The 57,391-nt window shown below is 69.1% G+C and carries 52 protein-coding genes (1 of these 52 cut by a window edge); 38 read left to right on the forward strand and 14 right to left on the reverse strand.

Annotation, left to right across the window (positions count from 1 at the left end):
- From AC07VX_RS12335 to AC07VX_RS12510, 36 genes are all read left to right on the forward strand, one after another.
- On the forward strand, positions 1-420 hold a 420-nt coding region (locus AC07VX_RS12335; protein WP_493165028.1), incomplete at its 5' end, for an EF-Tu C-terminal domain-related protein.
- A gap of 64 nt (positions 421-484) precedes the next feature.
- Complete coding sequence (gene rpsJ / locus AC07VX_RS12340) at positions 485-796, forward strand: 30S ribosomal protein S10 (protein ID WP_056194266.1); 312 nt, start codon at positions 485-487, stop codon at positions 794-796.
- Between the two features lie 265 nt (positions 797-1,061).
- Positions 1,062-1,733 carry a 50S ribosomal protein L3 gene (gene rplC / locus AC07VX_RS12345; protein ID WP_310273060.1) on the forward strand — a complete coding sequence of 224 codons (672 nt, stop codon included), beginning with the start codon at positions 1,062-1,064 and terminating at the stop codon, positions 1,731-1,733.
- Complete coding sequence (rplD, locus tag AC07VX_RS12350; RefSeq protein WP_422009917.1) at positions 1,733-2,353, forward strand: 50S ribosomal protein L4; 621 nt, start codon at positions 1,733-1,735, stop codon at positions 2,351-2,353. The genes rplC and rplD overlap by 1 nt, the downstream gene beginning before the upstream one ends.
- On the forward strand, positions 2,350-2,664 hold the full coding sequence (gene rplW / locus AC07VX_RS12355) for a 50S ribosomal protein L23 (protein WP_056194256.1): 315 nt from the start codon (positions 2,350-2,352) through the stop codon (positions 2,662-2,664). Before rplD ends, rplW begins: the two co-directional genes overlap by 4 nt.
- On the forward strand, positions 2,665-3,489 hold the full coding sequence (rplB, locus tag AC07VX_RS12360; RefSeq protein WP_493165029.1) for a 50S ribosomal protein L2: 825 nt from the start codon (positions 2,665-2,667) through the stop codon (positions 3,487-3,489).
- Between the two features lie 10 nt (positions 3,490-3,499).
- Entirely contained in the window at positions 3,500-3,778 is a 279-nt protein-coding gene (rpsS, locus tag AC07VX_RS12365) for a 30S ribosomal protein S19 (RefSeq protein WP_056194250.1), read from the forward strand.
- Positions 3,779-3,790: 12 nt separating this feature from the next.
- Complete coding sequence (gene rplV / locus AC07VX_RS12370) at positions 3,791-4,120, forward strand: 50S ribosomal protein L22 (protein ID WP_088484479.1); 330 nt, start codon at positions 3,791-3,793, stop codon at positions 4,118-4,120.
- A gap of 14 nt (positions 4,121-4,134) precedes the next feature.
- Positions 4,135-4,998: a 30S ribosomal protein S3 gene (rpsC, locus tag AC07VX_RS12375; protein WP_119046638.1), complete on the forward strand. Its 864-nt coding sequence runs from the start codon at positions 4,135-4,137 to the stop codon at positions 4,996-4,998.
- Positions 4,999-5,000: 2 nt separating this feature from the next.
- Positions 5,001-5,417: a 50S ribosomal protein L16 gene (rplP, locus tag AC07VX_RS12380; RefSeq protein ID WP_056194244.1), complete on the forward strand. Its 417-nt coding sequence runs from the start codon at positions 5,001-5,003 to the stop codon at positions 5,415-5,417.
- An 11-nt stretch (positions 5,418-5,428) separates the two neighbouring features.
- Entirely contained in the window at positions 5,429-5,629 is a 201-nt protein-coding gene (rpmC, locus tag AC07VX_RS12385; protein WP_310273048.1) for a 50S ribosomal protein L29, read from the forward strand.
- On the forward strand, positions 5,626-5,895 hold the full coding sequence (rpsQ, locus tag AC07VX_RS12390) for a 30S ribosomal protein S17 (RefSeq protein WP_132576752.1): 270 nt from the start codon (positions 5,626-5,628) through the stop codon (positions 5,893-5,895). The genes rpmC and rpsQ overlap by 4 nt, the downstream gene beginning before the upstream one ends.
- A gap of 95 nt (positions 5,896-5,990) precedes the next feature.
- Positions 5,991-6,500 carry a peroxiredoxin gene (locus AC07VX_RS12395; RefSeq protein ID WP_493165030.1) on the forward strand — a complete coding sequence of 170 codons (510 nt, stop codon included), beginning with the start codon at positions 5,991-5,993 and terminating at the stop codon, positions 6,498-6,500.
- A gap of 259 nt (positions 6,501-6,759) precedes the next feature.
- Complete coding sequence (rplN, locus tag AC07VX_RS12400) at positions 6,760-7,128, forward strand: 50S ribosomal protein L14 (protein WP_056194233.1); 369 nt, start codon at positions 6,760-6,762, stop codon at positions 7,126-7,128.
- Positions 7,129-7,151: 23 nt separating this feature from the next.
- Positions 7,152-7,466 carry a 50S ribosomal protein L24 gene (rplX, locus tag AC07VX_RS12405; protein WP_493165031.1) on the forward strand — a complete coding sequence of 105 codons (315 nt, stop codon included), beginning with the start codon at positions 7,152-7,154 and terminating at the stop codon, positions 7,464-7,466.
- A gap of 10 nt (positions 7,467-7,476) precedes the next feature.
- Complete coding sequence (gene rplE, locus AC07VX_RS12410) at positions 7,477-8,016, forward strand: 50S ribosomal protein L5 (protein WP_493165032.1); 540 nt, start codon at positions 7,477-7,479, stop codon at positions 8,014-8,016.
- Positions 8,017-8,024: 8 nt separating this feature from the next.
- Positions 8,025-8,330, forward strand: a complete 306-nt coding sequence (rpsN, locus tag AC07VX_RS12415; RefSeq protein WP_233374013.1) for a 30S ribosomal protein S14 — start codon at positions 8,025-8,027, stop codon at positions 8,328-8,330.
- A gap of 23 nt (positions 8,331-8,353) precedes the next feature.
- A complete protein-coding gene (gene rpsH, locus AC07VX_RS12420) occupies positions 8,354-8,749 on the forward strand; it encodes a 30S ribosomal protein S8 (RefSeq protein WP_056194221.1) in 396 nt (131 codons plus the stop codon).
- A gap of 17 nt (positions 8,750-8,766) precedes the next feature.
- Positions 8,767-9,300, forward strand: a complete 534-nt coding sequence (rplF, locus tag AC07VX_RS12425) for a 50S ribosomal protein L6 (RefSeq protein ID WP_493165033.1) — start codon at positions 8,767-8,769, stop codon at positions 9,298-9,300.
- 11 nt (positions 9,301-9,311) lie between these two features.
- Positions 9,312-9,671, forward strand: a complete 360-nt coding sequence (gene rplR, locus AC07VX_RS12430) for a 50S ribosomal protein L18 (RefSeq protein WP_493165034.1) — start codon at positions 9,312-9,314, stop codon at positions 9,669-9,671.
- Positions 9,672-9,687: 16 nt separating this feature from the next.
- Complete coding sequence (gene rpsE, locus AC07VX_RS12435) at positions 9,688-10,209, forward strand: 30S ribosomal protein S5 (RefSeq protein WP_056194212.1); 522 nt, start codon at positions 9,688-9,690, stop codon at positions 10,207-10,209.
- Between the two features lie 14 nt (positions 10,210-10,223).
- Complete coding sequence (gene rpmD, locus AC07VX_RS12440) at positions 10,224-10,406, forward strand: 50S ribosomal protein L30 (protein WP_056194210.1); 183 nt, start codon at positions 10,224-10,226, stop codon at positions 10,404-10,406.
- Positions 10,407-10,430: 24 nt separating this feature from the next.
- Positions 10,431-10,862, forward strand: a complete 432-nt coding sequence (rplO, locus tag AC07VX_RS12445) for a 50S ribosomal protein L15 (protein WP_439467384.1) — start codon at positions 10,431-10,433, stop codon at positions 10,860-10,862.
- A gap of 27 nt (positions 10,863-10,889) precedes the next feature.
- The gene (secY, locus tag AC07VX_RS12450) at positions 10,890-12,200 is read left to right on the forward strand and encodes a preprotein translocase subunit SecY (RefSeq protein WP_493165035.1); all 1,311 of its coding nucleotides are present in this window, start codon (positions 10,890-10,892) and stop codon (positions 12,198-12,200) included.
- A gap of 61 nt (positions 12,201-12,261) precedes the next feature.
- Positions 12,262-12,480, forward strand: a complete 219-nt coding sequence (gene infA / locus AC07VX_RS12455) for a translation initiation factor IF-1 (RefSeq protein ID WP_009855680.1) — start codon at positions 12,262-12,264, stop codon at positions 12,478-12,480.
- Between the two features lie 60 nt (positions 12,481-12,540).
- Complete coding sequence (gene rpmJ, locus AC07VX_RS12460) at positions 12,541-12,654, forward strand: 50S ribosomal protein L36 (RefSeq protein WP_056194202.1); 114 nt, start codon at positions 12,541-12,543, stop codon at positions 12,652-12,654.
- 30 nt (positions 12,655-12,684) lie between these two features.
- On the forward strand, positions 12,685-13,050 hold the full coding sequence (rpsM, locus tag AC07VX_RS12465) for a 30S ribosomal protein S13 (protein WP_132576742.1): 366 nt from the start codon (positions 12,685-12,687) through the stop codon (positions 13,048-13,050).
- Positions 13,051-13,076: 26 nt separating this feature from the next.
- Positions 13,077-13,481, forward strand: a complete 405-nt coding sequence (gene rpsK / locus AC07VX_RS12470) for a 30S ribosomal protein S11 (RefSeq protein ID WP_056194196.1) — start codon at positions 13,077-13,079, stop codon at positions 13,479-13,481.
- A gap of 237 nt (positions 13,482-13,718) precedes the next feature.
- Complete coding sequence (gene rpsD / locus AC07VX_RS12475; RefSeq protein ID WP_493165036.1) at positions 13,719-14,342, forward strand: 30S ribosomal protein S4; 624 nt, start codon at positions 13,719-13,721, stop codon at positions 14,340-14,342.
- A 140-nt stretch (positions 14,343-14,482) separates the two neighbouring features.
- Positions 14,483-15,472, forward strand: coding sequence for a DNA-directed RNA polymerase subunit alpha (locus AC07VX_RS12480; RefSeq protein ID WP_056194188.1), 990 nt, complete (start codon positions 14,483-14,485; stop codon positions 15,470-15,472).
- A 103-nt stretch (positions 15,473-15,575) separates the two neighbouring features.
- On the forward strand, positions 15,576-15,965 hold the full coding sequence (gene rplQ, locus AC07VX_RS12485; RefSeq protein WP_493165037.1) for a 50S ribosomal protein L17: 390 nt from the start codon (positions 15,576-15,578) through the stop codon (positions 15,963-15,965).
- A gap of 246 nt (positions 15,966-16,211) precedes the next feature.
- On the forward strand, positions 16,212-17,942 hold the full coding sequence (locus tag AC07VX_RS12490; protein WP_493165038.1) for a ShlB/FhaC/HecB family hemolysin secretion/activation protein: 1,731 nt from the start codon (positions 16,212-16,214) through the stop codon (positions 17,940-17,942).
- A complete protein-coding gene (locus AC07VX_RS12495) occupies positions 17,942-29,125 on the forward strand; it encodes a two-partner secretion domain-containing protein (RefSeq protein ID WP_493165040.1) in 11,184 nt (3,727 codons plus the stop codon). The genes AC07VX_RS12490 and AC07VX_RS12495 overlap by 1 nt, the downstream gene beginning before the upstream one ends.
- On the forward strand, positions 29,122-30,525 hold the full coding sequence (locus AC07VX_RS12500) for a caspase family protein (RefSeq protein ID WP_493165041.1): 1,404 nt from the start codon (positions 29,122-29,124) through the stop codon (positions 30,523-30,525). The genes AC07VX_RS12495 and AC07VX_RS12500 overlap by 4 nt, the downstream gene beginning before the upstream one ends.
- 197 nt (positions 30,526-30,722) lie before the next feature.
- On the forward strand, positions 30,723-32,792 hold the full coding sequence (locus AC07VX_RS12505; RefSeq protein WP_493165042.1) for a hypothetical protein: 2,070 nt from the start codon (positions 30,723-30,725) through the stop codon (positions 32,790-32,792).
- A 29-nt stretch (positions 32,793-32,821) separates the two neighbouring features.
- Entirely contained in the window at positions 32,822-35,392 is a 2,571-nt protein-coding gene (locus AC07VX_RS12510; RefSeq protein WP_493165043.1) for a hypothetical protein, read from the forward strand.
- 61 nt (positions 35,393-35,453) lie between these two features.
- On the opposite strand, the gene AC07VX_RS12515 is transcribed toward AC07VX_RS12510, so the two are convergent.
- From AC07VX_RS12515 to tssK, 5 genes are read right to left on the reverse strand one after another with little or no spacing between them, the layout of a single operon-like run.
- Positions 35,454-37,280: a type VI secretion system contractile sheath domain-containing protein gene (locus tag AC07VX_RS12515; RefSeq protein WP_493165044.1), complete on the reverse strand. Its 1,827-nt coding sequence runs from the start codon at positions 37,278-37,280 to the stop codon at positions 35,454-35,456.
- Between the two features lie 4 nt (positions 37,281-37,284).
- On the reverse strand, positions 37,285-37,899 hold the full coding sequence (tagF, locus tag AC07VX_RS12520) for a type VI secretion system-associated protein TagF (protein WP_493165045.1): 615 nt from the start codon (positions 37,897-37,899) through the stop codon (positions 37,285-37,287).
- Complete coding sequence (tssM, locus tag AC07VX_RS12525) at positions 37,896-41,441, reverse strand: type VI secretion system membrane subunit TssM (RefSeq protein WP_493165046.1); 3,546 nt, start codon at positions 41,439-41,441, stop codon at positions 37,896-37,898. The genes tagF and tssM overlap by 4 nt, the downstream gene beginning before the upstream one ends.
- 2 nt (positions 41,442-41,443) lie before the next feature.
- On the reverse strand, positions 41,444-42,793 hold the full coding sequence (locus AC07VX_RS12530) for a DotU family type VI secretion system protein (protein WP_493165047.1): 1,350 nt from the start codon (positions 42,791-42,793) through the stop codon (positions 41,444-41,446).
- A gap of 22 nt (positions 42,794-42,815) precedes the next feature.
- Positions 42,816-44,153, reverse strand: a complete 1,338-nt coding sequence (gene tssK / locus AC07VX_RS12535) for a type VI secretion system baseplate subunit TssK (protein WP_493165048.1) — start codon at positions 44,151-44,153, stop codon at positions 42,816-42,818.
- A 174-nt stretch (positions 44,154-44,327) separates the two neighbouring features.
- On the opposite strand from tssK, the gene AC07VX_RS12540 reads away from it, so the two are divergent.
- Both AC07VX_RS12540 and AC07VX_RS12545 read left to right on the forward strand, forming a co-directional pair.
- The gene (locus AC07VX_RS12540) at positions 44,328-44,888 is read left to right on the forward strand and encodes an OmpA family protein (protein WP_493183907.1); all 561 of its coding nucleotides are present in this window, start codon (positions 44,328-44,330) and stop codon (positions 44,886-44,888) included.
- A gap of 38 nt (positions 44,889-44,926) precedes the next feature.
- Complete coding sequence (locus AC07VX_RS12545; RefSeq protein ID WP_493165050.1) at positions 44,927-45,295, forward strand: hypothetical protein; 369 nt, start codon at positions 44,927-44,929, stop codon at positions 45,293-45,295.
- A 15-nt stretch (positions 45,296-45,310) separates the two neighbouring features.
- Here AC07VX_RS12545 and AC07VX_RS12550 read toward each other — a convergent pair whose 3' ends face one another.
- The 9 genes from AC07VX_RS12550 to tssG form a co-directional block, all read right to left on the reverse strand.
- Complete coding sequence (locus AC07VX_RS12550; protein WP_493165051.1) at positions 45,311-45,718, reverse strand: DUF4280 domain-containing protein; 408 nt, start codon at positions 45,716-45,718, stop codon at positions 45,311-45,313.
- A 10-nt stretch (positions 45,719-45,728) separates the two neighbouring features.
- On the reverse strand, positions 45,729-46,478 hold the full coding sequence (locus AC07VX_RS12555; RefSeq protein ID WP_493165052.1) for a PP2C family protein-serine/threonine phosphatase: 750 nt from the start codon (positions 46,476-46,478) through the stop codon (positions 45,729-45,731).
- A gap of 10 nt (positions 46,479-46,488) precedes the next feature.
- The gene (gene tagH, locus AC07VX_RS12560; protein WP_493165053.1) at positions 46,489-48,264 is read right to left on the reverse strand and encodes a type VI secretion system-associated FHA domain protein TagH; all 1,776 of its coding nucleotides are present in this window, start codon (positions 48,262-48,264) and stop codon (positions 46,489-46,491) included.
- Positions 48,265-48,385: 121 nt separating this feature from the next.
- Complete coding sequence (locus tag AC07VX_RS12565) at positions 48,386-49,192, reverse strand: hypothetical protein (protein ID WP_493183906.1); 807 nt, start codon at positions 49,190-49,192, stop codon at positions 48,386-48,388.
- Between the two features lie 91 nt (positions 49,193-49,283).
- On the reverse strand, positions 49,284-51,029 hold the full coding sequence (locus tag AC07VX_RS12570) for a hypothetical protein (RefSeq protein ID WP_493165056.1): 1,746 nt from the start codon (positions 51,027-51,029) through the stop codon (positions 49,284-49,286).
- A complete protein-coding gene (locus tag AC07VX_RS12575; protein WP_493165057.1) occupies positions 51,029-51,571 on the reverse strand; it encodes a DUF4123 domain-containing protein in 543 nt (180 codons plus the stop codon). The genes AC07VX_RS12570 and AC07VX_RS12575 overlap by 1 nt, the downstream gene beginning before the upstream one ends.
- The gene (locus AC07VX_RS12580) at positions 51,568-54,405 is read right to left on the reverse strand and encodes a type VI secretion system Vgr family protein (protein ID WP_493165058.1); all 2,838 of its coding nucleotides are present in this window, start codon (positions 54,403-54,405) and stop codon (positions 51,568-51,570) included. Before AC07VX_RS12580 ends, AC07VX_RS12575 begins: the two co-directional genes overlap by 4 nt.
- A 27-nt stretch (positions 54,406-54,432) precedes the next feature.
- Positions 54,433-57,108, reverse strand: coding sequence for a type VI secretion system ATPase TssH (tssH, locus tag AC07VX_RS12585; protein ID WP_493165059.1), 2,676 nt, complete (start codon positions 57,106-57,108; stop codon positions 54,433-54,435).
- A 59-nt stretch (positions 57,109-57,167) separates the two neighbouring features.
- Positions 57,168-57,391: the 3' end of a type VI secretion system baseplate subunit TssG gene (tssG, locus tag AC07VX_RS12590; protein ID WP_493165060.1), read on the reverse strand. It continues 835 nt past the right edge of the window; only the last 224 of its 1,059 coding nucleotides appear in the window; its start codon lies off the right edge, out of view; the stop codon is at positions 57,168-57,170.

The raw sequence follows: 57,391 nt of genomic DNA on the forward strand, positions 1-57,391 counted from the left end.
GTCACGGGCGTCGAAATGTTCCGCAAGCTGCTGGACCAAGGTCAGGCAGGCGACAACGTCGGCATCCTGCTGCGCGGCACCAAGCGTGAAGACGTCGAGCGCGGCCAGGTGCTGGCCAAGCCCGGCACCATCAAGCCCCACACCCACTTCACCGCTGAGATCTACGTTCTGAGCAAGGAAGAGGGCGGCCGCCACACCCCGTTCTTCAACAACTACCGTCCCCAGTTCTACTTCCGCACGACGGACGTGACCGGTGCCGTGGAGCTGCCCAAGGACAAGGAAATGGTCATGCCCGGCGACAACGTCGGCATCACCGTGAAGCTGATCGCCCCGATCGCCATGGAAACCGGCCTGCGCTTCGCCATCCGTGAAGGTGGCCGCACCGTCGGTTCGGGCGTCGTCGCCACGATCCTCGAGTAATCACCGCGTGACGTGCGCCGGGCGGACTCCGTTCGGCGCTCACCCCGCTCTTTAAGGAATCGTCATGCAAAAGCAAAAGATCCGCATCCGCCTGAAGGCGTTTGATTACAAGCTGATCGACCAGTCGGCCCTCGAAATCGTCGAGACCGCGAAGCGCACCGGCGCCATCGTCAAGGGTCCCGTGCCCCTGCCGACGCGCATGGAGCGTTTCGACATCCTGCGTTCGCCCCACGTCAACAAGACGAGCCGCGACCAGTTCGAGATCCGCACCCACCAGCGTCTGATGGACATCGTCGACCCGACCGACAAGACGGTCGATGCGCTGATGAAGCTCGACCTGCCCGCGGGCGTCGACGTCGAAATCAAGCTGCAGTAATTCCCAGGCCTTCGGGCTTGCGAAATCAAGGCCCCGGCCCTGTCTCGACAGGCCGGGGTCTTGTCTTTTGTGCTGTCTGAGGTGCTAACGCTTGCATCAGGGCTATCCCGCAGGCTATACTCGCCAGCTTTTCCGGGTTGGCTCCTGCCTGCCCGGTTATTCGCGCGGTGTTTCGCAAGAGATATCGCACAGGTCAGCCCGGCCAATCGATGTCGGGTGTTCGCAATAGCTTCCAAGGCGAAAGCCGACGGGGCTGGAGAAAAACATGAGTCTGAGCAACCGTCTCGGTTTGCTGGGCCGCAAGGTGGGCATGATGCGCATCTTCACGGACGATGGCGATGCCATTCCCGTGACGGTGCTGGACGTGTCCAACAACCGCGTGACCCAGGTCAAGACCCAAGAGACCGACGGCTACAGCGCCATCCAGGTGGCGTTCGGTACGCGCAAAGCTTCGCGCGTCACCAAGCCTGAAGCCGGCCACCTCGCCAAGGCGGGTGTCGAAGCCGGTGAAATCCTCAAGGAATTCCGCGTCGAAGCCGACGTCGCTGCCCAGTACAAGGCTGGCGCGACCGTTCCGGTGACGTTGTTCGCCGCCGGCCAGCTGGTCGACGTGCAGGGCACGTCCATCGGCAAGGGCTTCGCAGGCACCATCAAGCGCCACAACTTCAGCTCGCAGCGCGCGTCGCACGGTAACAGCCGTTCGCACAACGTGCCGGGCTCGATCTCCATGGCGCAAGACCCGGGTCGTGTGTTCCCGGGCAAGAAGATGACCGGCCACATGGGCGACGAAACCGTCACCACCCAGAACCTGGACATCGTGCGCGTTGACGAAGCTCGTCAACTGCTGCTGGTCCGCGGTGCGGTCCCGGGTTCCAAGAACGGCCACATCGTCGTTCGCCCGGCCGTCAAGGTCAAAGTCAAGAAGGGAGCCAACTGATGCAGCTCGAGCTCCTGAACGAGCAGGGTCAGGCCACCAGCAAGGTGGACGCGCCTGACACCGTCTTCGCTCGCGACTACAACGAAGCCCTGGTGCACCAGGTGGTCGTGGCCTTCCAGGCCAACGCCCGCCAAGGCACCCGCGCCCAGAAGGACCGTGAACAGGTCCATCACTCGACCAAGAAGCCTTTCCGCCAGAAGGGCACCGGCCGCGCTCGCGCCGGTATGACCTCGTCGCCGCTGTGGCGCGGGGGCGGTCGCATCTTCCCGAACATGCCTGACGAGAACTTCTCGCACAAGCTGAACAAGAAGATGTACCGCGCCGGCATGGCTGCCATCCTGTCGCAGCTGGCCCGTGAAGGCCGCCTGGCCGTGGTGGATTCGATCTCGGTCGAAGCCCCCAAGACCAAGCTGCTGGCCGCCAAGTTCAAGGCCATGGGCCTGGACTCGGTGATGGTCATCTCCGACATCGTCGATGACAACCTGCTGCTGGCTTCGCGCAACCTGGCCAACGTGCTGGTCGTCGAGCCGCGCTACGCCGACCCGCTGTCCCTCGTCTTCTACAAGAAGGTGCTGGTGACCAAGGCTGCGGTCGAGCAACTCAAGGAGATGCTGGCATGAGCGCCCCCAAGTATTCCGAGGGCCGTCTGGCCTCCGTGCTGCTCGCGCCCATCGTGTCCGAGAAGGCCACGCAAGTTGCCGAGAAGCACAACCAGGTCCTGTTCAAGGTCCTGCGCGACGCCACCAAGCCCGAAATCAAGGCCGCTGTTGAACTGATGTTCAAGGTTGAGGTCGAGTCGGTCAACGTCGTCCAGGTCAAGGGCAAGACGAAGCGCTTTGGTGGCCGTGCCGGCCGCCGCGACCACGTCAAGAAGGCCTACGTGGCCCTCAAGGCCGGTCAAGAGCTCAATTTCTCCGGGGAGGCCGCGTAAATGGCCATCGTCAAAGTCAAGCCGACTTCGCCCGGCCGCCGTGGCGTCGTCAAGGTGGTTCACAAGCATCTGCACAAGGGCGCGGCCCACGCAGCGCTGCTTGAGCCGCAGAAGCAGAACTCCGGCCGCAACAACAACGGTCACATCACGATTCGCCACAAGGGCGGTGGTCACAAGCACCACTACCGCGTGGTCGACTTCAAGCGCAACAAGGACGGCATTCCGGCCAAGGTCGAGACCATCGAGTACGACCCGAACCGCACCGCCCACATCGCGCTCGTGGTGTATGCCGACGGCGAACGCCGCTACGTGATCGCCCCGCGCGGTCTCGAAGTTGGCGCAACCCTGCTGAGCGGCTCGGAAGCGCCGATCAAGGCTGGCAACACGCTGCCGATCCGCAATATCCCGGTGGGTTCAACCATCCATTGCATCGAGCTGCAGCCTGGCAAGGGTGCCCAGATGATCCGTTCGGCCGGCACCTCCGCCGTCCTGATGGCTCGTGAAGGCGTCTACGCCCAGATCCGCCTGCGCTCCGGCGAAGTCCGCCGCGTGCACATCGACTGCCGCGCCACCATCGGTGAAGTGAGCAACGAAGAGCACAGCCTGCGCCAATACGGCAAGGCCGGCGCGATCCGCTGGAAGGGTATCCGTCCGACCGTTCGCGGTGTGGCGATGAACCCGGTGGATCACCCGCACGGTGGTGGCGAAGGCCGCACCGGCGAGGGCCAGGTCCCTGTGTCGCCGTGGAACACCCTGACGAAGGGCTACCGCACTCGCAACAACAAGCGCACGCAGACGTTCATCGTCTCGCGTCGCAAGAAGTAAGGGCTAGGCCATGACTCGTTCGCTGAAGAAGGGCCCCTTCGTTGACCACCACCTGATGGCCAAGGTCGACAAGGCTGTTGCCATCAAAGACAAGAAGCCCATCAAGACCTGGTCGCGCCGCTCGACGATCCTGCCCGAGTTCATCGGTCTGACGATCGCCGTGCACAACGGCAAGCAGCACGTGCCGGTCTATGTGTCCGACCAGATGGTCGGCCACAAGCTGGGTGAATTCGCACTGACCCGCACCTTCAAGGGCCACCCGGCCGACAAGAAGGCCGGGAAGAAGTAAGGACTAGAGACGATGGAAACCAAAGCAATCGTCCGCGGCGTCCGCCTGTCGTGTGACAAGGGCCGCCTCGTGGCCGACATGATCCGCGGCAAGAAGGTGGACCACGCCCTCAACATCCTGACCTTCACCCAGAAGAAGGCTGCCCTGATCATCAAGAAGGCGCTGGAAAGCGCCATCGCCAACGCCGAGCACAACGACGGCGCTGACATCGATGAACTCAAGGTCACCTCGATCTACGTCGAACAGGGTGCCACGCTGAAGCGCTTCTCGGCTCGCGCCAAGGGCCGCGGCAACCGCATCAGCAAGCCCACCTGCCACATCTTCGTGGCTGTCGGCAACTAAGGCGCAAGAAGACTATGGGACAGAAAATCCATCCGGTTGGCTTCCGCCTTCCTGTCACCCGTAACTGGGCTTCGCGCTGGTACGCGAACAACCAGAACTTCGCCACCATGCTGGCTGAAGATCTGCAGGTTCGCGACTACCTGAAGGCCAAGCTCAAGAACGCCGCCGTCTCGCGCATCCTGATCGAGCGTCCCGCCAAGAACGCCCGCATCACGATCTTCTCGGCTCGTCCGGGCGTCGTGATCGGCAAGAAGGGTGAAGACATCGAAGCGCTGAAGGCTGAGCTGACCAAGCGTCTGGGCGTGCCCGTCGCCGTCAACATCGAAGAAGTGCGCAAGCCTGAAGTCGATGCCCAGCTGATCGCCGACTCGATCACCCAGCAGCTCGAAAAGCGCATCATGTTCCGCCGCGCCATGAAGCGCGCGATGCAGAACGCCATGCGTCTGGGTGCCCAGGGCATCAAGATCATGAGCGCAGGTCGTCTGAACGGCATCGAAATCGCGCGTACCGAGTGGTATCGCGAAGGTCGTGTGCCCCTGCACACCCTGAAGGCCGACATCGACTACGGCTTCTCCGAAGCCAAGACCACCTACGGCGTCATCGGCGTCAAGGTCTGGGTTTACCGCGGTGACCGCCTGGCCAATGGCGAGGCTCCGGTCATCAACACCCCCGCAGGCGCCGAAGACGATCGTCGCCCGCGCCGTAACGCCCGTCCGGGCGCTCCCGGTGGCCGTGGCCGCCCGGGTGGCGACCGTGGCCCGCGTGACGGAGCAGATCAGCCCGCTGCCGCCGCCCCCACGGGTGACGCAGCCAAGCCCGCTGCCAAGCGCGTGGTCCGCAAGGTCCCCGCAGCCGGCGGTGAGGCCAAAGGAGAATAAGCATGCTGCAACCCGCTCGTCGTAAATACCGCAAGGAGCAGAAGGGCCGCAACACTGGTGTTGCGACCCGAGGTGCTGCGGTGTCTTTCGGTGATTTCGGCCTCAAGGCCACCGAGCGCGGCCGTTTGACGGCCCGCCAGATCGAAGCGGCTCGCCGCGCGATCTCGCGCCACATCAAGCGCGGCGGCCGGATCTTCATCCGCGTGTTCCCGGACAAGCCCATCTCGCAAAAGCCCGCCGAAGTCCGGATGGGTAACGGCAAGGGCAACCCCGAGTACTACGTCGCCGAGATCCAGCCGGGCAAGGTGATCTACGAGGTCAACGGCGTTCCCGAGCAACTCGCTCGTGAAGCCTTCACGCTGGCCGCAGCCAAGTTGCCCCTGCGCTGCACCTTCGTGGCCCGCCAGGTCGGTACCTGAGGAAGGACACCATGAAAGCATCTGAACTCCGCGCCAAGGACGTCGCTGCCCTCGAGAAGGAAGTGACCGACCTGCTGAAGGCCCACTTCGGCCTGCGCATGCAAAAGGCCACCCAGCAGCTGACCAACCACAGCCAGCTGGGCAAGACCCGCCGCGACATCGCGCGTGCCAAGACTGTTCTGGCACAAAAGAAGAAGGAGGCCACGAAATGACTGAGGCCCAAGTGAAGAACACCCGCACCCTGGTGGGTCGCGTGGTCAGCGACAAGCGCGCCAAGACGGTCACCGTCCTGGTCGAGCGTCGCGCCAAGCACGAGCTCTACGGCAAGATCGTGGCCCGTTCCCGCAAGTACCACGCCCACGACGAAAAGGGCGAGTACAAGATGGGCGACGTCGTCGAGATCAGTGAGGGCCGTCCGATCTCCAAGACCAAGAGCTGGGTCGTGACCCGCCTGGTCGAGAAGGCCGAGATCGTCTAAGAAGACACCGGTCGCATGACCGCTGCACAACCGGCGCGCTGGGCAACTGGCGCGTCGGTTTTTCATTTTCAGAACACTCAATCAGGAGCGACACCATGATCAAGGTTGGCGACAAGCTGCCCGCGGGCAGCCTGCAGGAATTCATCGAAGTGGAAGGCGAGGGCTGCACCCTCGGCCCCAACAGCTTCGACATCGAGAAGGCCACGGCCGGCAAGACCGTCGCCATCTTCGGCCTGCCCGGCGCCTACACGCCGACCTGCTCCGCCAAGCATGTGCCTGGCTACGTCGAATCCGCAGCGGCCCTGAAGGCCGCCGGTGTCGACGAGATCTGGTGTGTCTCGGTCAACGACGCCTTCGTCATGGGCGCCTGGGGCCGCGACCAGAAGACGGCCGGCAAGGTCCGCATGATGGCCGACGGCAGTGCCGCCTTCGCCCAGGCCACCGGCCTGACGCTGGACCTGACGGCCAAAGGCATGGGCCTGCGCTCGCAGCGCTACTCCATGCTGGTCAAGGACGGCGTGGTCAAGACGCTGAACGTCGAAGGTCCCGGCAAGTTCGAGGTCAGCGACGCGGGCACGATGCTGAGCCAGGCCAAGGCCGGCTGATCTGACGACCGCTGGGGCTCGCAAACCGGCCCCAGCAAAAACTTCTGCGACAGGCATTGACGGCCCAAGGGTTCTCACTGCATAATGCGCAGCTTCGCCGAACGCCAGTGCTCTTGCTACGCAAGGGCCCATGCTGGCTTCGGATCCGCCCTCAACCGTTGGGCAGCAAGTGGCGCAATGCCCCGAGCTGTTTGACTTACGGGCCCAAGACTGACCGACGCGCAGCTCAGCTGCAACTCGGGGCAAGTTGGGGACAGACATGATCCAAATGCAATCGCGGCTTGATGTCGCGGACAACACTGGCGCCAAGTCCGTTCAGTGCATCAAGGTGCTGGGCGGCTCCAAGCGTCGCTATGCGCACATCGGCGACATCATCAAGGTCAGCATCAAAGAAGCTGCCCCGCGTGGTCGCGTGAAGAAGGGCGAGGTCTACAGCGCCGTGGTCGTTCGCACCGCCAAGGGCGTTCGCCGCCAAGACGGCTCGCTCGTCAAGTTCGACGGCAATGCCGCCGTGCTGCTCAACGCCAAGCTGGAGCCCATCGGCACCCGTATCTTCGGCCCGGTCACGCGTGAACTGCGTACCGAGCGCTTCATGAAGATCGTGTCGCTGGCGCCCGAGGTGCTTTGAGCCCCCACTGTCTGAGGTAAGCCATGAACAAGATTCGTACCGGCGACCAGGTCATTGTGCTGACCGGCCGCGACAAGGGTAAGCGCGGCACCGTGTCCGCCCGCACTGACGAAGACCATGTGGTCGTTGACGGCATCAATGTCGTCAAGAAGCACGTCAAGCCCAATCCCATGAAGGGCACCACCGGCGGCGTTGTCGACAAGACCATGCCCATCCATCAATCCAACGTGGCGATCTTCAACGCCGCCTCCGGCAAGGCCGATCGCGTGGGCGTCAAGCTCGTCGACGGCAAGCGGGTGCGCGTCTACAAGTCGACCGGCGAAGAGATCAAGGCTTAAGAGGTCCGACATGGCTCGTCTTCAAACGCATTACCGCGAAAAAATCGTGCCCGGCCTGACCGAAAAGTTTGGCTACAAGTCGGTCATGGAAGTGCCGCGCATCACCAAGATCACGCTCAACATGGGCGTGAGCGAGGCTGTCGCCGACAAGAAGGTCATGGACCACGCCGTGGGCGACCTGACCAAGATCGCCGGCCAGAAGCCGGTCGTCACGAAGTCCAAGAAGGCCATCGCCGGCTTCAAGATCCGCGACGGCGTGCCCATCGGTGCGATGGTCACCCTGCGCGGCGTCCAGATGTATGAATTCCTGGACCGCTTCGTGACGATCGCGCTGCCGCGCGTTCGCGATTTCCGTGGTATCTCCGGCCGCTCTTTCGACGGCCGCGGCAACTACAACATCGGCGTCAAAGAGCAAATCATCTTCCCCGAAATCGAGTACGACAAGGTGGATGCTCTGCGTGGTCTGAACATCAGCATCACGACGACTGCCAAGACGGACGACGAAGCCAAGGCTCTCCTGGCTGCGTTCAAGTTTCCGTTCAAGAACTGAGGTGACCCGTGGCAAAACTCTCGATCAAACAACGTGAGCTGAAGCGCGAGGCGCTGGTCGCCAAGTTCGCCAAGAAGTACGCCGAACTGAAGGCCATCATCGACGACAGCAAGAAGTCCGAGGAAGAGCGCTACGCCGCCCGCCTCGAGCTGCAAAAGCTGCCCCGCAATGCCTACCCCACTCGCCTGCGCAATCGCTGCGAGCTGACCGGTCGTCCGCGTGGCACCTTCCGCAAGTTCGGCCTGGCCCGTAACAAGATCCGTGAACTGGCCTTCAAGGGCGACATCCCTGGTGTCGTCAAGGCCAGCTGGTAATCGGCTGATAGGAGATATCGCAAATGAGCATGAGTGATCCCATCGCCGATATGCTGACCCGCATCCGCAACGCGCAGATCGTCGAAAAGACGAGCGTTGCCATGCCGTCGTCCAAGCTGAAGGTGGCGATTGCCAAGGTCCTGAAGGACGAAGGCTATATCGATGATTTCGCCGTCCGCGGTGAAGCTGCTCGCCCCGAGCTGGAAATCGCGCTGAAGTACTACGCCGGCCGCCCGGTCATCGAGCGTATCGAGCGCGTCAGCCGCCCCGGCCTGCGCATCTACAAGGGCCGCCACGACATTCCTCAGGTCATGAATGGCCTGGGCGTGGCGATTGTGACGACCCCGCAAGGCGTCATGACGGACCGCAAGGCCCGCGCTGCCGGTATCGGTGGCGAGGTCCTCTGCTACGTCGCCTAAGCGAAGGAGTAGGAACAATGTCCCGCGTTGGAAAAATGCCGGTCAACGTCCCGCAAGGCGTGGATGTGACCGTCGCTGCTGAATCGATCAGCGTCAAGGGCTCGCTCGGCACGCTGGTGCGTCCGTCGAACAAGCTCGTCACCGTCAAGAACGAAGCCGGCAAGCTGAGCTTCGTGCCCGTGAACGAATCGGCCGAAGCCGATGCGATGAGCGGCACGATGCGCGCCCTGGTGGCCAACATGGTCAACGGCGTCAGCAAGGGCTTCGAGAAGAAGCTGAACCTGGTCGGCGTGGGTTTCCGTGCCCAGGCCCAGGGTCAGAAGCTCAACCTGCAGATCGGTTTCTCTCACCCGGTGGTGAAGGACATGCCGGCCGGCATCAAGGTCGAGTGCCCCACCCAGACGGAAATCGTCATCAAGGGTGCTGACCGCCAGGTCGTCGGCCAGATCGCCGCTGAGGTGCGTGCCTTCCGTCCCCCCGAGCCGTACAAGGGCAAGGGCATCCGTTATTCGGATGAGAAGGTCACCATCAAAGAGACCAAGAAGAAGTAAGGAGCAGCGCCATGATGACCAAGAAAGAACAACGCCTGCGTCGTTCGCGCCAGACCCGCGCTCGCATTGCGATCCAGCGCGTGGCCCGTCTGACGGTGTTCCGCTCCAATCTGCACATCTACGCCCAAGTCGTCTCGGAAGATGGCGACAAGGTGCTGGCTGCAGCCTCCACCGCCGAGAAGGCGGTTCGCGAACAGTTGAGCAGCAATGGCGGCAACGTCGCTGCCGCCACGCTGGTCGGCAAGCTGATCGCCGAGAAGGCCAAGGCTGCCGGCGTCGAGAAGGTCGCTTTCGACCGCTCGGGCTTCGCCTACCACGGCCGTGTCAAGGCCCTGGCCGAAGCGGCTCGCGAAGCCGGTCTGCAGTTCTGACGCATAGGAATACGAAATGGCAAAGTTTCAACCCCGCGGCGCCCAGGCTGAAGGCAACGACGACGGCCTGAAGGAAAAGATGATCGCGGTCAACCGCGTGACCAAGGTTGTGAAGGGTGGCCGTACGCTGTCCTTCGCCGCTCTGACCGTGGTCGGTGATGGCGATGGCCGCATCGGCATGGGCAAGGGCAAGGCCAAGGAAGTGCCGGTCGCCGTGCAGAAGGCCATGGAGTCGGCTCGCCGCAATATGGTCAAGGTCAGCCTGAAGAACGGCACCATCCACCACAACGTGGTGGGCGAGCACGGTGCTGCTCACGTCATCATGGCTCCGGCTCCTGCCGGTACTGGCGTCATCGCCGGCGGCCCGATGCGCGCTGTCTTCGAAGTGATGGGCGTGACCGACATCGTGACCAAGAGCCACGGTTCGACCAACCCGTACAACATGGTCCGCGCCACGCTGGACGCCCTGAAGCGTTCGACGACGCCGGCCTCTGTCGCTGCCAAGCGCGGCAAGACGGTTGAAGAAATCTTCAACTGATCGCGGAGCACAACATGTCTGACAAGAAAACCGTGACGGTCAAGCTGGTGCGTAGCCCCATCGGCTGCCGCGCCTCGCACCGTGCCACCGTGGTCGGCCTGGGTCTGCGTCGGCTGAACAGCCAAAGCACTCTGGAAGACACGCCCGCAGTGCGCGGCATGATCAACAAGATCGCCTATCTGGTGCAGGTGCTCTAAGCACGGCACGCAAAGGACAAGACGATGGAACTCAACACGATCAAGCCCGCAGAGGGCTCCAAGCATGCCAAGCGCCGTGTCGGCCGTGGCATTGGCTCGGGCCTGGGCAAGACCGCAGGTCGCGGCCACAAGGGTCAGAAGTCCCGCGCTGGTGGCTACCACAAGGTCGGCTTCGAAGGCGGTCAGATGCCGCTGCAGCGTCGCCTGCCCAAGCGTGGCTTCAAGTCGCTGACGCTGAAGTACAACGCCGAGATCACGCTGTCGGACCTGCAAGGTCTGGCCGGCGACGAGATCGACGTGTCGACACTGAAGGCCGTCGGCCTGGTGCCTCAGCTGGCCAAGTCGGTCAAGCTGATCCTGTCCGGCGCTATCGAGCGCAAGGTCACGCTGAAGGGCGTGAACGCCACGAAGGGCGCCAAGGCGGCCATCGAGGCGGCTGGCGGCTCGGTCGCCTAAGTCAAGCGCACAAGGAACTGACTCAGCGTGGCTACCAACGCGAATCAGCTGGCCAAGAGCGGCAAGTTCGGCGACCTGCGTCGCCGGCTTGTGTTCCTGCTGCTGGCTCTGGTCGTCTACCGCATCGGGGCACACATCCCCGTGCCCGGTATCGACCCGAACCAGCTGGCCCAATTCTTCAAGGGTCAGGCCGGTGGCATCCTGAGCCTGTTCAACATGTTCTCGGGCGGTGCGCTGTCGCGCTTCACCGTGTTCGCGTTGGGCATCACGCCCTACATCTCGGCTTCCATCGTTCTGCAGCTGATGACCTACGTCGTGCCGACGCTGGAGCAGCTGAAGAAGGAAGGCGAAGCCGGTCGCCGCAAGATCACCCAGTACACGCGCTATGCGACGCTGGGGCTGGCTCTGTTCCAGAGCCTGTCGATCGCGCTGGCGCTGGAAGGCTCTGCCGGCCTCGTGCTGAATCCGGGCTTCGGCTTCCGCCTGACCGCGGTGTCCAGCCTGGTGGCCGGCACGATGTTCCTGATGTGGCTGGGTGAGCAGATCACCGAGCGTGGCCTGGGCAATGGCATTTCCATCCTGATCTTCGGCGGTATCGCTGCAGGTCTGCCGGGTGCGATCGGCGGTCTGTTCGAGCTGGTGCGTACCGGCGCGATGGGTTACGGCTCGGCGCTGGTGGTGATCTCGCTGGTCGTGCTGGTGACCTACGCCGTCGTCTTCGTCGAGCGTGGTCAGCGCAAGATTCTGGTGAACTACGCCAAGCGCCAGGTCGGCAACAAGGTGTACGGCGGCCAGTCGTCGCATCTGCCGCTGAAGCTGAACATGTCGGGCGTGATCCCGCCGATCTTCGCGTCGTCCATCATCTTGCTGCCGACGACGGTGGTGAGTTGGTTCGCGACCGGTGACGGCCTGCGCTGGCTGAAGGACCTGGCCAGTATGGTCAGCCCGGGCCAACCGATTTATGTGCTGCTGTACTCGGCTGCCATCGTCTTCTTCTGCTTCTTCTACACGGCGCTGGTGTTCAACAGCCGTGAGACCGCAGACAACCTGAAGAAGAGCGGCGCCTTCATCCCGGGCATCCGACCGGGCGAGCAGACGGCCAAGCATATCGACAAGATCCTGTCGCGGCTGACGCTGGCTGGTGCGATCTACATCACGCTGGTCTGCCTGCTGCCGGAATTCTTGACGCTGAAGTACAACGTTCCGTTCTACTTCGGTGGCACATCCCTGTTGATCATCGTCGTCGTGACGATGGACTTCTGGGCTCAGGTGCAGAGCTACATCATGAGTCAGCAGTACGAATCGCTGCTGAAGAAGGCCAGCTTCAAGCCCAACTGAGGGGCAGCGAGCTGATCGTTAACCAAGATTGAATTCAACAACCCACTCCTAGACGTACGGCATGGCGAAAGACGACGTCATTCAGATGCAGGGCGAGATTCTCGAGAACCTCCCCAATGCCACGTTTAGGGTCAAGTTGGAGAACGGGCATGTCGTTCTCGGTCACATCTCCGGCAAGATGCGTATGCACTACATCCGCATCCTGCCTGGCGACAAGGTGACCGTGGAACTGACACCCTACGATTTGAGTCGTGCTCGCATCGTGTTCCGGGCGAAGTGAGCTGTTTGAACCCCCGGGAACGCGTCAAGAGCGCATAAGAGTTAGGCCAAGGAGCAGACCATGAAAGTTTCGGCATCCGTGAAGCAGATGTGCCGCAATTGCAAGATCATCCGCCGCAAGGGCGTGGTGCGTGTGATCTGCACCGACCCGCGCCACAAGCAGCGCCAGGGCTAATTGGCCGCACGACAGGACTAGAGGACCACCATGGCACGTATTGCTGGTATCAACATTCCGCCGCAAAAGCACACTGAGATCGGCCTGACCTCGATCTACGGCATTGGCCGTACGACCGCTCAGAAGATCTGCACGACCTGCGGCATTCCGTTCGAAAAGAAGGTCAAGGACCTGACCGACGGCGATCTCGAAAAGATCCGCGATGAAGTCAACAAGCTGACCATCGAGGGCGATCTGCGCCGTGAGCAGTCCATCAACATCAAGCGTCTGATGGACCTCGGCTGCTACCGCGGTTTCCGTCATCGCCGCGGCCTGCCGATGCGTGGCCAGCGCACCCGTACGAACGCCCGCACCCGCAAGGGTCCGCGCAAGTCGGCTGCGACCGGCAAGAAGTAAGCTGCCCGAACTGAAAGAAGGTCAATATGGCAAAGGCTCCCAACAATTCGGCGGCTCAGCGCGTTCGCAAGAAGGTCCGCAAGAACGTTGCTGACGGCATCGCGCACGTCCACGCCTCGTTCAACAACACCATCATCACCATCACCGACCGTCAAGGCGGCGCCCTGTCCTGGGCTTCGTCGGGCGGCCAAGGCTTCAAGGGTTCGCGCAAGTCGACGCCCTTCGCAGCCCAGGTGGCGGCTGAAGTGGCCGGCCGTGCCGCTCAAGAGCAAGGCATCAAGAACCTCGACGTCAAGATCAAGGGCCCGGGCCCGGGTCGCGAGTCGTCGGTGCGTGCTCTGGCAGCGCTGGGCATCCGCATCAACTCGATCTCTGACGTGACGCCCGTGCCGCACAACGGCTGCCGTCCGCAGAAGCGTCGCCGCATCTAAGCTCCGGTATCTGAGTCCGTTCACCTTCAGGTGACAGGGATATTGCAGATTCGGATGACGGTGCGATAATCGCTCGTTTTCCCGGAGCCGGCGGGCACTTTGTGCCGCGCCGGCTTCAGTCTTGAGTCGGCTCCACTTTGGAGTTGCGCTCATAAGCCCACCGTCCAAGCCCATAAAAACACCGGCTGGACTCGCGTCAGGCAACCCCTGGCGTCAGATTGAACAAGGACACTCAAAGTGGCACGCTACCTCGGCCCCAAGGCCAAACTTTCCCGCCGCGAAGGCACCGACCTCTACCTGAAGAGCGCCCGCCGCGCCATCAGCGACAAGGCCAAGTTCGACAGCAAGCCCGGCCAGCACGGCCGTACCTCGGGTCAGCGCACGTCTGACTTCGGCCTGCAACTGCGCGAAAAGCAGAAGGTCAAGCGCATGTACGGCGTGCTGGAGCGTCAGTTCCGCCGCTACTTCGCCGAAGCCGAGCGCCGCAAGGGCTCGACCGGCGTGAACCTGCTGCAACTGCTGGAATCGCGCCTGGACAACGTCGTCTACCGTATGGGCTTCGGCTCCACCCGCGCAGAAGCTCGTCAGCTGGTTTCGCACAAGGGCGTGACGGTGAACGGCGAGGTCGTCAACATCGCCTCCTACCTGGTCAAGGCCGGTGACACCGTCGCCGTGCGCGAAAAGGCCAAGAAGCAGCTGCGCGTGACCGAGTCGTTCAAGCTCGCCGACTCCATCGGCCTGCCGGCCTGGGTGGCCGTCGACGGCACCAAGCTCGAAGGCGTGTTCAAGAAGGCCCCGGACCGCGATGAGTTCGGTGCCGAGATCAACGAATCGCTGATCGTCGAGTTGTACTCGCGTTAATCGTTCCCCCCGCCGACCACGCCTGCTATGGGCGCGGTCGGCGTTTCCTCGTCCGGGCATCACAGCCCTTCGAAGGCTCTGCCCGGCTGGTCCTCAGCCTTATCGGTGTAACGAACCGAGGGTATTGAAAGAAAGACCTCATGCAAACCAACTTGCTCAAACCCAAGTCCATCAATGTGGAGCCCCTGGGCGGTCATCGCGCCAAGGTCACGCTGGAGCCGTTCGAACGCGGCTACGGCCACACCCTGGGCAATGCCCTGCGCCGTGTGCTGCTCTCGTCGATGGTGGGTTATGCGCCGACGGAAGTGACGATTGCCGGCGTGCTGCACGAGTACTCGGCCATCGACGGCGTGCAAGAGGACGTGGTTCACATCATGCTGAACCTCAAGGGCGTCGTCTTCCGCCTTCACAACCGTGAAGAAGTGACCCTGGTCCTGCGCAAGGAAGGCGAAGGCCCCGTCACGGCGGCCGACATCCAGACCCCGCACGACGTCGAGATCATCAACCCCGAGCACGTCATCGCCCACCTGTCGCAAGGCGGCAAGCTGGACATGCAGATCAAGGTTGAAAAGGGCCGCGGCTACGTGCCCGGCACGATGCGCCGCTTCGGCGACGAGCCGACCAAGAGCATCGGCCGCATCGTCCTCGACGCCTCGTTCTCGCCCGTCAAGCGCGTCAGCTACGCCGTCGAAAACGCCCGCGTCGAGCAGCGTACCGACCTGGACAAGCTGGTCATGGAAATCGAAACCAACGGCGCCATCTCGCCCGAGGAAGCGATCCGTGCCTCGGCCAAGATCCTGGTTGAGCAGCTCGCCGTCTTCGCCCAGCTGCAAGGCACCGACCTGGTCGACGCCTTCGACCAGCCGGCCCAGCGTTCCAGCAGCTTCGACCCGATCCTGCTGCGCCCGGTCGACGAGCTCGAACTGACCGTGCGTTCGGCCAACTGCCTGAAGGCCGAAAACATCTACTACATCGGCGACCTGATCCAGCGAACCGAGACCGAGCTGCTGAAGACCCCCAACCTGGGTCGCAAGTCGCTCAACGAGATCAAGGAAGTCCTGGCTTCCCGCGGCCTCACCCTCGGCGCCCGTCTGGAAAACTGGCCCCCGCAAGGTCTGGACAAGCGCTGATATTGATTTGAAGAAATGGGTGGCGCGTTGACAAACGCCACCCGGTGCACCCGCCAGTACCTGATCCGGCTGGCGGCATTAACGAAGTGAAAGGAACAGCACCATGCGTCACCGTAACGGCCTCCGCAAACTCAACCGCACCAGCGCTCACCGCGCTGCCATGCTGCGCAACATGTGCGTGTCTCTGCTCGAGCACGAAGCCATCAAGACCACGGTCCCCAAGGCCAAGGAACTGCGCCGCGTCGTTGAGCCCCTGATCACGCTCGCCAAGGAGCCCACGCTGGCCAACCGCCGCCTGGCTTTCGACCGCCTGCGCGACCGCGACATCGTCGGCAAGCTCTTCAACGAACTGGGCCCGCGTTTCGCGAACCGCCCGGGCGGCTACACCCGTATCCTGAAGATGGGCTTCCGCGTCGGCGACAACGCGCCCATGGCCTTCGTCGAACTGGTGGACCGCCCCGAGGGCGAGACTGCCGGCGAAACCGCCGAATAAGCTCAGCCCGCGCTGATCTGCCAAGCCCGCCTCGTGCGGGCTTTTTTGCGTCCGTGCGGCGCAGACAGGCAGGTGGCTCGTGGCGCCGGCGCCCGTTTGCGGGGCGTGCAGGAACTCAAACGCGGCTGCCGATACTCACTGTGGGTGCGACCGCCAGGTCGATGGCAGGCCGCGACCCGGACGACAGGCCTCGTGGACGGCGCGACCCCGCGCCGGCATGCCCGCTGCACCGTTCCGGATCCGACCTTGCTGCCCCAACCCCGCCCCAGCCGCCGACCGCCGTTGCGCAACAGCCCGCAGGCTGTGCTTCTGGTCGCATTGCTTGTTGGCACACCGGCCTGGGGTGCGGGCACGCCGTCCGTCGTACCCACGCCGGCCGAACTGGCCCGCCCGCCCGAGGCCGGGCGCAAGGCGGAGCTGCCACCCGAGCCGCCCGCCGCGGCGCGCGAGCTCGGCAAGCCCGACGACGAGCTCAGGATCGACGTCCAGGCCTACGGTCTGGCGCCCGATGCCCCCGCCGCCCTGCGCGAGGCCCTGCCGCGGCTGACGGCAGCCTTCGTCGGCAAGGATCGCGGCTTCGAGGATCTCGTCAACGCCGCCAACGAGGTCACCCGCTTCCTGCAGCGCGATCTCGGGCTCTATCTCGGCTACGCCTACATCCCCGAGCAGGTCTTCGATGGCAGGACCGTGCGCATCGCCGTGCTGGAGGGCCGGCTGGACCGCGTCGTGCTGAACTGGACTGACGGCCTGCCCGTCGACCGCGAGGTCGTCGAAGCCTATCTTGCCCGCCTCAAACCCGGCGACGTGCTGACCGTGGACGCCGTCGAGCGCACCGTCTTCCTCATCAACGACCTGCGCGGCATCGTCACGCGGGCCGAGGTCAAGGCCGGCGCCAAGCCCGGCACCGCCATCCTCGAGTTCACGCCCCGGGCCGAGGCGCGCTACAGCGGCAGCGTCGACGCCGACCTCAACGGCTCGCGCTACATCGGCGGCCAGCGCCTGGGCGGCCAGTTCATCATGGCCAGCCCGCTGGGGCGTGGCGACGGGCTATCGGCCTCGGTGCTCAGCTCCACCACCGGCGGCCTGCGCTTCGCGCTCCTGGGTTACACCAGCCCCATCGGCGCCGACGGCTTCAAGGCCGGCGCCTCACTGTCGGCCGTGAGCTACCAGCTCGACAAGAAGGAATTCCCCCTCGGCCTGGAAGGCACCGGCACCACGCTCAACCTGTTCGCCCTCTATCCCTGGGTGCGTTCGCGCAACCTCAACCTCTTTGTGCTCGGCGCCGTCGACACCAAGCGCTATGTGGACAAGGTCGCCGCGCTGGCCACCACCAAGCGCGTGGACGACGCCAGCCTCGGCGTCAGCGGCGACTTCCGCGACAGCCTGCTGAGCGGCAGCGTCAACACCTTCGAGCTCAGCCTGGCGCAGGGGCGGCTCAACTTCCCGGCCGGTGCCCCCAGCGGCAGCGACGACGCGGCGCGCTTCACCAAGCTGGGCTTTGCCGCCTCGCGCCTGCAGAACATCCTCAGCAACCGTCTGCTGGCCTACCTCACCGTGCGCGGCCAATGGGCGCCGCACAACCTCGACTCCACCGAGCAGTTCCGCGCCGGCGGTCCCAACGGCGTGCGCGCCTTTGCCCCGGGCGAGGGCACAGGCGACAGCGGCGCCGTGGCCAGCCTGGAGCTGCGCTGGCTGCCGCCGGCCAGCCTGTTCGGGCGCTGGGCCAACGAGCTGGTGCTGGCGGCCTTCTACGACGGCGCCTTCATCCAGTACCGCCACGACCCCAACCTCGTCGTGCGCGAGCCCGGCTATGTCAACCACACGCAGCTGGGCGGGGCGGGGCTCTCCCTGGTCTGGGCCCGCGGCAGCGCGTACTCGTTCCGGATGAGCCTGGCGACGCCGACGACAGGCAAGGCCGGCAGCGAGGCCCGGTCGCGCAAGCTGCGCTTCTACGCGCAAGGCAGCTGGAGCTTCTGATGAAGCGCTTCACTCCCCTCGGCCTGGCCCTGAGCCTGGCGCTCGCCTATCCGGCGGTGGGCGCACTGCCGCAGGGGGCCCAGGTCGTGCAGGGGCAGGTCGCCATCAACCCCGGCCTCATCCAGCAGGCCAGCGACAAGGCCATCGTCAACTGGCAGAGCTTCTCCATCGCCGCGGGCGAAACGCTGCGCGTGCAGCAGCCGGGCGTGAATTCGGTGCTGCTCAACCGCGTGGTGGGTGGCGACCCGTCCCTCATCCTCGGGCAGCTACAGGCCAACGGCCGCGTCTTTCTCGTCAACCCGCGCGGTATCGTCTTCGGCCGCGGCTCGCAGGTCGACGTGGGCGGCCTCGTCGCGTCCACGCTCGACCTGTCGGATACCGACTTCCTCGCCAGCGTCTACCGCTTCTCGGCCGGCCGCGAGGCCGGCGCGCTGCAGGCCGACGGCCGCGTCACCGCCGCCGGCGGCACGGTCGCCCTGGTCGCGCCGCAGCTGAGCGTGGCCGGCAGCATCGAGGCCCGCCGCGTGGGCCTGGCCGCGGCCGGCAGGGTGCAGGTGGACGTCGAGGGCGACGGCCTCGTGCTCTTCAACCTGCGCAACGACGACGACCGCGACGTGGCGCTGAAGTTCAGCGGCCGCGTGCTGGCAGAAGGCGGGGCCGTGGGCGGCAGCGCCGAGCTGCGCGCCCAGGCCCGCGCCGGTGCGGCCGGCCAGGTGCTCAACATGGACGGCCTCGTGCAGGCCCGCGGCCTGCGACAGCAGGGGGGGCGCATCGTCATCGACGGCGGCCCGGCCGGCATCACGACCGTCAATGGCAGCGTGGACGCCAGCGGCGACACCGGCGGCAGCATCACCGTGCTGGGCCAGAAGCTGGCGCTGCTGGACGCCGCGCGGCTGGACGCCTCCGGTGCCCACGGTGGCGGCAGCCTCCAGGTCGGCGGCGGCTTCCAGGGCCAGGGCACGGAACACCGCGCCGACCGCGTCTGGATCGCTGCCGGCGCCGAGTTGCGCGCCGACGCCACCGAGCAGGGCGACGGCGGCCGCGTCGCCGTGTGGGCCGAGCAGCGCACCGACATGCTCGGCAGCATCTGGGCCCGGGGTGGTCGCCTGGGCGGCAACGGCGGCATGGTCGAGACGTCCGGCCGGCTGCGGCTCAACGTGCTGGGCAAGGTCGACGCCAGCGCGCCGCGCGGCCTGCCGGGCCAGTGGCTGCTGGACCCCAACGACCTCAGCATCGTGCCCACCGGGCCGGGCAACAGCAACGTGGGCGCAGCCCCGAACTTCTCCAGCACCGACGACAGTGCCGTCGTCGACGTGCTGGCGCTGAACACCGCGCTGTCCGGCGGCACCACGGTGACGGTGCAGACCACCAACAGCAGCAGCGGCCCGCCGAGCACCCAGTCCGGCAACATCGACGTGCAGGCCGCGATCGTGCCGACAGGCGCGGCCACGCTGAACCTGATCGCGCTGGGCAACATCGGCTTCAGTGGCGGCAGCATCGGCGCCGGCGCCGGTGCACTCAACGTCAGCCTGCAGGCCGGCGGCAGCATCACTGCGACCACCATCGACACCGGCGGGGGCACGCTCAGCGCCTCCGGCGCGGGCGCCATCAACCTGGGCACGGTGACAGCCGCCGGCCTGACCATCAACGGCGGCACCGGCACCGTGACGCTGCCAGGCGGCAGCGTGACCGGCGCACTCAACGTCACCACCAACGGTGCCATCGCCCAGGGCGGTGCGCTCTCGGTCGGCGGCTTCTCCACGCTGTCCACCGGCGCGGCGGCGGTCACGCTCGGCAGCTTCGACGGCCACGGCCTCAGTGTCACGACGACGGGGGGAGCGATCACGCTGGGCACCGGGACCATCACCGGCAGCCTGAGTGCCACCAGCGGCGGCATGCTGATCACGCAGGCCGCGGGCGGCCTGACCGTCACGGGTGCGGCCGGCCTCAATGCCGGCGCCGGCGCCATCACGCTGGCCGAGTCCAACGACCTGGCGGGCACCGTCACGCTGACCGGCGCCGCCGCGCAGATCGTCAGCACCAAGACCTCGACGCGCGAGCTCAAGCTCGGCAGCAGCACGCTGGGCGGAAACCTGATCGCGACGACCGGCGGCGGCGCCATCACGCAAAGCGGCACGCTCACGGTGAGCGGCACGGCGACCCTGGACGCCGGCAGCGGCGCCATCACGCTGGCCGGGCTCAGCACCGGTGCGCTGACGGCAACGACGACGGCCGGCAACGTCGTGCTGGGCACGGGCACGGTGGCCGCGCTCAGCGCTTCCACCGGCGGCAGCGGCACCATCGGCCAGGCCTCCGGCAGCCTTGCCGTGACTGGCGCTGCGACCCTGTCCAGCGCCAGCGGCGCCATCACGCTGGGCAGCTTCGGCAGCAGCGGCAACGTCGGCATCAGCGCCACGAGCGGGGCCATCACCCTGGGCACCGGCAACGTCGGCGGCACGCTGACGGCCAGCACGGGCGGAGCCGGCGCCATCACCCAGGCCGCGGGCGGCCTGACGGCGAGCGGCCTGGCCACGCTGACGGCCGGCAGCGGGGGCATCAGCCTCGCCAGCTTCGACAGCCATGGCCTCGCCGCCACGGCCACGGGCGGCGGCGTGACGCTGGGCACCGGCACCATCACCGGCAACCTGAGCGCCACCAGCGGCGGCTCGCTGATCGCGCAGGCCGCGGGCGGCCTGACCGTCACCGGCACGAGCACACTGAATGCGGGCGCCGGCGCCATCACGCTGAACGCGGCCAACGACCTGCAGGGCACGGTCAGCCTCACCGGTGCCACGGCGACCGTCGTCAGCAGCAAGACGGCGTCCAGCCCGCTCAAGCTGGGCAGCAGCACGCTCAGCGGCAACCTGATCGCCACGACCGGCGGCGGTGCCATCACGCAGACCGGCACGCTGTCAGCGGCCGGCAGTGCGACGCTGAACGCCGCCGGCGGCGACATCACGCTGGGCGGCTTCAGCAGCGGCAGTCTCAGCGCGACCACCAGCGGCGGGGCGTTGCGACTCGGCACGGGCACCGTCACCGGCACGCTGGCGGCGGCGACCGGCGGCGGCGCCATCACCCAGGCCGCGGGCGGGCTGACGGTCACCAGCACATCCAGCCTCAACGCGGGCGGCGGCGACGTCACGCTGGATCAGGCCAACGACTTGCACGGCGCCATCACGCTGACCGGCCGCGCCGCCCAGCTCACCAACGCCGGCGCCAACGCGCTGACGCTCGCCAGCGTGAACACCAGCGCCAGCCTGGGCCTGGCCACTGGCGGCGGCGCCATCGCCATCGGCCCCGGTTCGGTCACCGGCACGCTGACCGCCGGCAGCAGCGGCGGTGCCATCACGCAGACCGGCACGCTGTCGGTCAGCGGCCTGGCCACCCTGAATGCCGGCGCCGGCAGCATCACACTGGACCGCTTCGGCAGCGGCGGCCTGAGCGCGACGACGGCGGGCGGCGCGCTGACGCTGGGCACCGGCACTCTCAACGGCACGCTGACGGCCGCGACCGCCGGCGGCATCGTCGACCAGTTGGCGGGCGGCCTCATCGTGATGGGCAACGCCAGCATCCATGCGGGCTCCGCCACGATCACGCTGAACGATGCCGCCAACGACTGGCGTGGCACCGTCGCGCTGACCGGCGGCGCGACCCAGCTCACCAGCGCGCGCACCGGCAGCACCACGCTGACGCTGGGCGCGCTGGCCACCGGCAACCTGACCGTCCGCACCGCTGGCGGCGCGCTCAACCTCGGGCAGGGCACGGTCAACGGCACGCTGGACGCCGGCAGCGCGGGCGGCGCCATCAGCCAGACCGGCGCGTTGTCGGTCAGCGCCGTCGCGACGCTGGATGCCACCACCGCCGGCAACGTCACGCTGGCCGACACCGGCAACCAGTGGCATGGCGTCAACCTCACCGGCAACGCGCTGGACCTGCGCTCGTCCGGCGACATCAGCATCCTCAGCCTCACCCAGCCCGCCAACCGCGCGCTGACGCTGTCGGCCGGAGCCAACCTCATCCTCGGTCCGGCCGCCAGCATCGACACCGGCACCGCCGACCTCAAGCTTGCCAGCCTGGGCGGCAGCTTCACGGTGGGCGGCGTGCTCAAGGGGCACGACGTCGAACTGCAGGCCCAGAGCGGCCTCAGCCTGAGCCAGAACCTGACCGCCACCGGCAACCTCAAGCTGACGACGGCCAGCGGCGGCGTCACGCAGACGACCGGCGCCCTGCTCGTCACGGGCACCACCACGGTGGCGGCCGGCAGTTCGCCCATCAGCCTGGCCGGCACGGGCAACGATTTCGGCGGCGCCGTCAGCCTGACGGGCGGCGCCACCAGCATCACCGACCTGAACGTGCTGACGCTGGGGACACTGGCGACCGGCAACCTGGCCGTCTCGGCCACCGGCGCCCTCGACCTCGGCAAGGGCACGGTCGCCGGCACGCTGAACGCCAACAGTCATGGCGGCACCATCTCCCAGGCCACGGGCGCAGGCAGCGGCCTGACGCTGAGCGGCGCAACGACCCTCAACGCCGGCACCGCCGACATCACCCTCACCGAGACCGGCAACGACTTGGCAGGCGCCATCACCGCCACCGGCGGCGGCGTGTCACTCCACAGCGGCCACGACCTCAACCTCTTCGCGCTCACGCAGCCGGCCAACAAGGCGCTGGTGCTGGAGGCCCTGGGCACGCTGACGCTGCCCTCGGGCACCACCAACATCGACACCGGCACCGCGGCGCTGACGCTGTCCAGCGGCGGGGTGTTCGCCACCTTCGGCACGCTCAAGGGCGGCAACATCACGCTCAAGGGGCAGTCGGCCACGCTGGCCCATGACATCACCGCCAGCGGCAACCTCGACCTGCGCACCACCGCCGGCGCCATCAACCAGACCGGCGGCCGCCTCAGCGTCACCGGCACCAGCCTCTTCAACGCTGCCACTTTCGGCATCACGCTCAACCGGCCGCTGAACAGCTTCCAGGGCGCGGTGAGCCTGACGGGCTCGACGGCCCAGATCCAGGGCCAGGGCAGCCTGACGCTGGCCGGCATGGCCGTCGGCAGCCTCACCGCCCAGGCCGGCAGCGCGCTGCAGCTCGGCACCGGCACGCTCAGCGGCGCACTGATCGCGACAGCGGGCGGCGCCATCACCCAGGCCGCCGGCGGCCTGCGCGTGACGGGCACGTCCAGCTTCAGCGGCAGCGGCGGCATCACGCTGCTGGACACGGCCAATGCCTGGACGGGCGCCGTATCCCTGAGCGGTGGCGCCGCACAGCTGCGGGGCAGCGGTGCCGTCGTGCTGGGCGCTGGCAGCCTCGGCTCGCTGGTGCTGACCAGCGGCGGCGCGGTCAGCCAGAGCGCCGCCGTCACCGTCAACGGCGCGCTGACGGTCAACGCCGGGGGCGGTGCCATCACGCTGGGCAACGGCGGCAACCAGCTGAACGGCACGGTCACGCTGACCGGTGCCGCCACGCAGCTCAGCACGGGCGGCGCGCTGAGCCTGGGCACCTTGTCGGTCGGCGCGCTGACGCTGCAGTCGAGCGGCAACCTGAACCTGGGCCAGGGCACGATTGCCGGCAACCTCGTGGCGAACAGCGGCGGCGGGGCGGTCACGCAGTCCGGCCTGCTCAACGTCGGCGGCACGGCCAGCATCCAGGCCGGCGGCGGCAGCATCACGCTGACCCAGGGCGGCAACCAGTGGGGCGGTGTGCTCAGCCTGGGCGGTGGCGCCGCGCAGGTCACTAGCAACAGCAGCCTCAGCCTGGGCACGCTGGCGCTGGGCGCGCTGACGGTTGATGCGGCCGGGACGCTGGGCCTGGGGCAGGGCAGCGTGAACGGTGGCCTCTCGGCCAGCAGCCATGGCGGCGCGATCACGCAGAGCGGCGCGCTGGACGTGGGCGGCGCGGCCAATCTGCAGGCCGGCGGCGGCGGCATCACGCTGACGCAGGCCGGCAACCGCTGGGGTGGCACGGTGCAACTCGGCGGAGGCGCCGCGCAGATCACGGGGGCGGGTGCGCTGCGCCTGGGCCTGCTGGCCACGGGCAGCCTCGATGCGGTCTCGACGGGCGCCCTCGTCCTGGGCCAGGGCGACGTCGGCGGCAACCTGCTGGCCAGCAGCGGCGGCGGCGCGATCACCCAGGCCGGTGCGCTGCAAGTGAGCGGCAGCGCCACCATCAACGCCGGCGCTGCCGACGTCACGCTGACGAACACCGGCAACCGCTTCCTTGGCCCGCTGAGCCTGACCGGAAATGCCGTGGCCATCTACAACCAGCCCAGCCTCAGCTTCGGCACGCTGAGCTTCAACAGCCTGGACGCGACCAGCAACGGCAGCATCACGCTGGGCAGCGGCAGCCTGAGCGGCGCGCTGACCGCGCGGGCGCTGGGCGGCTCCATCACGCAGATCGCCGGCGGCATCACGGTGGCCGGCGCGACGACGCTGCAGGCTGCCGGCGGCATCACGCTGACGCAGGCGGCCAACCGGCTGCAGGGCAAGGTCACCCTCAGCGGTGGCGCCACGGCGCTGACCACCGCCGTCGACCTGAGCCTCGGCCAGATCGCCACCGGTGCGCTGACGCTGAACGTCGGCGGCGCGCTGAGCTTCGGCGCGGCGGGCAGCGTCGGCGGGCCGCTGAGCGCGGCCAGCGGCGGCGCCGTCACGCAGGCCGCCGCGCTGACGGTCAGCGGTGCCAGCAGCTTCGATGCCGGCAGCGCCGCCATCACGCTGGGCCAGTCAGGCAACGCCTTCGGCGGCGTCGTCAGCCTGCGCGGCGGCAGCGCGCTGCTCAGCAACGCCGGAGCGCTGCGCCTGGGTCAGCTGAACGTCGGCGACCTGAAGGTCTCGGCGAGCGGTGCGCTGCAGCTCGGCACGGGCACGGTCGGCGGCGAGCTGAAGGCGAACAGCGGCGGCGCGGCGATCACGCAGGCTGCGGGCGGCCTGGCCGTCGGCGGCACGGCCACGCTGGACGCCGGCAGCGCTTCCATCCAGCTCGGCGACGCGGGCAATGCCTTCGCCGGCCTCGTCAACCTGAACGCCGGCGACGTGACGTTGGCCAACGCCATCGCGCTGCGGCTGGGCAGCTTCACGGCGCACGACCTGCTGCTTAGCGCCGGTGGCGACCTGGACCTGGGCGCTGGCAGCGTGGGCGGCAGGCTCAGCGCCGGCACGCGCGGCAGCCGCATCGTGCAGACCGGCGCGCTGACCGTGCAGGGCAGCTCGACCTTCATCGCCGACGGCAGCCTCGTGGACCTCGTGCTGTATCAGCCAGGCAACCAGCTGCTGGGCGCCATCCAGATGCTGGGCGTGAACGGCGGCAGCTTCATCAGCGCCAGCTTCAGCAGCGCACTGGACCTCAGCTTCAGCGGCGACGTGCAGACACTGACGCTGGCCAGCGGCGGCCGGCTGACGCTGGGCGGCGGCCGCAGCACGACGCTGACCGCCGCGGCGAGGAACGGCATCGTGCAGACCGGTGCCCTGGAGGTCAGCGGCCAGACGACGCTGATCGCCAGGGGCGGCGCGGCCATGGGCGCGGACCTGAGCCACGCCGGCAACGACCTCAACCGCGTGGCGCTGCAGTCCGAGGCCGGCGGCAGCTTCGGCCGTGTGCAGCTGCGCGACGGCGACGCCAGCAGCCGGCACGACGGGCTCAGGCTCGGCGGCGATGCGGCCAGCCTGGAACTCGGCTCGGCCGGCGCGCTCGACCTCGCCGGTGGTGGCTACGCCAGCCTGCTGGCCGACACGTCCGCCGCCGGTGCGGCGATCACGCAGAGCGGGGCGCTCACGGTGAGCGGCCTCACGACGCTGAAGGCCGGCAGCGGCAGCATCACGCTGACCCGGGCCGACAACAGCCTGGCGCAGCTCGCCATCGGCAGCGCCGGTGTCGCCAGCCTCGTCAGCGCGGGCAGCTACACGGTCAACGCGAGCAACGTGTCGACGCGGCTGGAGCTCGGTGGCCCGGGGGCCATTGCGCTGGCCGGTCCGTTGTCCGGCAGCGGCGAACTGGTCATGAGCGGCAGCGGCAGCCTCACGATCGCCACCGCGCACGGCTATGGTGGCGGCACGCGCGTCGCGGCTGGCCGTCTGGTGTTGCAAGGCCCGCAAGCGCAGCCCGGCAGCGGTGCCGTGCAGCTGGGGGCCGCAGGCCAGCTGGACCTGCGCGACGGCGCCACGCTGCACGCGAGCCTCGTTGCCCAGGGCGGCAGCGTGGCCGCCAGCTCGGGCAGCGGCACGCTGGCCGGCGCCGTCACGCTGCAGGCCGACACCAGCTTCCTGCCCGGTGCCGGTGGCCTGACGGTCAGCGGTGCGATCAGTGGCCAGGGCGCGGGCCTGCGGCTGGGCAGCAGCGGCGTGCTGACACTGGCCGGTACCAACAGCTACAGCGGCATCACCGACATCGTGGCCGGCACGCTGCGCGCGACCGGCGCGGGCGCGCTGCCGGCGACGAGCGCTGTGCAGCTCGCCGGCGTTGCCGAGCTGGCGCTGGGGCAGGACCAGCGCATCGGCTCGCTGGCCGGTGCGGGCCGCGTCGAGCTGGGCGGCTTCACGCTGGCCAGTGGCGCCGATGGCCGCGACACCGGCTTCAGCGGCAGCATGAACGGCAGCGGTGGATTCACCAAGCTCGGCAGCGGACGCTTCGCACTGGCCGGCAGCGGGGCCTACACCGGCGCGACGCATGTGGCCGGCGGCGAGCTGGTGCTGGCGAGCGACACCGCGCTGAACGAGACCACCGCCGTGACCGTGGATGCCGGTGCGCTGCTCACGGTGCAGCACAACGCCAGCCTCGGCTCGCTCGCGGGCGCGGGCTTGGTGGACCTGCAGGCCGCACGGCTCGGTGTAGGTGCCAACGGCGGCAGCACGCGCTGGGATGGCACCATCACCGGTAGCGGCGGCCTGGCCAAGCTGGGCGCCGGCACGTTCACGCTGGCCGGGCACAACACGCTGGCGGGCGATCTGCAGGTGGACGCTGGCACGCTGCAGCTCGACGGCGGCGGCGTGCGGCCTTTTGCAGCCTTCGCGGCATTGGCGGCAGGCGCGACGACGGGGCCCGTGATGCCAGCGACGGCGGGCATCAACGTGGCCGGCGGCGCGACGCTGGAGCTGCTGTCCGACCTCGACCTCGGCGCGCTGACGGGCGGTGGCCAGGTGCTGCTCAACCCCTGGACGCTGACGCTTGGCGCCAGCGGACGCGGCGGCCGTTTCGACGGCGTCATCCGCGGCAGCGGCGGGCTCGTCAAGCAGGGTTCCGGCACGCTGACGCTGGGGGGCGCCAATCTCTACACGGGCAGCACCCTCGCGGACGGCGGCATGCTGGTGCTGGACGCGCCGCAGGCCCTGGCCGGTGCCAGCGCCCTCGTCGTCGGCGCACCGGCCGTCGTGCAGCTCAACGCCGCGCAGGCGGTGGCCTCGCTCAACGGCACGGGCAGCCTGGTGCTGAACGGCGCCTCCATGGCCAGCGGTGCCGACGGCAGCGACAGTCGCTTCGACGGCGTGGTGAGCGGCAGTGGCGGCCTCATCAAGCAGGGCGGCGGCGTGTTCACGCTGACGGCCGCCAACAGCCATGGTGGCGGCACGGTCATCGAGGCCGGCGCCATCAGGCTCACCGGCCAGGGCAGCCTAGGTGCGGGCGACGTCCAGAACCGCGGCCAGCTGCTGCTTTCACGCGACGACGCCTTCACGCTGGCGCCCGCCGTCACCGGCAGCGGCAGCCTCGTCATCACCCAGGGGCAGGTGACTCTGGCCAATGCCGGCAACAGCTACAGCGGTGCCACGCAGGTGCTGGGCGGCAGCCTCGTCACGACGGCGCCCGAACGGCTGCCCGATGCCAGTGCCCTGCAGCTCGCTGCCGGCGCGCAGTTGCAACTGGGCGGCAACGAGACCCTGTTCTCGCTGCAGGCCGCCGGCAGCGTCGTGCTCGCCGGCAACCTGACGACGCGCGCCGAGCAGGTCTACACCGGCAGCCTGGCGCTGTCCAACCCGGCCGGCATCACGCTCGCCGGCACGCTGATCGACGCCAGCCGCAGCACCAACCGGTTTGCCGGCACGCCGCTGGGCCTGTCGGGAGGCCAGGCCCTGGTCACGGTGAAGGAGACGCTGAGGCTGGGCGACGTCGTGCTGAGCAACGGTGGCCGCATCGAGGCCGAGCGCCTGGTGCTTGAGGCCAAGCTGCAGCTCAGTGGCGGCAGCCTCGCACTGGTGGCGACGGCCGCGCCCGACGACGCCAAGGCCATGCTGCTGGGCACGGCCCAGGTGCCGGTCGCCGGCCAGCCGCTGGCGGTCGCCGAGGCCACCGTGCAGCAGGGCGCCGGCGGTGCGATCACGCTGGCCGAGGCTGCCAGCCTGCAGGTGACGGCCGGTGGCGGCGGCTCGGTGCTGCTGGACCGCGATGCCAACAGCTTCAAGGGCCAGCTGGCTGTGCTCAGCGGCGCCGCCTACAACGCGGCCTGGGCGCCCAATGTGAAGGGCGCGCAGGCCGTGCAGTCGCTGGTGCGCGTGGCCGGCCAGCAGGTGCGGGTGGGCGGCGGCGGCATCGAGGCCGACATGGTCTACATCCGTGCCGACCAGCTCGCCACGGCGGGAGGCGCCGCCCTCGTCGCGCGGCTGCCGTTCGATGAGATCGTGCTGGGCCGCGCACTGTCGGCGCCGGGCATGACGCTGGAGCTGGCGCCCGGCGCCTTCGGCCTGCCCGGCAGCTTCGGCGCCGTCAACGGCCAGCCCGTCCAGATCGCCGTGGGGGCCGCCGCAACCGGCGGCCGCGCGAGCGGCCCCAACGCCGGCTACCTGACCGTGCTGCCCAAGGGCGGCGCGCAGGGCGCCACGGCCGTGGTGCTCGCCGGCCCCAAGGTGGGCAGCGTGCCGGCAGGCGGCAGCGGCACGGGCTATCGCTTCTTCCACGATGGGGCCAGTCAGGCAACGGAGATCCCGGTGGTCTATAACGGAGTCCTGCCGCTGACGCCGGCGGCATCAGGCGCCATCTCCTCCATCAACGGCGACGCCGAGGACGCCCGCCGTGCCCGCTTCCAGGAAACCGTGCGGACCGAGAACGTGACGGTGCGCCTGCGCTCCGGCGTCATCGCCGAGGTCGGCCCCGGGCGTGCCTCCACCCAGGGCAGCGAAGGCGCGAAGCCGCCCGAGCTGTGCGACCCTGCCGAGAAACCCGCGCTGAGCTGCAAGCCATCGACACCGACGCCATGAGCCGCACCCCTGTCCCGACTAACGCACCCGTCGCGCGCCGCCGCTTCCTGTGGGGCTCGTTGCTTGGAGCCAGCCTGGGGCTGCACGCGGCCGGCGCGACCGCGGCCGATGCCCGCCCGCCCAGCCGCGAGGTGCGCCTGGCCCTGCTGATGGGCAACCGCAGCTACCCGCAGCCCTTCGACCTGCCACCCATTCCCAAAAACCTGCGTGACCTGGAGGCGGTGCTGGAGCAGCGCGGCTTCAAGGTCACGTCGGCCCTGGACCTGGACCTGCCCGCCGCCCGCCGCGTGCTGGAGCAGTTCATTGCCGAGGCCGCTGCCAGCCCGGCGGACGCCACGGTGTTCTTCTATTTCAGCGGCCATGGCGTGCAGGTGGATGCGTCCAACCTGCTGCTGCCCGCCGGGCTCAACCCCTCGTCCAAGGGCGAGCTGCTGCAGACCAGCAGCGTGCAGCTGCTCAGCGACGTGGTGCGCCGCCTGCCGGCGCGCCGCGACGGCATGATCATCGCCGTCGTCGACGCCTGCCGCACCGGGCTGAAGGCGGGCGAGGTGGTCGGATTGAACCAGGTCGAGGCGCCGCCCGGCTGCCTCATCACCTTTTCCACCGGCGCCGGCAAGCCGGCCATCGCGCCGGCCGTCGAGACGCAGAACACCTTCTACACGGGCTCGCTCGTGAAGCTGATGGGCAGCGTGTCGGACCAGACCACCTTCCCCGAGCTGATGCAGCTGGTGCGCAGCGACGTGCGCGAGACCATGCTCAACCACCCGGTCGCCGCCATCCGCCAGCTCGCGCAGGACCCCTTCATCGCGGACCACACCCGCGTGCGCCTGACCGTGGAGCCCCGGCGCGAGGGCGCTGCCGCGCCGGCCGTACCGGACATCGACGAGGAAGCCGAGCTCAAGAAGCTGGAGCGCCTGGCCTGGCCGGCCGAGGTGGTGCAGGTGGCCGAGGCTTTCCTGAAGGCGCGGCCCGACAGCCCGTTCGCGCCCGGCGTGCAGGTGGCGCGCGATGGCGCGCGCGCAGCGCTGAAGGCGCTGCAGCGCAGCGATGTGCGGCTGTTCCGCGCGGCCTTCGCTTACAGCGACGACATGCCCGCCGAGCAGCGCCAGGACCTGCTGCGCTGCGGCCGCGGCGACAAGGACGCCGCCGCGCGCATGGCCTGGCGTTTCCGTGGCCAGGGCGGCGGCAGCTTCGGCTCGGGCTACGGTGCATCGGCTGCGCAGTCCCGCTACGAGGGCTGGCTGCAGTTCGCCGTGGCGCTGGGCAACGGCATCGCCAGCTACGAGCTGGCCCTGCACTTCCGCAACACCGGCCAGCCGCTGCTGGCCTCGCAGTTCGAGTCGCGCGCCCGCGACCTGGGCTACACGCCGCCCCCCGACCTCGACAACGTGAGGAAGTAGGCGCGGGCCATCCACGTCTTCGCGGGTTTGCCGGTGCAGTCGTGTCGCTTCGCGCCCCCTGACGTCGTCTGACACACAAGGGCGGCACTGCGGCAGGGAACTGCCAGTGCCGCCGCGTCACTCACCGCACTACCACGCAGCGCCTGGCCGGGGTGCGGCGACGCACACCTTGGTGACGATCAAGAAGGACCCGAACGATGCCTCAAGTCAACCTGCCCATGACGCTCAGCGTCGCGTACTGGGACAAGCAGAAATCCGCGCTCGCGAAGGCCGCCAAGGCGCCGGCGACCAAGCTGCCCGACGAGCTCAAGCAGCTCGGCAAGCTGCACCTGGCCATCGACTGGGATGCCTTCGGCGTCGACAAGGCGGCGGATGCCGATGACGTGAAGGACAGCACCGGCGCGCTTGACAGTGCCGCCAAGGGCAGCATCAAGACGCTGCTGGCCCAGGCCCAGACCATCGAGACCTCGGCCACCAAGTTCGAGGCCGAGGCCAAGAAGGACAAGGCATTCCCTAAGGACGTGCTGACGGCCGTGGCGGCCGTCATCAAGGCTGCCAAGGAGTACCGGGCCGAGGTGGACGGGGCCGTGGAAGGCGCGCGCAAGGCACTGGCGGCCAAGGCCCAGGAGCTGGCGGCCGCGCAGAAGAAGGCGGGCGGTGCACCTGATCCCAAGCTCGTCAAGCTGGCCAGGGGCCGGCTGCTGTCGGCGGTGGCGCTGCTCGTCAAGCCCGGCGGCGCGCCCAAGCCCATGCGCTTCATGATCGTGCAGGGCAAGAAGGGCACCGGCCTGGCGCTGAGCTATGCCGTCGGCCCGGCGCAGGAGAAGCTGCTGAAGAGCCTCATGCCCGGTGAGGCGCCGTTCAAGGTGCTGAAGGACATCAAGACCCAGGTGGTCTGGGAGAACAAGGCGCTCACCTTCGTCAGCGACAAGCTCTCGGGCACCGTGCTGAAGAAGATCCAGGCCTGGCTGAAGAAGCAGTTCAAGCTCAGCCTGAAGATGCGGGTGCGCAAGTCCGACGGCAAGGTCGAGGAGACCGACGACGGCGACGACATCCCCGCGGACCTGCTGAAGCAGGCCACGGCGGAGGCCGGCGTCACGACCCAGGAGGTCACCGCGCGCCTGGCCGACCTGCAGGGCGACATCAGGAAAGGGCTGGCAGGCCCGGCGCAGGCCCAGGTCAAGTCCTTGCTGGCCAGCATCATGCAGCTCATCAAGGCAGGCAAGGCCGACGACGCGGATGCCGAGCTCGACGAGATGGAAGCCCTGCTCCAGGGCGATGACGGTGGCGGCAACGACGTGCTCGACGAGGAAGTCGACGAGGAGGAAGCCGAGGAGGATGCCCAGCAGGTGCCCGCGCCGAAGCCGGTGCCGGAAGGTGGCGGCCGCGAGGCCTTCGCCAAGCGGGTCGCGGCGCTGCAGCCGCAGATCAGGCAGGGCCTGGGTGGCGACGCAGCGGATCGCGTCAAGCAGCTCGTCGACGGCGTCATGAAGCTGGCCAAGGCCGAGCGCTTCGGCGACGCCGACACCATGCTCGACGGGCTGGAGAAGCTGCTCAAGGGCGGCGGCGGCAAGCCCCAGGCGCCGGCGCCGGAGCAGCCGCCCAAGCAGGCGGCGGACCCGGCGGTCGCGTTCAACACCCGCCTGGCCGCGGTCGTGCCCAAGGTCAATGCGCTCAAGGCCGGGGGCCATGCGGCGCTGAAGGACATCACGCTCAAGCTCAGCGAGGCCGGCGCGCTGGCGCGCAAGAAGGACTTCGCGGCAGCGGCCAAGCTGCTGGACGAGGCCGAGCGCCTGCTGGCGTCGGCCGGCCCCGAGTCGGAGCAGGAAGAGGCCGAGGACGAGGAGGGCGGCGGCGCGCGGCTGGGCGAGCAGGACTTCAAGAAGCAGTGGCCGGCCGTGAAGGCGTCCTGGCTGGATGCCGTCGACACCGTCAACGGCCAGATCGCCAAGCTGCAGGCCGCGCTGAAGAAAACGGGCGATGTCGAGCTGATCGAGATCGCCGAGTTCGGCCTGAACGGCGTGACCGGCAACTTCAAGACGCCGCTGATGGCCGCCATCACGGACCTGGAAGCCGCCAGCGGGCCGGCGCTGAAGACGGCCGCCGGCAAGGCCGCCAAGATCGCCCGCGCCTTCAACGCCTACCTTGCCTCCGAGGAGACGGTCGAGGTCACCGACGACAACGAGTTCGGTGTCCAGGTCACCATCCGCGCCAGCCTCGGCGGCGCCCTGCGTCAGATCGAAAAGCTCACCGCCCAGTTGCGCTGAGTCCTGCCAACTTCTACTGAGCCCACATCATGTTCGAGAAATTCAAGGCAGCCTGGAAGGTCAAGCGCGGCACCGACTACGAGCGCCGCAAGGGCAAGGTCGAGGCCGCGCTGCACGACGTCATGAAGGCCGCCGCGTCGCTGGAAGTCCTGGGCAAGAACGGCAACGAGGGCGCGCAGCTCGCGTTCAACGCAGCCGTGTCCAGCCATAAGGCCCTGCAGGACCGCATGGCGCAGGCAGACAAGCTCGTGGCCACCAAGCCCGGCGACGCCTACGCGCTGCTGGAGGACGTCAAGAAGCAGGCCAAGCTGGCCGCCCAGGCTGCGAAGACGGCGCGCGAGGAAAAGGTCTTCCAGGACCCGACCTCCCGCATCCAGCTCGACATGGGCGAGGACTGGGACGGTGAGCCGCCCCGCGTCCACCCGGCCAGCATCAAGGGCTTCGAGAAGCTCGGCAAGGAAGAGATCGAGGAGGCCACCAAGGAGATCGGCAACAAGATCAAGAACGGCAAGCGCCTGCTCGACGATCTGCTGCTGCACCCCGAGGAGTACCTCGACAAGGAGCCCGAGCTGAAGGAGATCACGGACCTGATGTGGTATCTGCGGAACAAGGCCGAGGAACTGGTGGGCCAGCCTTTCGAGAAAGGCGCGTTGAGCCTGCCGGACAACGGCAAGCTGCTGCGTGGCTATCTGGACCGCTGCCAGGAGGTCTACAACCGCTTCTCCAGCCACATGAAGGACCAGCAGAAGAAGGTTGGCGGCTCGGCCCGCGCGGTCGACTTCTACGAAGGCGACATCAAGACCAATCCGGACGGCCTGCTGCCCTACGGCATGAACACGATGCTGGTGCAGTCCATGACGATGGACGACACCGGCGAGGAACGGCTGTACGTCAAGCTGGAGACCGAGAGCGCACGGCTCGGCGCGCCGAGCATGGGCAAGATGCTGGGGGCCTACCGGCAGCACGGCCTGGACGTGGACCCGCAGCTGGCGCAGAGCCGCGGCGATGTCGATTTCGCCACGCTGCCCAAGAGCCGGGAGCGCACGCCGGAGGACATGCACCGCACCATCGAGCACGGCAAGAACCTGGTGCGCAAGCAGAAGTCGCGCATCAAGGGGCTCAAGCGCTTCACCGAGAACGAGATCGACGGCAACAAAAAGGCCGTCACCAAGGAACTGCTGCCCAGGTACGAGGCGATCGCCAAGGCCGCCAAGAAGATCAAGATCCCCTTTGACGCGCTGGAGCAGGGCGCCTACAAGAAGGAATTCAATGTGATGGTCTCGAACATCGAGGCCTTCACGGCGGTGGTCGCGGAACAGGCCATCGACGGCGAGGAGGAAGACCTGCTCAACGCCGCGCTGGACGCCTTCACCGATTACTGTTTCTCCAAGGGGCTGCACCAGAACGCGGAGAGCCGCGTAATGACCGAGGCGGTGCTGACGACCGACTTCCTCAAGCCCAAGGGCCTGACGGCGGAGAAGGTGGCGTCCGAGCTGCGTGACCAGCTGGCGCAGCTCAGGCGCCGCGTCGACGACGAACTGGGCGCCGCCAAGCTGCAGGCCCTGGCCAACGGCGCGCGCCGCAGCATGCAGAAGGCCGGCAACTTCATCAACGTGAAGGCCGTCAAGGATGCTGCTGACGCCCTGCAGGCCGAGACCGACAAGATCATGCGGCAGATCAAGGACCTCAAGGCCTTGTCGCCGCTGACGGCCCTTGACAGGCTGGGTGACCACGTCACCAAGCTGGAAGACATCAGCGAGCGCGCCATGTATGTCGACGCCAGGAACTTCCCCAAGTCGAGCGAGGCCCAGGCCGCCTTCGACGCGGCCAGCCACACGGCCTTCAACATCGGCGAGATGCCGCATTTGAGCGACAACGTGCCCGTGCAGAAGGCGCTGAAGGAGTTGACCGACGCCCTCGAAGAGTTCGGTGACGTGATCGAGGTCATCGAAGCGCAGGAGGAGGACCTGGGCGCAAGCAGCCAGACGACGCCCTCGACGACCACGCCGCCGGGCAAGACGTCCGGCGGTGGCAAGCAGGCCCCGGTCAAGCCGCGCCAGGAGCTGCCCGTAGCAGCCCCCATCGCCTATGGCGGCCTGGGCAGCGCGAACCCCACCCTGTATTTCCAGGACAACCGCGACGGCGATGTGAACTTCCGGGTCGACTCGGCGGTGCCGGTTGGAGACTGGGTCAGGGTGGAGCAGTTCTGCGCCTACCTCGCCACCCAGTGGCTGCTGGGCGGTGCGGCCTCGGGCGGGCTTCGCTTCGACGGCCTGGGCAACAAGGATGCCGCCGTCAACGTGGTGAAGGACTGGGCAGGCAACGGCGGCGCCGCTGGCCAGGTGGGCTATGCGGCGGGCAAGATCGGCGGCACGTCGGTGCCCCAGGGCACGGTGCTGGCCAAGGTGGGCGACAAGAAGAAGCCCTATCCGCCCGGCACCCGCATCTGGTTTGGCACCAACGCACACGCCATGGCGGCACTCGTGCTGCCCAACGGCCGCTATCGCGTCTATGACCCGAACACCGGCGCGACCACCGAGGTCGACGCCGCCACGTTCGCGGGGAACCCCCACGGCGCCAACGTCTTCGTCGTCGCCTGAGGGCGTGCGCCGGCCGGCCGGGCAGGCCGGCCGCCAACGCGGCGAAGGTCGCCCCGGGCCGTCAGCCCAGCGACTTGAGCAGCGCGTCGAGTTCCGCGTCGATGTCGCTGTCGCTGCCCGGCTCGCTGGGCGCTGCTGCGGCGGCGCTGTCGTCGCCGAGGCTGGCGAGCAGGGCGTCCAGATCGTCGGCATCCGGGCTTGCCGGCGCGCTGGCGGCGGGCTTGTCGTTGGCCGGGCTGTTCAGGCCGGCCAGCAGGGCATCGAGGTCGTCGGTGCCGTCGCCGGCGACCGGGGCCCCGTCCTCACCAGCTGGCGGGGCCTTGGCCGCCTTGGGCGGCGTCTTGGGCGCCGCAGGCTTGCGCGCCTCGCGCTCGTCCGGATCGGCCAGCTGGCTGCGCACGGCCATCTCCACGCCCATGCGCGCGGCGGGCCTGGCAGCGCCGGCGGCGGGCGGCGTGAAGACGCCGGCCACGGTGTCAGGCCCTGTCAGCTGCACCAGCGGCTCGCCCTTGTGGGCCATCAGCGCCTTGACGCCATAACGTGCCAGCTCGGTGGCGATGGCGGTCGAGATGAAGCGCTCGGTGCAGGGCAGGGCCGTGCTGTCGCCGTCGGCGTCGACGAAGTGGTGGAAGGGCAGGTCGCCGACATTGGGTGCGCCGTTCTGGCCGGCCAGAACGGTCAGGGCCAGCAGCGCGGGGTGGCCCCACAGCAGGGCGCCCAGGCCGTCGGCCATCGTGAACTCCTCGAAGGCGAAGGACGAGATCGGGTCGCTGCGCTTGCCGTAGGGGTGGCGCAGCAGGAAGCGCGGGCCCAGCAAGGCCAGGCGCCTGGACTCGGGCAGGCCACGCAGCGCTGCGAAGGCGTCCACGACGAGCTGGTGGGGCGGGTTGCGCGGGTTGCCGAGATCGTCCACCGCCATGGCGGTGAAGAAGGTCGCGCCCGCTGCGTCGGCCACCTTGGCCATGCGGCCCAGCAACTCGGTGTGGGGCGGTGTGGCCTCGAACTGGTAGAGGCCGGCGATGTAGGTGTAGCCGCCGTCCTTGGCCTCGGCGGGTTTGCCGACGAGCAATTGGTAGAGGCCGCTGTCGGTCAGGTCGTCGCCGGCACTGAGGTCGGCGGCGAATTCCTCGGCGCTGATGTCGATGAGGTGGACCTGCAGCATCGGCCCGGTCTCCAGCCGGCGCAGCAGAAAGTCCACGCCTCGCCACAGCGACTCGGTGGTCTGGAAGTCGGCCTGGTGCAGCACTGCGCGCATGCCGTCGGCGATCGCATCGTCCAGCACCTTCAGCAGCCCCGCCTTCTCGGGCTTGGCCGCCGGCACGACGAAGGGACCGAGGACGTTGCGCAGCAGGGCGTCGATGTTGGCCCCGCTGTCGGGCGCGCTGGTGCGCCCGGTCAGGCGGGCGAAGTCGCTCAGCCGGGCGCCGGCTGACGGCGCCGCGCCGCGGGCGCGTACGCCATGGGCCGTGCGTGAGGCCTTGCGGGCGGCGCCGCCGCCCATCCTGGTGACCTCGGCCGCAGCCTTGTCGAAGGTCGCCGTGTTGTTGAGGCGCTTGCGCAGGTCATGGAGCTTCCTGAACAGCTCCAGCTCACGGAACAGGGTGTCGGGGTGGAAGGACTCCAGATCGGCCAGCGCGATTTCGACGGGCGCGCCGTCGGCACCGACCGGCAGGTTCAGCGTGATGTTCTGCTGGCCCAGCCAGTCTTCGAGCGAGTCGAACTCGACGCTGCGCGGCTTGCGGCGTGCGAGCGCATCGCCTGTGTCCAGGCGGCCGGCGGCGGCGCCCGCGCCGAAGTCGCCGAGCAGCGCGATGCGCATGGGGCGCTTGGCGGCCCACACGGGCGGCTTGGCGGCGAGTTGGCCGTAGTCGGGGGTCCAGTCACTCATGGTTTCAGCTCGGTTTGAAGAGGGCGGCGAAAGCCGGGCCCGTGGGCAGGGCCGCCTGCACGCTGGGGACAGCGCCGTCGTTGAGCCACAGGCTGCAGCCCTGCAGGCCGTCCCAGGCGGCCTGGCTCAGCAGGGCGGCCAGCGGCGCGGGAACGGCGGGGCCGGCGGCAAGGAAGGTGGGCAGTGGCGTGCTGGCCAGCGCAGCATCCAGCGCCTCGGCACTCCAGTCGTCCTGCAGGGCCTGGACGGCGATGTCTTCCAGCTGGCCGGCCCAATGCCACAGCGCGGCGACCTGGGCGCCGTCGACAGGACGCGGCAGCGGTGCGCTGACGACGACGAGCGGAAAGTAGCGGCCGACGCGGTCCACCGAAGGCACCAGCACGCCCACGCGCAGCCCCTGGCCCGACCCATCGGGCAGCGACCCCGGCAGCAGCGCGAAGCGCCAGGCGGGGCTGGCAAGGTAGTTCTCCAGCCAGGTGTCGGGCGCCGTCTCGCGCAGCTGGTGCAGGCCGGTGGCGAGCCAGGCATCCCATTGAGAGATCCATTCGGGGGCCAGGCGGCGCGAGGCGAAGTCGCCCAGCGCCGGAAGCTTGCCGTACCAGCCAGGGACTTCGCTCACAGCGCCCCCGGGCAGCGGAACTGCTGCAGCTCGCGCAGCCGGAAGGGGTTGAAGACGCTGCTGGCCGTCACTTCCAGGCGGGCGCGGTGGCCGTCCAGGTTCATGACGACGATGAAGCGCTCGGGCTGCTGCGGCGAGCCCTGCACCTCGAAGCGGTCGAAGAGCCGGAACAGCGCCCAGGGTCCGTCGAAGGTGATGGGCGTGCCGCCTGGCTGGCCGGTCAACTTGATCTGCGAGGACAGGCGCGCGCCGGGCCACTGCAGGCTGACGGCCTGGTTGCTGCCGGCGGTGAACTTGCTCACTTGGCCGTCGATGTCCAGCGTCAGCTCCTTCAGGCCGTCGCCCAGCTCCAGGGCGCGCACATCCACACGGAAGGCCGGTGCCTTGCCGCCGCCGCGGAAGAAGACCTCGCGCACGCGGGTGGCGCGCTGGAAGTCGGCGAGTGCCGCCGGCGAGACCGGCTTGCTGCCGTCGCCCGTGGGCCGGAAGCTCCAGGGGTTGGTGCCCACGTCCACGAGGGGGCTGAGCTTGCGGGTGAAGAAGTCGTCCATCATGCCGCCGGGGGCGAAGAACTGGCCGAAGTCCTCGGGCAGCACGTCGACCTTGGAGCCTTGTGCCACGGGGTAGCGGCCGGCGATGGCGCGCGAGCAGAACTCGCTGACGGGCTGCAGCTCGCCGGTCAGGCTCTGGCGCTCCACCAGCCGGCTCTGGTTGTCGGCGGCCTCGGCCAGCGTCTCCAGCGCGCCGCGCAGCGGCTCGGGCTGCTGGCCGGCGGCGGCCTTGAGCTTGCCGCCGCCGCCGCCGGCGGGCGGCGGCGACTTGCTCTTCAGGGCCTCCTGCACGGCGCTGAGCTGCACATAGACCTCGTTGAACATCTTCATCACGTCATCCAGCGGCGGCGGCGTGCCGGTGACGAGGCGGCGCAGCGCGGCGAAGTGATCGTCGACGATCTTCTCCAGAGGGCCATCGCGCGAGATGGACGTGGGCGCCTTGGCCTGGTTGCCGGCCAGGCGGGCCAGCTCGCCGCCCTTGGCAAAGACGGCGTCGTCGGCGCGCTTGTTCAGCTCCTTGCCGATGCTGTTGTCGTTGCTGACCGGGTCGATCAGCGTGGTCTCCCGGGAGGCCGCACGCAGGAAGGCGGCGAGCGGCGAGTCCACGGCCGACACCAGGCGCGACACGGCAATGCCGCGGTCCAGCCCGTTGAGCTTCACGAGGCGCACGTCGGCGAGGTAGTTGTCCCAGACCTTGACGTATTCCTCCAGGTACAGGCGGCGCACGCGGTCGACCAGGGTCTTGTCCTCGGCCTGGCGCTTGGCCGTCGCGGCGTTGGTGCCCAGCACCCAGGCCTCCTCCTCCGCCAACTGCCTGGCGGTGCGGTCCACGGAGGTCTGGAAGGCCTTCTTGTAGCCGTCCCTGGTGAACATGCCCGGGATGCCTTGCGTGAGCGGCGCACCGCTGGCGCGCACGAAGACGTTGGGGCTCTGAGGGCCGGCCGCGGCGGCCACGGTGAAGGGCGGCAGGTCGCCGTCGATCTGGGCGCGGCGCAGGCGGCTGAAGATGCGGTATTCGAGCGGGTAGGCGCCCAGCATCTCGCGCACGCTGGACACGAGCGTCTTGTCCATCGGCTGGGCCACCTCGAATGCACCGCGCGACAGCAGCGCGTCGAGGTGGTTCTTCAGCAGGGCCACCTTCTCCGCACCGAGGCTGCCTTCGAGGTTGGCGTCCCAGTCCAGGCCGACCCAGGCCTGCAGGCCGGGCTTGTCCAGATGCTCGGGCGTGTAGAGCATCAGGTAGGCCTTCAGTGATTCGTAGGCGAACTCCAGGTTATCGCGGTTGGCGGTGCGCAGGCGTTCCTCCAGGCGCGCCGCGACGCGTGGCGCCAGGGCGCGCTGCAGCAGGCGGTGGTAGGAGACCTGGGCGCCGGCATCGAGCTTGTCGCCCTGGAAGAGGCCGAAGCCCAGCCGCAGCGGCGGGTCGTTCAGCGCGAAGCCGGGGGGCTGGGCTGCGTCGCGGATGGCGGCCAGCGCCTCGGGCAGGGCCGAGGGGTCGCTGCCGCTGGTGGGCGGCAGGGCCGTGACGGTGTCCTTCAGCGCCGGCAGCTTGGCCTCGATGTCGGCGATGTAGCGCTGGTTGCCGAAGTAGCTGAAGCCCCAGCCGACGAGCAGCGTCAACGTGACGACGCCCAGCGCCGCGAGGCCGGCCAGGCGCAGCCGCGCGCTGCGCCGCTCCACTTGGGCGTTCTGCCCCACCAGGCCTTGTTCGACGAAGACGACCTTGCGCAGCAGGTGGTTCAGGAAATAGCTGCGGCCCTTGGCCGCGGCCGGCGGGGTGAGCCGCCGCTCGACGCCGAAGGTGCGTGCCAGGGCGCCGAGCACGCGGTCGATGGGCGTGCCTTCCTGCGTGCCGCTCGTGAAATAGACGCCGCGCAGGCGCGGGGCTTCGTCCAGCGCACCGCCGCCGCCGAAGACGGTTTCCAGGTAGCCGCCCAGCAGACCCTTGAGGCCGCCGAACTGCTGAGGGAAGGCGAAGAGGGTGGCGCGCTTGAGCGTGTCGCTCTCGGCTTCCATGCGCTCGATGAGGCGCTCGCGCAGGCGCTTCTCCAGCGAGGCGAATTCGCCGCCAAAGTTGGCCAGCGTCTCCTCGCCCGGCTGGGTCGCCAGCGGAAAGGTGAAACCGAAGACCTGGTCGCGCTCCTCCTTGCCCATGGGGCCGAAGGTCTCGTTGAAGCCGGCCAGCAGGTCGCACTTGGTGACCATCACATAGACCGGCACCTTGACGCCCAGGCGCTGTTGCAGCTCCTGCATGCGGCCGCGCATGCGCGAGGCCTGCTCCTTACGCTGGTCGGGCGGCAGGGCCAGCAGGTCCTGCACGCTGATGGTCAGCAGCACGCCGTTGATCGGGCGGCGCGGGCGCGCACGGCGCAAGAGCCCGAGGAAGGTGTCCCAGGCCGCGGCGTCGGTGTCCTTGTCGGAGTCCTGCGTCGCGTAGCGGCCGGCCGTGTCGATGAGGACGGCCTCGTCGCTGAACCACCATTCGCAGTTGCGCGTGCCGCCCACGCCGCGCACGCTGGCCTGGCCCAGCTTCTCGGTCAGCGGGAAGTTCAACCCGGCGTTCAAGAGTGCCGTCGTCTTGCCCGAGCCCGGCGCGCCGATGAAGACATACCAGGGCAGCTCATACAGCGAGGTGCCGGTGCTGAACAGGCCCTTCTTCGCGCCCGGGGCCTTCTTCAGCAGCGCGATGGCCTGGCCGAAGCGTTCCTGAAGCACCGCCTCTTCCTTGGCGGCGGCAGACGGGCCGGCGTTCATGCCCTTGACCAGGGCGGCGTTGATGCGGCGCCGGCGCAGCTGCGACCACACCAGGCGCAGCACACCCAGGAGCCAGACGATGGCCAGTGCGATGCCGCGCGCCAGCACGGTGTCCAGCGGCCGGTGCTCGCCGAAGGCGATCAGCGGGCCGACCCACCAGACCAGGGCCGAGACGACGAGCAGGAAGAACACGCCCAGCGTGATCGGGTGGAAGAGGATGGACAGGAATTTCTTCATGATCAGCGGTCCTGCACCATCAACGTCACCTCGACGCGGCGGTTCTTCGCGCGGCCGGCGGGGGTGGCGTTGTCGGCCACGGCTTCGGCGTCCGCGCGCCCCTCGGCGCGCAGGCGGCCGATCTCGACGCGCTCGGCCAGCAGGTTGCGGAAGGCCTCGGCGCGCGCCTGCGACAGATGCCAGTTGGATGGGAAGCGCAGCGAGCGGATGGGCTGGTTGTCGGTGTGGCCGGTGACGAGTACCGAGCCCTTCATGCGCTGCAGGGCCTCGCCGATGCGCAGCACCAGCGGCCGCAGCTCGCTCGACACCTCGGCGCTGCCGGGGCCGAACAGGCCGTCGCCCTTGATGATGACGATGGAGCGGTCTGCCAGGTCGTTGACCTGCACCAGGCCGGCCTTGATGTCGGCGTCCAGCAGCCCGGCCAGGCGCGGCGCCGCGGGCGGGGGCGTCGGTGCGGCGACCGCGGCGGTCTTCACATCGAAGCCCCGCAGCGCGGTGAACACCTCGTCGGAAGCGCCGTTGATGCCGAACCGCAGCACCACGTAGGCGACGAGCAGCGCCAGCGCCGTGGCGGCCGTGATGGCCCACAGCGGCAGCTGGTGGCGCAGGCCACGCTCGGCGGGCTCGGCGCCCTGCCAGCGCGGCGACAGCGCCGGGTCGGGGGTCTGTCCCTGGCGCAGCATCTGTGCGAGGCGGGCTCGCACGCCGTCGAGCTGGGCGCGGCCGTTGTCGATGACGCGGTAGCGGCCCTCGAAGCCGAAGGCCAGGCAGACGTAGAGCAGTTCCAGCAGGTGGCGGTTGGCCGGCACGTTCTCGGCCAGCTTGGCCATCAGCGCGAAGACCTTCTCGCCGCCCCAGGACTCGTTGTGGAACTGCACCAGCAGGCTTTGCGCAGCCCAGGCGCCCGAGCCGCCCCAGGGCGTGCTGGCGGCGGACTCGTCGAGCAGCGTGCACAGGATGTAGCGGCCGGCGATGACCTGTTCGTTGGGCAGGCCCTCGGCCCGCGCCTTGGCCTCGAAGGCGCGCACGCCTTCGGCCAGGGCTTCCTTCAGCCCCGCCGGGTTGGGATGCTGGGCGCTGTGCCGGATGCGCGGCGCCGCCGACAGCAGCGGCATGGCGGCGGCAACGAGCGGGTTGAGGCTGGCGGTGGTCAATGCCTCCAGCGCCATCGGGGCCTCGCGCCCGGCCGGGCCAGCGGGCATGCCGGCCGGTGGGTTGCCCATGGGGGCCGCCGGCGCGGCCGGCTTGGCCGGCTGGTGGATGCCCGTCGTCGGCCGGCCCGCGCTGGGCTTGATGACGGTGCGGTCCTGCCCGAAGGCGGCAAAGGGATCGTCGTTGTTGGGATCGCTCATGGGGAGGACCGATCAGGATGGGTCAGGCACGGATGGCCCAGAACTCCAGCTCAAGGCCGGGGAACTCGCCGGCGATGTGCATGGCCAGGCCACCCGAGGTTTCGAGCTGCTTCCACAACTCGTTGCCACGGGTCTCCAACTCGAAGTAGTTGTGCCCTGCGTGGTAGGGGATTTGGCGCGGCGCCACCGGCAGCGGCCGCAGCGTGACACCGGGCAGCTGCAGGTTGACGAGGTCGCGGATGCGCTCGACCGGGCCGATCTTGACCTGGGTGGGGAAGCGGGCGCGCAGGGCGTCGCCTGGCAGCTGGGCCGACACCGCCAGCACGAAGGTGGCCGTGCGCTGCAGGCCGACGTCGGGGATGAGTGCCACGCGCACGCCGTAGGCCCGGTCCTGCAGCTCGATCGGGATGGCGGTCTGCTCCATCACCATGGACAGCGACTGGCGCAGGTCGTCGATGACCGGCTTGAACGTGGCCGCCAGGTCGTCGTGCACATAGGTGGCGTAGGCCGTGGGGCGGCGGCTGTCGCGGAAGGTAGCGAGGTCGCCGGCCAGCGCCAGGCAGTCGCTGTACAGCCGCTCGGGGTGCAGCAGCGACACCGTGCGCAGGTGCTGGAAGGTGGCCTGGTTGCGGTTGACCGCTTCCAGCAGCAGGAAGTCGGCGATCTCGCCCACGCCGCCGCGGCCCGGCGCGGCCAGTCGTGCGGCCAGGGCCTCGCCGCGCTGGTTGAGCAGGCCGCAGAGCTCCCGCACATAGCCGTCCAGCACCGGGTGGGCGGGGGCGTGCAGCAGCGGCGGCACGTAGGCCGGGTCCAGCACGACGCGGTTGTCGGCGCGGCGCTCGACGACCCGGGCCACGCCCAGCGTCGCATAGCCTTCGCCGGCGTCGCGCTGCAGCATCAGGCGCAGGTTCAGCCGGCCGATCTGCAGCGGCGCGTCGCGGTCGATCTGGGCGTTGCTGTCGGCCACGCTGACCTCGGTGGCCGTGAAACGCGGGCCCATGGCGCCGGCGGCGGCCTCGGCATCGGTCTCGACGACGCCAGGGCGCTGCAGCGTGACGGCCAGCACGACGATCTCGTTGCGGGCGTCAGCCGGGATGTCCAGGGCTGCCGGCGTCGCGTCGCCGCCGGGCGCCGAGAAGGCGGTGCCGTCGGGCAACAGGCCCTGGGCGGCGGCCAGTCCGACCTTGCCCAGGGTCAGCGAGGCCTCGTCCAGGCTCAGGGCCGTGAAGCCCCAGGCATAGGCCACGGCCTGCTGCAGGCGTTGGCGCCACTGGTGCTCCCAGTGGCGGTCGTGCTGCTGGAAGTGCTGCGGCTGGAGGAACATGCCCTCCGTCCAGATCACTCGGTCACGCCAGGTCATGTGTGGAATTGCCTCAAGAGGAGCATGGAAAACGGACAGGGGCAGCCGAGGCAGCCTGCGATCAGGCAGTGAGTGACTGCTGCGCCGGCTTGGTTCCCCGCTCCGTCGGGAACCATTCGACGCCGACGGTCACTCAGATGGCGGTTCTTTCCCGCCGACCAACGAATGCCCGTCATGAAGCAGTTTCGCCCCCTCCTGGTTCATTCCTTGTGCGGTCTCACCCTGAGTGCGGCCGCCCAGACGCCCGAGATCCCGCCGCCGGCGGCCTCTGCGGCCGAGGCCGTCGACCTGGGCAAGACCGTGCCCACGGCGGAGTCCATCGCCGAGGGCCTGTTCCCCGACGACAAGTGCAAGGAGCTGGAGGCCTCGGGCTTCAAGTGCATGGGCTTCAAGCCGGCCATCAAGTATTCGCTGCCGGCCACCTCCTTCAAGGTGGGTTCGGCGGAGCTGCCGGCCCTGCTGAAGAAGCAGCTGGACGTCTTCGCCGACGTGCTCAGGACCAAGAAGAATGCCGACCGCAAGGTGCGCATCATCGGCCACGCGGACGCCTCGGGCACGCCCGCGGCCAACCAGGCCCTGTCCATCAAGCGCGCCGAGTCGGTGCGCAACTACCTCGTCGGCAAGGGGACCGACCCGGCCCTGCTGGTGACCGAGGGGGTCGGCTCCAAGGACCTGAAGAACCCCGCCCGGCCCAACGCCGACGAGAACCGCCGCGTGGAAATCGGCCGCAAGTGAGCGGCAGCACGTCCCATCACCCTCCCGTGAGGTAAGCCATGCCCACCAGCAAGGACATCCTGAACGACGCGAAGAAGGACCTGGACAAGAACTCCACGGCCGAGATGGCGCTCAAGGACATCATGGAGGCCGGCCAGAAGGACCTGGCGACCTATGCCAAGGCCAAGGCCGAGTTGCGCACGTCCATCAACTCGATGAACGACATGACCGAGCTGCTGGAGAAACGGCTCAGGCAGCTGATCAGGGATCTGGCCGACTTCGAGAAGACGGAGCCCGTCATGAAGGCGCCGGCGGATGCCAAGATCTACACGGCCCTGGTGGCCGCCTTCAAGGCCGAGATGAAGCAGTCCCGCGACTACCAGCTCAAGATCGACGCGCTGGTGAAGAAGGCCGAGACCCACATCTGAGCCGGCTGCGCCGCCTCAGGGCGTCATCTCGGTCGCCTGCCCGGGGTTGGTGATGGAGACGACGCCCGCATAGGCGCAGGTCAGCTTGGAGGTGTTGTTCAGCACTGGCAGGTTGGCCAGCATGAAGGTCGGCGTGCCCGGCGCCCAGGGCGCGGGGAAGACCGGCACGCAGGGCATGGGCGTCAGCGTGAACACCCCCTGCGCGGCGGCCGTCGCAGCGGCCGTGGCCGAGGCCACCGTCGGGTTGGCCATGCTCTTGCATGCGCCGAAAGACGGGATATTCACCATGGGCACGTTGTCCATGATGTTGGCCGCTGCCATGTTGCTGGTCATCATCTTGTTCTTGGGCAGCACGTTCAGCGTGCTCGGCGCGGCGCCCATGGTGCAGGTCATCATCGCGCCGGTGCAGACATGTTGAGGCATGGCTCGCTCCTCAGTCGACGCCCAGCCACAAGGCCAGGGCGGTGAAGTTGTCGTGGCTGGGCTTGTCGGCGGCGGCCAGGCGCACGCGCTGGCCGAGGTCGTTCAGCCAGGCCTGGGGATCCGCCGCGAAGGACAGGGCGGCCGCGATCTCCTCGTCGCTCACCCATTCCCACAGGCCGTCGGTGCACAGCATCAGCGCCTCGCGGCCGAGCAGCGGCCAGGGCTGCTGCTGCACGCTGATGTGCAGGTCTTCGCCCTGGGTGCCGAGAGCCGAGTAGAGCTCGCTGCGCTTGGGGTGCACGCGCGCGCCGGCCTCGTCGAGCAGGCCGCCGTCGATGAGGGACTGCACCAGGCTGTGGTCGCGCGTGCGCTGGGCGAGCACGCCGTCACGGAAGGCGTAGAAGCGCGAGTCCCCGCAGTGGCCCCACAGCGCATGGCGCTCCTGCAGGTCGATGGACAGCACGACCACCGTGGAATGCATGTTGCGCAGCTGCGGGTTGGCGGCGCGCTGGGCCAGCAGCTCGCGGTTGGTGTCGGCCAGCAGCGCTTCCAGGGCTTGCGGGTGGTGGGCGGGCAGGCTGGCATAGCCCTGCAGCACATGGCTCACGGCGAGCTTGGACGCGATGTCGCCGCCGCCGTGGCCGCCGGCGCCGTCGGCCAGCACGCAGCACAGGTAGCGCTCGGAATGCCAGTGGCCGCAGGCATCCTCGTTGTAGTCGCGGCCGCCTTGTTCCGACATCAATGCGAGCTCGATTTGCACAAGGCTCCTTCTAGCGTTGTTCCGACTGCAGAGCGTCGAGCTGGGCCTCGTAGGCGCGCAGGAACTCGCGCCCGAAGACCTGATGGAAGTCGTCCGACAGCTCGCCCGCGATCTGCTGGTATTCCTGCTGGAAGACCGACCAGAGCTGGGCCTTGCGCGCCGCCGGCAGCAGGCTGGAGAGCACCGATTTCTGCGTCAGCCGCGACTCCAGCTGGGCGGGGTCGAAGCGCTGAAGCAGGCCCTCCAGCGCCGCGCGCATGCCGGCCAGGAAGGCGAGCTGGTGGGCGCGCAGGTCGTCGAAGGCGTCGCGCATGGCGCGCTGTGGTTCGATGAAGCCGCGCACCGCGGGCCCGAGCAAATGGCCCAGCGCCACCTCGGCCGTCGGCGAGAACTTCAGCGGGTTGTTCTCCTTGGCGACGATCATGGTCGCCTCGGCACGCACCTCGCGCTTGAGCGCGGCGCGGGCGACTAGCAGGTCCACGGTGCCGCGGGCCGACTCGTGCACGATCTGGCCCAGCAGGCGCATGAACTCGGGCGTCAGGCCGCCGGCCGGCAGATGGGGCATGCCCAGCCCTTCGCGGAAGGCCGCCAGCAGCGCGGCCTGGTCGGCGGGCACGGCCGGTGCCGGGCTGGCGAGCGGGGCCGTCGGCGGCGGCACCGAGGGGGCGGGCACCGCGGCCATCGGGGCCACAGGCGCTGTGATCGGCGCAGCGATCGGCGGCGCAACGGTGACCGGCGCAGCAGCCTCGGGCTTCTTGCCGGCGCGGATGATGGTGCGGCCCTCACCGGCACTGTCGTTCCAGGACACGACGGCGCCCGACAGCGTGCCGGACGGATCGAGGGCATTCAGCGCGGCCATGGAAGCGGCGGGTGGCCGCGGGCGCTGGCCGGTCGTCGCCGAGGACGCAGGCGCGTTCGGCGGGATGAAGGGCCGGTTCAGCTCCGAGGTCGTGTCCGGCAGGGCCTGGCCCGCTGCGGCCGGCAGCATGCCCAGGGCCTGCATGGGGTCGGCGTGGCCGGCCATGTTCGGTTGCGCGACGGCCTCGCCCAGAAGGGATTGGGCCAGCGGGTTGCCGGCCGGCGCGGGGCCGCCCAGGCCGAAAAGCACGTCCAGCGAATCGCCGCCGGCACCGCGGCCACCGCCGCCACCGGGCAGGTCGGGGATCAGCGGCGCTGGGGCGCCGGCCCCCAGGTCCAGGCCGAGTGCGCGTGCGCCGGCGGAAGGGGCAGGAGTCGCTGCCTGCCTGGGCGGGGCCACGGGGGCGAAGGGGTCCCAGTCGGCCGGAATGCCGCCCATGGCCGCGGGTGGCGGCGGCGCGTAGGCGGGCGCGGCGGGGGCGCCGCCGCCCGTACCTCCCTGGAGGCCGAGCGGGTCGGCCGCGATGGCATCGCGGCGGATGGCGGGCTGGGTGGCCGAGGCCGGTGCGAGGCCGAAGAAGTCGGCGAAGGGGTCTCCCGCGCCTGTGGTGGCGGTGGCCGCCTCGACGACCAGCAGGTAGCCGCCGATCTGGATGCGGTCGCCCGGCTTGATGGCCGCCTCGCGGCCCTTGCCGAGCTGGATGCCGTTGACGCTGATGGCGTTGCTGCCCTGGTCGACGATGCCAAAGCCGCCGTTGGCGCGGAACAGCACGCGGGCATGCACGCGCGAGATGGTGCGTTCGGGGTCGGGCAGCACCAGCTGGTTGGTGTCCGCGCGGCCGATGTCGCCGCCGAGTTCGTCGAACTGGGCAAAAAGAGGCTGGTTCAGCGGCAGGCCGTTGAAGGTGGAGACGGTGAGGCGGATCATGACGTCGATTCTCTGCGCGAGTTCGAGATGATTGGACCAAGCGGCCGCCGTGGAGCCGGCTTTGCCGGGCCACCAGGGGCGCCCCCTTGCGGAGGAGCGCCGAAGGCGCTTCGGGGGTGGGTCATCTCAACACGTAGACCTTGCCTTCGATCAGGGTCAGCCGCAAGGGCCAGGCGATGTTGCCAAGCTTCGCATCATCGTTCTGGCTGCCGAGTACCGGCATGCCCGTTGGATGGAGGCATTCCAGCAGCCGGTTGCCGGCCACGCCGCGCAGCAGCAGGGTCTCGGCCGTGGGCGGCTGCAGCGTCGCCAGCGCGCCGGCCTGCCAGAGCTGCTGCACCTGCTCGCGCAGGGCCGCGGCACCATGGCCGGCGGGGCGCTGGTAGGCCTGGTCGACCTCCTCCAGCCGAAGGCGGCAGGCGGCGAGCAGGCTGTCGGGGTTGCCGCGCGACAGGTCGAAGGCGATGCGCTGCAGCGCAGCCAGCACGGTCTGGCGGTCCAGCGGGCCGGGGGTGAGCACGGGCGCATCCAGCCAGCGCCAGCGCGGGAACCCGACTGGCAGCTCCAGGTCCTGGTGCACGGCGGTGGGGGCGTCGAAGCTCGTGCCCTCCTCGACGGCCCAGACCACCTCGGCCAGCACGCGCACGGCTTCGTCCGCCAGGCTCTTGCCCTGGCGCAGCAGCACCAGGCGGGCGCGCGCCTGGGCCGAGCGGGCGGCCATGCGCGGCTGGGCCGGCGCGTCGGGCGCGGCCACGGCCTGGGCGACGGGGGGCGGCGCCACCACCAGCGTGATGCGGTTGCTGCCGTTCTGAAGGTACTCGTGCACCGTCACCGACTGGCTGCCAGCCCCGGCGCGCAGGGCCAGCACGGGGACGCCGTTGACCCAGACCTCGACGGGTTCGCCGCTGGTCTGGACGTGCAGGCACATGAGGCGGTCCATCAGCGCCGCCCGGCCGCCCGCAGGCGCTGATGGACCCCGCCGAGGGGCCGCGAATGAAGCGAGCGTGGGGGCCGCATGTTCAGCCTGCACTCCAGTCGATGATGGTGATGGCGGGCAGCAGCTCGCGCAGCTGGCGCTGCGTGCCGCCGACCGGGTCATGCCTGAGCAGGCAGACATGTACGGGCTCCACGGCCAGGCGGTAGAACCACTGGTGGCCGCGACCGTCGGGCCTCGGCCTCAGGCCGCATTCGCCGACGACGGCGCCGCGCAGGTCCTCCGCCAGCGGGCCGGCCGACAGCAGGGCCGGCTGGCCGGTGGCGATGGCTTCGACACTCAGCGCGAAGGGGTGGCGCCAGGCGACCTTGGCCGGGTCCAGCCCGTCGCTGCCGCGCAGGTCGAGGTGGCTGCGCCACTCGCTGCGGCCCTGCGCGCGCAGGCCGACGCGGGCGCGGGCGCCGGCCCAGTCCAGCTCGCCGCTGAACTTCAGGTCCAGCACCAGGGCGGCAAAGTCGATGGCGGCCTGCACCCGCAGCGTGACGGCGCCGTCGGGCTCGTGCTGCCAGCCCCAGGCGCAGCCGGCCTGACCGACCAGCGGCGACAGCTCGGCCTCCAGGCGCCCGCTGGTGCCGTCCATCGGGCGTGACCAGGCGTTGAAGAGTTCTTCGAGGCCGGCGCGCGTCAGCGGCTGCAATCCCTGCCAGGCCTTCAGCCAGGCCGGGGCCGGCTCGGCGTGGCCGTCGGCTTCCAGGTGGCAGGCGGTGCCGGCCGTCGGCAGGGCCGCCGCCTGGCCTTCCACGGGCCAGGCCTGGGCGGGCAGGGCGCCATGGCGGATCTCGACGAGGCGCTGCGTGGCGGCGTGCACCTGCAGGCCGAGTTCGAGGCTGCCCAGCGGCGCACCGGCGTCCCGGATGCCGCAGCTCGTGATGCACACGGTCTGCAGGTCCGGCGGCTCGCCATGGCCGATGCCGGCCGGGCCGAGCCTGGGGTCGGGCGGCAGCGCCGGCGGCGCGTGCAGCGTGAGGCTGAGGCGGGCGGTGTCGGCGCCGCGCCAGGCCAGGCGGCCGGCGCCGCTGGTGTGCAGCACCTCGGGGTGGTGGGGGCCGCAGCTGGCCTGGACGCTGACGGCGAGCTGCAGCCGCGCGCTGGCGCCGGCACCGGCGGCGCGGCTGAGCGCGGGCAGCAGGCGCGGTTCGTCGAGCGGCGCGGCGAGGGTCTCGGGCTGCGGCGTCCAGGGCGCCAGGTCGATGCGGCGCCAGGTGCCGTCCTGGCCCTGGTAAGCCTGCAGCGGCTTGGGCTCGGCGACGGCGAAGCTGATGCTGGCGAGGTCGCAGGCCTCGGGCCGCGGCGCTGGCGGCCGGTCGAGGAAGATGGCGCGGCCGCGCGCGGCGTGGGCCAGCCCGGCCTCGACGGCGGCCAGCGCCTTGTCGAAGCCGGCAGGTGTCAGTGCTTCGCCGGTAGGTGCAGCCTTGGCGGCACGGCGTACCAGCTCTGCGCGCGAGCGGTGGGTGAGCTGGTGCAGGCGCAGCGTGGGGCTCAGGGCCGGATCGGCCGCGATGGCTGCGGCCCATTCGAAGCGCTGCTTGGCCTCGAAGCTCGCGCCCCACAGGCAGCACAGCGAGGCATACCGGGCCAGCTCGGCCACGCTGCGCAGGCCGAGCTGGCCCGCGCGTTCCAGGGCCGCGTCGACGAAGGCCGGCCAGCGGGCCTGGAGCTGCTGGGCCACCTCGGGCCAGGCCTTGCCCAGCAGCTGCAGCAGTTCGGCCGCGTCGCGCCGCAGCTGCAGGGCTTCGACCTGGTCGAGTTGTTCGGGGCTGAGCTGCAGCATCAGTTCACCCGTTCGCGGAGCTGCTGCACCAGCACGCCGTCACGCCGGCGCCACCAGGTCCAGCTCGGGGAGCCGGGGCAGACCAGCTGCTGGCCGGCGGCAAAGAAGGCATCGAGCTGCGACGGTGCGAGGCCGGGCAGCAGCAGGGCGAGGAGCTCGGGGTCCCACCAGCGCCAGGGGCGGCGGCGGCCGTCGGGGCAGCGCACCTCGGCGAGGTCGCGGCTGTGCTCGCGCATGGCCAGCAGGGGGCGGGTGGAGCTCATCAGCACCCCCCAGCCCGCGAAGGCGGTGCAGGCCTCGCCGAGCAGCCAGCCGGTGAACTCGGCCTCGGGCTGGAGCTCGACGATGTAGGCGGCCTGCGCGGCAGCCTCGGGCCGGAGGGCGCCGCGCTGCAGGCAGTCCCAGCCGGCGGTGCGGGCCGCCTGCAGCCGCTGCGGCAGGCCGGGGACGACGCTGCCGTCGACGACGGCGTGCACGCGCGCGTCAGTCCGGTCCCACAGTGCCGATCGGATCTGGGCCGAGGCCAGGGGCGGAGGGCTCAAGCCGCCCCTCCACTGCCCTCGGGACTTGCGGCACCCGGCTCGGGTGCATCCGCGGCGGCAGCGGCCTCGGCGGCCGCCCGGGCTTGCGCCTGCATGGCTGCCGCATAGGCCGCCTCGGCCTCGGCGAGCACCTGCGCTGCCGTCTGGCGCGGGCCTTCGCCTTCGGCCGCAGCTTCGGCCTGCTTGGCGGCCTGATAGGCCGCCTCGGCAGCGGCCAGGGTGGCGCCGATCTCGCGCGCCGCGGCCGCGGCCGCGTCACGCTCGGCCTGCTGTTCCTCGGGCGTCTTCTCCACCGGCAGGCGGGCCCGGGCCTCGGCTTCGCGGGCTGCCCGCTCGTTGGCCTCGGAATCGGCGATGACCTGGTCCCGCGCGGCATTGCTGTCGTCCGCTTCTTCCTCGGGCTCGTCGCCACCCGGCAGGCCGAGCGCGGCGCCGCCGGCCACGGCCATGGCTGCCGCACCCGCTGCGGCCAGCAGTCCCGCGCCGGCAGCGAGGGAGCCGGCGCGCAGTGCCGACGGGCGTGCCGCAGCCCCCGCCCCACCGGCCGCAGCGCCAGCGCCGCCGGCCCCGGCGGTGCCGGCGTTGTCGGCCAGCGGGTCGGCGAAGAGCTTGTCGTAGTCCTCGGCCTTCGCCGGGGTCAGCAGCTCCTCGTTCTTGGCGTCTTCCGGGGCCTTGGGCTCGGCTGCGGCGGCGCTCTCGGCGGCGCCGGCCGAGCCGCCGCCACCACCGCAGTTGACCTTGACCATCGGTCCGTCGATGGTGACGCCCGCCGGCCCCAGCGTGATGACGGAGCCGCCGCAGACGATCTTGATGCCGGCCGAGGCCTCCAGCACGATCTCGGCGCTGCCCTTGGCCTTGATGTTGGTGGCCTGCATCAGCAGGTCGGCCGCGGCCTTGAGCGAGACCTTGGCGCCGGCCTCGCCGACGAGGTTGCCGGTGGTCTTGAAGTTGCCCGCGCCGCCGCTCTGCAGGTTGATGTCACCGCCGGCCTTGACGGCCGTCTTGCCGGTGATGTCCAGCCCGTAGTCGGCGCCGACCTTGGCGCTGTAGTCCTTCTCCAGCTTGAGCTGCCAGGTGGCCGCACCGGTCGTGAAGATGTCGCCGGCGACCTTGGTGTGCAGGTCTTTGCCGAGGTCGTGCATGACGTCCTTGCCGACGTTGACCAGCCAGTTCTCGCCGACGACCTCCTGGCGCGTGAGCTTGACCTTCCTGTTCTCGTTCTTCTCGATCCAGTCGAAGGCGTCTTCCTTGACGTGGCGGTGGAAGTTCTTCTGCGACTGCAGCCAGATGTACTCGCTGTCCTTCTTGTCGTCGAAACGCAGTTCGTGGCGGGCGTCGGCCGCGCCCTCCTTGGTGGAGTGGGTGCGCCAGCCGCTGATGCCGGAGTTGGCCGGCAGTGGGTAGGCGGGGATGTTGACGTCGTTGTGGACCGAGCCGGTGATGAGGGGGCGGTCGGGGTCGCCACCGATGAAGCTGACGACGACCTCGTGGCCGACGCGCGGGATCATCCACAGGCCCATGCCCTTGCCCGCCCAGGGCTGGGACAGTCGCACGAAGCAGGAGCTGTTCTCGTTCCTGGTGCCGACGCGGTCCCAGTGGAACTGCACCTTGATGCGGCCGTGCTTGTCGGTCTCGACCTCGTTGCCCGAGGCGCCGACGACGATGGCCGTCTGCGGGCCGTACATGACGGGCCGTGCCGTGCGGCGCTGTGGCCGGAATGGGTTGCCGCCGGTGGGAATGCACATCACGCTGGCCAGCAGGCCGTCGCGGCGGCCCTGCGAGGCCGCGATCTCCTCGATCGCCTCGTGGTCGGCGAACTCGGCGCTGAAGCTCATGCTGACGACGAGATAGCTGTCCTCGTCGTCGCTGTGCAGGGCGTCTTCGAGGTCGAAGGTGGCACCCACGGTCAGGTCGTTGCAGTTGGTGGTGCCGGTGTAGACCTTCTGCAGCGACTGCAGTTCCTCCAGGCGCATCTTGGCGATGCGCGTGGCGGCGGCCGTGGCGGACTGGGCGTCGGGCTTGACCTGGTTCTGCACCGCTCGGGCGGGGAACTCGTAGACCTCGGCCGTGCCCAGCTTGGTGGTCTCGCCCGTCGACGTCGCGCTGTGCGTCTGCTCGATGGAGGTTGCGGTGGCGAGGTAGTCGAAGTCGCGCACGACGGCCTTGACCGAGTGCACCTCCTCGGCCATGTGCCACTCGACCATGCTGGCCTTGCCGGCATCGAGCTTGTGGGACCACTGGATGGCCGCCTCGCCGCTCTTGGCCTCGTGCTTGCCCATCGAGTCGATCAGCACCAGGGTGTGGGTGCTGTCGTCGTGCTCGAAGAAGTAGTAGATGCCTGCCTCCTCCAGCAGGCGGCTGACGAAGTCGAAGTCCGACTCCTCGTACTGCACGCAGTACTCCAGCGGCTTGTAGACGGAGGCGTCCTGCAGCCGCCAGGCGAAGTCGGCACTGTAGGGCGTGAGGACGGCGGTGACGATGTCCTTGACGCTCTTGTTCTGGAAGACCTTGGAGTTGCGCGTGCGCGTGGCGAACCACAGCCAGGGCCGCATCGTGATGCGGTAGCCGTCGAAGCGGCCGCGGCGCTCGCCGCGCTGGGCCTCGGTGATGTAGGCGTTGATGTGGCGCTCGGCGCCATGCGCGATGGTGACGGTGGCGCTCTGGCCGAGCAGTGCATGCAGATCGATGGATTCACGCACACCCAGCAGGCTGACGTTGCCCACCAGGTCGACATGCCATTCCGGCAGGGCGCCGAGCTGCTCCTTGCCCTCCATGCGCAGCACCAGCAGCTTGTCGGCGTCGGAGCCGACCTTGATGGACATCGCTTGCGTCATGTGACCGTCTCCGCGCCGCGCCGGGCTTCAGTCGAAGGCATAGCTGAAATCGCCGTCGGCCACGCCCAGGCCGACGCGCTGTAGCGGCTGGCCGGAGGCCGTGCGAGACAGGTATTCCACCGAGATCTTGGGCAGGACCGTGTTGGTCAGGATGGCGTCGATGATGCGCCCGCCGGACTCGGCGTTGTTGCAGCGCTTGACGATGAGCTCCACCGCCGCGTCGCTGTACTCGAACGGGATGCGGTGGTTCTCGGCCACGCGCTTGACGATGCGGCCGAGCTGCAGGCGCACGATGCGAGCCAGCATCTCGTCGGACAGCGGGTAGTAGGGAATCGTCACGATGCGGCCCAGCAGCGCCGGCGGGAAGACCTTCTGCAGCGGCTCGGTCAGTGCCGTGGCCAGCGACTCGGGGTCGGGCAGCAGCTCCGGGTCGCGGCACATGTTCATGATCAGCTCAGAGCCCACGTTGCTGGTCAGCAGGATGATGGTGTTCTTGAAGTCGATGAGCCTGCCTTCGCCGTCTTCCATCCAGCCCTTGTCGAAGACCTGGAAGAACAGCTCGTGCACGTCGGGGTGGGCCTTTTCGACCTCATCCAGCAGCACGACGCTGTAGGGCCGGCGGCGCACGGCCTCGGTCAGCACGCCGCCCTCGCCGTAGCCGACGTAGCCCGGAGGCGCACCCTTGAGCGTGGAGACGGTGTGCGACTCCTGGTACTCGCTCATGTTGATGGTGATGACGTTCTGCTCGCCGCCGTACAGCGACTCGGCCAGGGCCAGCGCCGTCTCGGTCTTGCCGACGCCCGAGGTGCCGCACAGCATGAAGACGCCAATGGGCTTGTTGGGGTTGTCGAGCTTGGCGCGCGAGGTCTGGATGCGGCGCGCGATCATGTCCAGGCCATGCTGCTGGCCGATGACGCGCTGGCCCAGTGTGGCGCCCAGGCGCAGCACGGCTTCCAGCTCGTTCTTGACCATGCGGCCGACCGGGATGCCGGTCCAGTCGGCGACGACGCTGGCCACGGCCTGGGCGTCGACCGAGGGCAGGATCAGCGGGGCATCGCCCTGCAGCTCGGTGAGCTGGGCCTGGGCGGCATGCATCTCGGCGAGCAGGGCGTCGCGGTCCGGCTGGGCCGATTCGGGCTCGTCCACCGGCTGGCCGTCGCCCCGCAGCTTGGCGCGCAGCGCCAGGATCCTGGCAACGACATCCTTTTCCTGCTGCCAACGGGCTTCCAGCGCCGCGAGGCGCTCGCGCTCCTGGGTCAGCGAGGCCTCGACGCTGGTGCCCCGGTCGCCGATGGGCACGCCCACCTGGGCCTCGCGGGCGATGATGCCCTGCTCGATCTCCAGCGACTCGATGCGGCGCTTGCAGTCCTCCACCTCGGCCGGCATGGCGTGCTGGCTGACGGCGACGCGGGCGCAGGCCGTGTCCAGAAGGCTGACGGCCTTGTCGGGCAGCTGGCGGGCCGGGATGTAGCGGTGCGACAGCTTGACGGCGGCCTCGATGGCCTCGTCCAGCAGCTGGATCCGGTGGTGCTTCTCCAGCACCGTGGCCACGCCGCGCAGCATCAGGATGGCCTTCTTCTCGTCGGGCTCCTCGACCTGCACGGTTTGGAAGCGGCGGGTCAGGGCCGGGTCCTTCTCGATGTATTTCTTGTACTCGGCCCAGGTCGTGGCGCCCACGGTGCGCAGGTTGCCGCGCGCGAGAGCTGGCTTGAGCAGGTTGGCCGCGTCGCCCGTGCCGGCGGCGCCACCGGCGCCCACCAGCGTATGGATCTCGTCGATGAACAGAATGATGGGCGTGGGGCTGCCCTGCACCTCGTCGATGACCTGGCGCAGGCGCTGCTCGAACTCGCCCTTCATGGAGGCGCCGGCCTGCAAGAGGCCGATGTCCAGCGTCAGGAGCGTGACGCCCTGCAGCGGCGGCGGCACGTCGCCGCGGGCCAGCCGCAGCGCGAAGCCCTCCACCACGGCCGTCTTGCCGACGCCGGCCTCGCCGGTCAGCAGCGGGTTGTTCTGGCGGCGGCGCATCAGGATGTCGACGATCTGGCGGATCTCGTCGTCGCGGCCGGTGACGGGATCGATCTCGCCCTTGCGGGCCTTCTCGGTCAGGTCGACGGTGAACTTCTTCAGCGCCTCCTGGCGGCCCATGGCGGCCGGGGCCATCGCGCCTTCGGCCTGGCCGGGCTGGGCCGAACCCAGCGCGCTGCCATCCGTCGCGCCCAGGCCCGCCTCGCCCGTCTTGCCGATCAGGCTTTGGAGCTTGTCGGCCAGCTCGTCGGCCTTGATCTTCTCGAACTGGCGCGAGATGCCGAACAGCGCTTCGCGCAGCGTGCGCGTGGAGAGCAGCGCCAGCAGCAGGTGGCCGCTGCGCACCTGGGCCTCGCCATACATCAGCGTGGCATAGACCCAGCCCTGCTGGATGGCGTGGGTGATGTGCTCGGAAAAGTCGCTGATGGACGTCGAGCCGCGCGGCAGCCGGTCCAGGGCCGTCGTCACGTCGCGGGCCAGGGCCGCGGCGTCCAGGCCGTAGTGGCGCACGATGGCGGCCAAGTCGGACTCGTTGTTCTCCAGCAGCTGGGTGATCCAGTGCACCAGCTCGACATAGGGGTTGCCCCTGAGCTTGCAGAAGACGGTGGCGCCTTCGATGGATTTGTAGGCCAGCGGATTGAGCTTGCCGAACAGGGCTTGGCGGCTGATGTCTGTCATTTCCAGTTCTCCTCGGTGCTGAGTGACCGGGGCCGCCGTTCGGTTCCGCCCTGTGAGCGCTACATCTGATGCTTGGGCGCCAGGGAGGGGCCGAGGGGCTCCCGGCAGATGCTTTCGACGTTCATGACCAGCTGGTCGGCGCGCTTGCGCGGGCGCTGGCTGTTCAGCCAGGCGCTGCGGCCCAGCATGCCCACGCCGGGTTTGCGGCCCAGGGGCCAGGCCGGCACCTCGGCGGGCTTCAGGCGCAGCCGTACATCCCAGGCGAATTCATGGCCGACGTACT

It is taken from the genome of Roseateles sp. GW821-FHT03B02, from assembly GCF_059421025.1.

Bases quoted from the DNA above. Each gene is read 5' to 3' on its own strand.
- rpmD (WP_056194210.1), top strand. From the start codon at position 10,224: ATGTCTGACAAGAAAACCGTGACGGTCAAGCTGGTGCGTAGCCCCATC.
- tssH (WP_493165059.1), bottom strand. From the start codon at position 57,108: ATGACAGACATCAGCCGCCAAGCCCTGTTCGGCAAGCTCAATCCGCTG.
- AC07VX_RS12530 (WP_493165047.1), bottom strand. From the start codon at position 42,793: ATGAGCGATCCCAACAACGACGATCCCTTTGCCGCCTTCGGGCAGGAC.
- rplR (WP_493165034.1), top strand. From the start codon at position 9,312: ATGATGACCAAGAAAGAACAACGCCTGCGTCGTTCGCGCCAGACCCGC.
- AC07VX_RS12570 (WP_493165056.1), bottom strand. From the start codon at position 51,029: ATGCTGCAGCTCAGCCCCGAACAACTCGACCAGGTCGAAGCCCTGCAG.
- rplD (WP_422009917.1), top strand. From the start codon at position 1,733: ATGCAGCTCGAGCTCCTGAACGAGCAGGGTCAGGCCACCAGCAAGGTG.
- rplC (WP_310273060.1), top strand. From the start codon at position 1,062: ATGAGTCTGAGCAACCGTCTCGGTTTGCTGGGCCGCAAGGTGGGCATG.
- rplW (WP_056194256.1), top strand. From the start codon at position 2,350: ATGAGCGCCCCCAAGTATTCCGAGGGCCGTCTGGCCTCCGTGCTGCTC.
- AC07VX_RS12515 (WP_493165044.1), bottom strand. From the start codon at position 37,280: ATGAGTGACTGGACCCCCGACTACGGCCAACTCGCCGCCAAGCCGCCC.
- rpsM (WP_132576742.1), top strand. From the start codon at position 12,685: ATGGCACGTATTGCTGGTATCAACATTCCGCCGCAAAAGCACACTGAG.
- AC07VX_RS12395 (WP_493165030.1), top strand. From the start codon at position 5,991: ATGATCAAGGTTGGCGACAAGCTGCCCGCGGGCAGCCTGCAGGAATTC.
- rplV (WP_088484479.1), top strand. From the start codon at position 3,791: ATGGAAACCAAAGCAATCGTCCGCGGCGTCCGCCTGTCGTGTGACAAG.
- AC07VX_RS12495 (WP_493165040.1), top strand. From the start codon at position 17,942: ATGAAGCGCTTCACTCCCCTCGGCCTGGCCCTGAGCCTGGCGCTCGCC.
- rpmJ (WP_056194202.1), top strand. From the start codon at position 12,541: ATGAAAGTTTCGGCATCCGTGAAGCAGATGTGCCGCAATTGCAAGATC.
- rpmC (WP_310273048.1), top strand. From the start codon at position 5,429: ATGAAAGCATCTGAACTCCGCGCCAAGGACGTCGCTGCCCTCGAGAAG.
- rpsH (WP_056194221.1), top strand. From the start codon at position 8,354: ATGAGCATGAGTGATCCCATCGCCGATATGCTGACCCGCATCCGCAAC.
- AC07VX_RS12565 (WP_493183906.1), bottom strand. From the start codon at position 49,192: ATGTGCCTGCACGTCCAGACCAGCGGCGAACCCGTCGAGGTCTGGGTC.
- tssM (WP_493165046.1), bottom strand. From the start codon at position 41,441: ATGAAGAAATTCCTGTCCATCCTCTTCCACCCGATCACGCTGGGCGTG.
- infA (WP_009855680.1), top strand. From the start codon at position 12,262: ATGGCGAAAGACGACGTCATTCAGATGCAGGGCGAGATTCTCGAGAAC.
- AC07VX_RS12480 (WP_056194188.1), top strand. From the start codon at position 14,483: ATGCAAACCAACTTGCTCAAACCCAAGTCCATCAATGTGGAGCCCCTG.
- rpsC (WP_119046638.1), top strand. From the start codon at position 4,135: ATGGGACAGAAAATCCATCCGGTTGGCTTCCGCCTTCCTGTCACCCGT.
- rpsJ (WP_056194266.1), top strand. From the start codon at position 485: ATGCAAAAGCAAAAGATCCGCATCCGCCTGAAGGCGTTTGATTACAAG.
- rplP (WP_056194244.1), top strand. From the start codon at position 5,001: ATGCTGCAACCCGCTCGTCGTAAATACCGCAAGGAGCAGAAGGGCCGC.
- AC07VX_RS12580 (WP_493165058.1), bottom strand. From the start codon at position 54,405: ATGACGCAAGCGATGTCCATCAAGGTCGGCTCCGACGCCGACAAGCTG.
- rplX (WP_493165031.1), top strand. From the start codon at position 7,152: ATGAACAAGATTCGTACCGGCGACCAGGTCATTGTGCTGACCGGCCGC.
- tagH (WP_493165053.1), bottom strand. From the start codon at position 48,264: ATGATCCGCCTCACCGTCTCCACCTTCAACGGCCTGCCGCTGAACCAG.
- AC07VX_RS12540 (WP_493183907.1), top strand. From the start codon at position 44,328: ATGAAGCAGTTTCGCCCCCTCCTGGTTCATTCCTTGTGCGGTCTCACC.
- rplQ (WP_493165037.1), top strand. From the start codon at position 15,576: ATGCGTCACCGTAACGGCCTCCGCAAACTCAACCGCACCAGCGCTCAC.
- AC07VX_RS12500 (WP_493165041.1), top strand. From the start codon at position 29,122: ATGAGCCGCACCCCTGTCCCGACTAACGCACCCGTCGCGCGCCGCCGC.
- rplO (WP_439467384.1), top strand. From the start codon at position 10,431: ATGGAACTCAACACGATCAAGCCCGCAGAGGGCTCCAAGCATGCCAAG.
- AC07VX_RS12550 (WP_493165051.1), bottom strand. From the start codon at position 45,718: ATGCCTCAACATGTCTGCACCGGCGCGATGATGACCTGCACCATGGGC.
- AC07VX_RS12505 (WP_493165042.1), top strand. From the start codon at position 30,723: ATGCCTCAAGTCAACCTGCCCATGACGCTCAGCGTCGCGTACTGGGAC.
- AC07VX_RS12510 (WP_493165043.1), top strand. From the start codon at position 32,822: ATGTTCGAGAAATTCAAGGCAGCCTGGAAGGTCAAGCGCGGCACCGAC.
- rplB (WP_493165029.1), top strand. From the start codon at position 2,665: ATGGCCATCGTCAAAGTCAAGCCGACTTCGCCCGGCCGCCGTGGCGTC.
- rplE (WP_493165032.1), top strand. From the start codon at position 7,477: ATGGCTCGTCTTCAAACGCATTACCGCGAAAAAATCGTGCCCGGCCTG.
- rpsQ (WP_132576752.1), top strand. From the start codon at position 5,626: ATGACTGAGGCCCAAGTGAAGAACACCCGCACCCTGGTGGGTCGCGTG.
- rpsK (WP_056194196.1), top strand. From the start codon at position 13,077: ATGGCAAAGGCTCCCAACAATTCGGCGGCTCAGCGCGTTCGCAAGAAG.
- rpsS (WP_056194250.1), top strand. From the start codon at position 3,500: ATGACTCGTTCGCTGAAGAAGGGCCCCTTCGTTGACCACCACCTGATG.
- AC07VX_RS12545 (WP_493165050.1), top strand. From the start codon at position 44,927: ATGCCCACCAGCAAGGACATCCTGAACGACGCGAAGAAGGACCTGGAC.
- tssK (WP_493165048.1), bottom strand. From the start codon at position 44,153: ATGACCTGGCGTGACCGAGTGATCTGGACGGAGGGCATGTTCCTCCAG.
- rplF (WP_493165033.1), top strand. From the start codon at position 8,767: ATGTCCCGCGTTGGAAAAATGCCGGTCAACGTCCCGCAAGGCGTGGAT.
- rpsE (WP_056194212.1), top strand. From the start codon at position 9,688: ATGGCAAAGTTTCAACCCCGCGGCGCCCAGGCTGAAGGCAACGACGAC.
- rplN (WP_056194233.1), top strand. From the start codon at position 6,760: ATGATCCAAATGCAATCGCGGCTTGATGTCGCGGACAACACTGGCGCC.